General features: G+C 44.5%; 32 protein-coding genes (1 of these 32 cut by a window edge). 11 read left to right on the top strand and 21 right to left on the bottom strand.

Going from position 1 to position 47,340, the window contains the following annotated elements; translation table 11 throughout:
* Positions 1-886 precede the first annotated feature (886 nt).
* The 11 genes from G5B00_RS10150 to rplK all read right to left on the bottom strand — a co-directional run bounded on the left by G5B00_RS10150 (position 887) and on the right by rplK (position 23,023).
* Positions 887-3,769 (bottom strand): DEAD/DEAH box helicase, encoded by a 2,883-nt coding sequence (locus G5B00_RS10150; protein ID WP_163874461.1) that lies wholly within the window; start codon positions 3,767-3,769, stop codon positions 887-889.
* 252 nt (positions 3,770-4,021) lie between these two features.
* Positions 4,022-5,203, bottom strand: coding sequence for an exo-alpha-sialidase (locus G5B00_RS10145; protein ID WP_163874459.1), 1,182 nt, complete (start codon positions 5,201-5,203; stop codon positions 4,022-4,024).
* Between the two features lie 58 nt (positions 5,204-5,261).
* Complete coding sequence (locus G5B00_RS10140; protein ID WP_163874456.1) at positions 5,262-6,302, bottom strand: sialidase family protein; 1,041 nt, start codon at positions 6,300-6,302, stop codon at positions 5,262-5,264.
* A 196-nt stretch (positions 6,303-6,498) separates the two neighbouring features.
* Positions 6,499-9,924, bottom strand: a complete 3,426-nt coding sequence (locus tag G5B00_RS10135; protein ID WP_317168844.1) for a pyruvate carboxylase — start codon at positions 9,922-9,924, stop codon at positions 6,499-6,501.
* Positions 9,925-10,784: 860 nt separating this feature from the next.
* Entirely contained in the window at positions 10,785-12,218 is a 1,434-nt protein-coding gene (locus G5B00_RS10130) for an NAD-dependent succinate-semialdehyde dehydrogenase (RefSeq protein WP_240894452.1), read from the bottom strand.
* 303 nt (positions 12,219-12,521) lie between these two features.
* Complete coding sequence (gene rpoC / locus G5B00_RS10125; protein WP_163874447.1) at positions 12,522-16,799, bottom strand: DNA-directed RNA polymerase subunit beta'; 4,278 nt, start codon at positions 16,797-16,799, stop codon at positions 12,522-12,524.
* Positions 16,800-16,907: 108 nt separating this feature from the next.
* Positions 16,908-20,717 (bottom strand): DNA-directed RNA polymerase subunit beta, encoded by a 3,810-nt coding sequence (rpoB, locus tag G5B00_RS10120; RefSeq protein WP_163874443.1) that lies wholly within the window; start codon positions 20,715-20,717, stop codon positions 16,908-16,910.
* Between the two features lie 162 nt (positions 20,718-20,879).
* Positions 20,880-21,257: a 50S ribosomal protein L7/L12 gene (rplL, locus tag G5B00_RS10115; protein WP_163874440.1), complete on the bottom strand. Its 378-nt coding sequence runs from the start codon at positions 21,255-21,257 to the stop codon at positions 20,880-20,882.
* A gap of 80 nt (positions 21,258-21,337) precedes the next feature.
* Positions 21,338-21,856 carry a 50S ribosomal protein L10 gene (gene rplJ, locus G5B00_RS10110; protein WP_163874437.1) on the bottom strand — a complete coding sequence of 173 codons (519 nt, stop codon included), beginning with the start codon at positions 21,854-21,856 and terminating at the stop codon, positions 21,338-21,340.
* Positions 21,857-21,858: 2 nt separating this feature from the next.
* Positions 21,859-22,557, bottom strand: coding sequence for a 50S ribosomal protein L1 (gene rplA / locus G5B00_RS10105; RefSeq protein ID WP_163874433.1), 699 nt, complete (start codon positions 22,555-22,557; stop codon positions 21,859-21,861).
* A 22-nt stretch (positions 22,558-22,579) separates the two neighbouring features.
* Positions 22,580-23,023 carry a 50S ribosomal protein L11 gene (gene rplK / locus G5B00_RS10100; protein WP_163874431.1) on the bottom strand — a complete coding sequence of 148 codons (444 nt, stop codon included), beginning with the start codon at positions 23,021-23,023 and terminating at the stop codon, positions 22,580-22,582.
* A 283-nt stretch (positions 23,024-23,306) separates the two neighbouring features.
* Between rplK and G5B00_RS10095 the strand changes: the two genes are divergently transcribed.
* A complete protein-coding gene (locus G5B00_RS10095; RefSeq protein ID WP_163874428.1) occupies positions 23,307-24,266 on the top strand; it encodes a ketopantoate reductase family protein in 960 nt (319 codons plus the stop codon).
* Between the two features lie 6 nt (positions 24,267-24,272).
* Here the strand turns inward: G5B00_RS10095 and G5B00_RS10090 are convergent, their stop codons facing one another.
* The 3 genes from G5B00_RS10090 to sucC form a co-directional block, all read right to left on the bottom strand.
* Positions 24,273-24,680, bottom strand: coding sequence for a hypothetical protein (locus G5B00_RS10090; protein ID WP_163874425.1), 408 nt, complete (start codon positions 24,678-24,680; stop codon positions 24,273-24,275).
* 56 nt (positions 24,681-24,736) lie between these two features.
* Positions 24,737-26,182 carry an asparagine--tRNA ligase gene (gene asnS / locus G5B00_RS10085; protein ID WP_163874423.1) on the bottom strand — a complete coding sequence of 482 codons (1,446 nt, stop codon included), beginning with the start codon at positions 26,180-26,182 and terminating at the stop codon, positions 24,737-24,739.
* A gap of 140 nt (positions 26,183-26,322) precedes the next feature.
* Positions 26,323-27,519 carry an ADP-forming succinate--CoA ligase subunit beta gene (gene sucC / locus G5B00_RS10080; RefSeq protein ID WP_163874420.1) on the bottom strand — a complete coding sequence of 399 codons (1,197 nt, stop codon included), beginning with the start codon at positions 27,517-27,519 and terminating at the stop codon, positions 26,323-26,325.
* A gap of 500 nt (positions 27,520-28,019) precedes the next feature.
* Between sucC and G5B00_RS10075 the strand changes: the two genes are divergently transcribed.
* From G5B00_RS10075 to G5B00_RS10055, 5 genes are read left to right on the top strand one after another with little or no spacing between them, the layout of a single operon-like run.
* Positions 28,020-28,673, top strand: a complete 654-nt coding sequence (locus tag G5B00_RS10075; protein ID WP_317168843.1) for an ABC transporter ATP-binding protein — start codon at positions 28,020-28,022, stop codon at positions 28,671-28,673.
* Between the two features lie 45 nt (positions 28,674-28,718).
* Complete coding sequence (locus G5B00_RS10070) at positions 28,719-29,189, top strand: hypothetical protein (RefSeq protein WP_163874414.1); 471 nt, start codon at positions 28,719-28,721, stop codon at positions 29,187-29,189.
* 1 nt (position 29,190) lies between these two features.
* Complete coding sequence (locus G5B00_RS10065; RefSeq protein WP_240894451.1) at positions 29,191-29,751, top strand: HAD family hydrolase; 561 nt, start codon at positions 29,191-29,193, stop codon at positions 29,749-29,751.
* 10 nt (positions 29,752-29,761) lie between these two features.
* A complete protein-coding gene (locus tag G5B00_RS10060) occupies positions 29,762-31,339 on the top strand; it encodes a S41 family peptidase (protein ID WP_163874411.1) in 1,578 nt (525 codons plus the stop codon).
* A gap of 48 nt (positions 31,340-31,387) precedes the next feature.
* Positions 31,388-32,392: a LacI family DNA-binding transcriptional regulator gene (locus G5B00_RS10055; RefSeq protein WP_163874408.1), complete on the top strand. Its 1,005-nt coding sequence runs from the start codon at positions 31,388-31,390 to the stop codon at positions 32,390-32,392.
* A gap of 10 nt (positions 32,393-32,402) precedes the next feature.
* Here G5B00_RS10055 and G5B00_RS10050 read toward each other — a convergent pair whose 3' ends face one another.
* Positions 32,403-34,853, bottom strand: coding sequence for an OstA-like protein (locus tag G5B00_RS10050; protein ID WP_240894450.1), 2,451 nt, complete (start codon positions 34,851-34,853; stop codon positions 32,403-32,405).
* Positions 34,854-34,985: 132 nt separating this feature from the next.
* Here G5B00_RS10050 and tilS point away from each other — a divergent pair, with 132 nt between their 5' ends.
* The 5 genes from tilS (at position 34,986) to G5B00_RS10025 (ending at position 38,768) form a co-directional block, all read left to right on the top strand.
* Positions 34,986-36,311 (top strand): tRNA lysidine(34) synthetase TilS, encoded by a 1,326-nt coding sequence (gene tilS, locus G5B00_RS10045; RefSeq protein WP_163874405.1) that lies wholly within the window; start codon positions 34,986-34,988, stop codon positions 36,309-36,311.
* 2 nt (positions 36,312-36,313) lie between these two features.
* Positions 36,314-36,796 carry a hypothetical protein gene (locus G5B00_RS10040; protein WP_163874402.1) on the top strand — a complete coding sequence of 161 codons (483 nt, stop codon included), beginning with the start codon at positions 36,314-36,316 and terminating at the stop codon, positions 36,794-36,796.
* Positions 36,797-36,970: 174 nt separating this feature from the next.
* Positions 36,971-37,282, top strand: a complete 312-nt coding sequence (locus G5B00_RS10035) for a DUF4834 family protein (RefSeq protein WP_163874399.1) — start codon at positions 36,971-36,973, stop codon at positions 37,280-37,282.
* Positions 37,283-37,318: 36 nt separating this feature from the next.
* On the top strand, positions 37,319-38,422 hold the full coding sequence (gene recF / locus G5B00_RS10030) for a DNA replication/repair protein RecF (protein ID WP_163874396.1): 1,104 nt from the start codon (positions 37,319-37,321) through the stop codon (positions 38,420-38,422).
* Positions 38,423-38,453: 31 nt separating this feature from the next.
* Positions 38,454-38,768, top strand: a complete 315-nt coding sequence (locus tag G5B00_RS10025) for a DUF721 domain-containing protein (protein WP_163874393.1) — start codon at positions 38,454-38,456, stop codon at positions 38,766-38,768.
* Here the strand turns inward: G5B00_RS10025 and G5B00_RS10020 are convergent.
* From G5B00_RS10020 to G5B00_RS09995, 6 genes are all read right to left on the bottom strand, one after another.
* On the bottom strand, positions 38,758-39,693 hold the full coding sequence (locus G5B00_RS10020; protein ID WP_163874390.1) for a hypothetical protein: 936 nt from the start codon (positions 39,691-39,693) through the stop codon (positions 38,758-38,760). The two genes, G5B00_RS10025 and G5B00_RS10020, sit on opposite strands and share 11 nt — an antisense overlap.
* A gap of 48 nt (positions 39,694-39,741) precedes the next feature.
* Positions 39,742-41,154 (bottom strand): SusD/RagB family nutrient-binding outer membrane lipoprotein, encoded by a 1,413-nt coding sequence (locus tag G5B00_RS10015; RefSeq protein ID WP_163874387.1) that lies wholly within the window; start codon positions 41,152-41,154, stop codon positions 39,742-39,744.
* 94 nt (positions 41,155-41,248) lie between these two features.
* Complete coding sequence (locus G5B00_RS10010; protein WP_163874384.1) at positions 41,249-44,905, bottom strand: SusC/RagA family TonB-linked outer membrane protein; 3,657 nt, start codon at positions 44,903-44,905, stop codon at positions 41,249-41,251.
* A complete protein-coding gene (locus G5B00_RS10005) occupies positions 44,874-45,917 on the bottom strand; it encodes a FecR family protein (RefSeq protein ID WP_163874381.1) in 1,044 nt (347 codons plus the stop codon). Before G5B00_RS10005 ends, G5B00_RS10010 begins: the two co-directional genes overlap by 32 nt.
* Positions 45,918-45,991: 74 nt before the next feature.
* Positions 45,992-46,627 carry an RNA polymerase sigma factor gene (locus tag G5B00_RS10000; protein ID WP_163874378.1) on the bottom strand — a complete coding sequence of 212 codons (636 nt, stop codon included), beginning with the start codon at positions 46,625-46,627 and terminating at the stop codon, positions 45,992-45,994.
* A gap of 22 nt (positions 46,628-46,649) precedes the next feature.
* Positions 46,650-47,340, bottom strand: the 3' portion of a protein-coding gene (locus G5B00_RS09995) for an alpha/beta hydrolase (RefSeq protein ID WP_163874376.1). 236 nt of this gene lie beyond the right edge of the window; only the last 691 of its 927 coding nucleotides appear in the window; its start codon lies beyond the right edge, outside the window; it ends in the stop codon at positions 46,650-46,652.

Genomic DNA, 47,340 nt, shown 5'->3' with positions numbered 1-47,340 from the left:
GGGTTAAATAAAAGAAAGGAATAAATTAGACAGATTCTTTCCGCTCAATGGCCGCGGAGGCCTAGTCCTTGGAATGCACCCAAGGACCAAGGTGCTGTGTCCAATCAATGTGGTTTGTCGCACAGGCTAGCGCTCACGGCAACAGATACCGTCAAGGCTGGGAAGAATTCCGAAGCCTTAGGATAGAGCTTCGGAAATATCCCCTAGGCCTTGGCCTACCCCCGTCCCCGGTATCTGCTGCCGTCTGCCACCACTTGTGATTGGACGGGGTGCATTCTATAATGGTTAGCCTATCCCTGCATGTAATGTACTGATCTGCAAGCAAAGTAGCCCCTTACTATACAGCGTCCGTCCATTTCAAGACATCCTGTCGCATAAGGCTACCGCTCAATAGCCCTACAACGCTGCCCTTGGGTCTCCCTAGGACCTTTGCCCACCAACCTCTCAACAAACTATTCTCGATGCGGACAGGAGCGCGGGGTAGTTGGACGCATCAAAACTGAACGAAGCTAGAGGCATCTCACCACACAGCCACCCCTTGCAAGGCTATTCCTGCCGATGCTGATGAAATGGACAGTTTGCTATCCACTATGGATGCGGACAATCCTACAATCCAACACCGTTATTGTCCGGATAATATATCCAAAATAATTGCACTATCCGTACAAACTCTTAAAATGCCGCCTCAAAATTTTTGCGGACATGCAGGAATAGTGATCCGTTGTCGCAAAAGTTTTAAGCGGTGAGTTTTTTGCATACTTTTCTGCGGAAAAAAAGTATGAGCCCGTGCGGCTTGAGCACAAAGAAACCAAAACCCTTCGTTTTCTCTAAACAAACCAATCCCTCAAAAAACACCTCATCCAAAAACCGCCAGACATAAACTTCATTACCTCAACAACTCCCGCAAATCCTCCTGTGACAACGATTTCACAAAACTTTCTTCTGTCGTGATCAATGCATTAGCAATATGCTTCTTTCGGTTTTGCAGGGCGACTATCTTTTCTTCGACGGTGTCTTTGCTGATGAATTTGTAGATAAAGACATTCCGTTGCTGACCGATACGATGGCTACGGTCTATCGCCTGTTGTTCGACGGCCGGGTTCCACCACGGATCAAGGATAAAGACATAGTCCGCCTCGGTAAGATTGAGTCCTATGCCCCCGGCTTTGATGGAGATCAAGAACACTTTGACCTGCTCGTTTTCCTTAAAATACCGTACCGCTTCTGCCCGATCTCTGGTCGCACCGTCCAGATAGGCGTAAGGAATATTATTTTGTTCAAAATATGCCTTGAAAAGCTCCAGATGCTTGACAAACTGTGAAAACAAAAGCACTTTATTGCCTTCGGCAACAACAGCCTGCAACATATCGATGACCGTATCAAATTTTCCCGAACCGTCCCTATACTGTCCATCGACCATCTGTGGATGGTTTGCCAACTGACGCAATTGGGTAAGGCCCTGCAACAGGGCAATCTGTCCACTGGCAGGAGTCGGCAGAAGCTGATTGTCCAACAGGGCATTGCGGTATTCGGATTTTGTTCTTTCGTATATTTCGTGCTGGGTTTCGGACATCTGGCAATAGATGACCTGTTCTGTTTTTGGGGGCAATTCGGTTGCCACTTGGTTTTTGGTACGGCGCAGAACAAAAGGTTTGATCAAGGTTTGCAGACGTTGGGCGAGGGCGTCGTCCTTTTTCTTTTCGATACCCTGTACAAATTCTTTCTGGAAAAAAGCATAACTCCCTAACAGGCCGGGATTGGTAAAGTGCATCTGCGACCAGATATCGGAGACCGAGTTTTCAATGGGTGTACCACTTAGGGCTAGCTTGTGCCTGCTCTTTAAAAGCTTAGCAGCCTTAAATGTCTTGGAACCCGGGTTTTTGATCTGCTGGCTTTCGTCGAGAATGATATAGTTGAAATAAAAGGAGTTCAGCATCTCGGCATCGCTCCGTAAGACACCATAGGTCGTGATGACCAGATCAGCCTGGGCAAAAGCATAAGCATCCTTAGCACGGTTATAGCCTGTATGGAATAGCAAACGTAGCTTCGGTGCAAACTTACGGGCTTCGCTCTGCCAGTTGTAGACCAAAGATGTAGGAACAATAAGTAAGGAAGTCTTGGTTTGATCTGTATGCTGAAGCACCTCCTTCTGCCTTTGCAGCATAGCCAATGTCTGTACCGTCTTACCCAAGCCCATGTCGTCAGCCAATACACCGCCAAACTGGTATTTTTGCAGAAAATGAAACCAATTGTAGCCTGCCTGTTGGTAGGGTCGCAACTGCCCATTGAAATGTAGTGGAGCATCGGCAGACTCCATACTTTCAAAATCACTCAGCCGGGCCAATTTCCTGCTCATGGTCAATGCCGTATGTTCACTGATTTCGTGTAATACACCGATATGTACTTTATGCAGTTGCAAGGAGTTCTTCCTAAGCGAAAAGTGGAATAGATGTTCGTATTGCGCAAACCATTCTTCGGGTATAATAGCGATATCACCATTGGGCAACGTAAATTCCTGCATCCTATTGAGAATGTGTTCACGCAGTTGTACAAACGGGATCTTGAATGTACCAAAGATGGCAAACGCACGGATATCAAACCAATCGTTCTCTTCGACAACTTCGATATCCAATGCGGTCTTCCCGATATAAAAACGCTTATCACCCGTCTCCTGACGAATACGAAAGCCACGGGCAAGTAATTGTTCCTGCTGCATGCTGACCCATTCTATACTATTGGCAGCAGATGCGGAGGGGAGCAGGTAGCTTCCATATAGCGAATCTTGCCGTATCAAACCTAGATTTTCGAGAAAAATATGTTGTTTTTCTTCCCATGCCATCGAACGCTTGATCCGAAAAAAGGTATACCAGTCCTTTTCCGTATCGTATTGCAAACGCACAGAAACCCTGTTTTCAGAGGTCTTGTGGAAGTTGTATGCACCATAATCGAAAGACAATTGAAAATAGGCCTCCTGTCCGGACGAGTAATGTAACGTCAGTATGGGGGTTGCGTCCTCCTTGATGGTCTTGATATCGAAGCCCTCGGCGTAGACATGGTGTTTTTCGATAAGTCCGCTGACAAAGGTTTCCAGATATTTCCGTTCGGTGTTTCGGGTGATCGAGATGTATCGCTTCTGGAGAAAAGGGGTCAGTTTCTTTCCCTCCAAAGGTTCGTTGAAATAAAACAACGTATCGTCAAGCAATAGCCAGGCCTGTAGATTGATGATGACTTCGGCATTCTTGTACATAAAATCCAATCGGTCTCCTTTATATTTCAATGTAGGAAAATACCGTATCTCGTTTTCGCTTCTTCGGAAATGAAACAAGACCGAGGACGGTTCGTCCGCAATCTGCAAGGCATGTTCGGCAGGATACCCGTCTTTTTTGCTCATACGGTACAAAGGCTTGTTGCGAAGCATTTCGAGTACCTTGAGCAGTTTTGCTTCCAGTTTGGGCCGCAGATAGTCCGCTACCTTCTGATCAAAGATCGTGGTAAAGTAATCCACGGGGCGGATGGCTTTCTTGTGGTATTTTTTGATGATCTGCGTTTGCTCCAGCTCATCCAATAGCTTGATAATCTTGAAATCCGTTTCATCCAACGCAGCGGCAAATTCATCTATGGTATTGGAAAAAACGCGTTTAGAAGAGAGCGATAAGGAACCATTGCTGTTCAGATAGACGATATGGGGTTCGATAAGGTAGCCTAAGTAAGGGTGTTCGCCTAGAGAGTATATCAGTTTGAAAGAAGCACTATTTTCTATCTGTTGCATCACGCGTATGTCCGTTAAAAAAAGACATCTAATATAGCGCTATTAAGTAGAAAGTTAAAATTAAATTGGAAAGAGTTTGGGTTGCCCAGAATCAGGCATTCAGCCCACCATCCATCAGAATGTTCTCTCCATTGATATATGCACCTGCATCTGAAGCAAGCAAAACCACCAATCCTTTGATATCATAGGAGCCACATCCTCATTGTGGAGGATATCCATATCTGCATAATACACCATAAACAGATCCCCAATTTACCCATTGGTTTTTACATGACAGATCGTTCCTGCAATATGTGGCTTATCATCGTTACTATCAAAGTTTGAATACACCACTAAAAATCTAGCCTTATCCAACATGATCGCACTCGTATTTCCCTCTTCCATTCCCAATCCAGTACGTAATACATGGTGATCAACATCGTCCATATTGGTACACCCGATATTTAAAACCGCTCCCCGGATCTCTGCCCCCTCATGACAATATTTGTAAGTGAGTAATACAGCACCATTATTCAAGCGTAATAAATGCGGAGCACCAATATAATCCACTTTTCGTACTGACGTATTAGTCCATGTGATGCCATTATCAACGGTCTCTGTAGTGATCAGACGTGTTTGTTTGCTATTTCCCACATCGGGAATACCTTTTGCAAAGCAAACAATTTTGCCGGAATCTGTTTTGTACAGGGTCGGTTCTGTCAAAGAATAGCCTGCCGGTCTTGGAATAGTAGATAATATAGTCCAGGTCAATCCTTTATCCTTCGTTTTATAAATGGTTATATCTTCCGAATAACTACTACATAATATCGAACCATCTTTCAACTCTACGCTTTCCCGACCAATCGTATTCGAGCCGGGCAAAGCAACAGGCTCATCCCAACTCTTTCCATCATCCGTTGATCGCAACGAATAGGCTCCTTTTATGAATCCAATCCAATTATCAAAAATAGGGATTCCACGATTTTCGTTAGCTGACGTCTTCACCTCTACCTGCCACATAAAAAAAGTACAGAACAAAGAGCCATCTTGCAAAACATGAATAACAGGTCTATCCACGCCATGTAAGAAATTAGCATATAATTCTGACGCCTCTCGATCCCAAACCTCTCCGTCCTTGGAAATCAGATTAACAGCCTCCGAAGAAGGATCAATATCCGTTTTACCATACCGATAACTCCAGTCAGGCGCCTGACGGAATGCCAAAAACAACTTGCCATTACCTAGCTTGCCTACACTCGGGAAAGCATTTAAATGATGGTCAGCATATACGGTAATATGTCTATCTACAACAAATTGATAGTCAAAAGATCTTATAGTCTCATTGTCCTGACCCAAAAGAAATTCGGAATGTTTACAACCACTACCCACAAGCAATGACGATGCAGCAAAAGCAGAAGATGCAGCGATGAAATTTCTACGGGATACTCTTTTCATGATAGCCTATTTAATTTTTAAAAGTGAAATCAAAACTCTGATTTATTTAGCTCGGTCTTCAAACCAGCTTACATACTGTACCGGCAATATACCTCGGCCCTCTTACCTCATCATAAAAATAATATACAACTAAAATCCGATCGTCATCAAGCTGAACGGCACTCGTATAACCTATGTCAGCACCATAAGCATCATCCCGCAGAATAACTTCTTTAGCCGTATCAATATCCGTGCATTCCGCATTTAAAACCCTGGCTCTTATGCCGTAAGGCTTACGCCTGTAACCGTAAGTCAGCAAAATATTCCCGTCATTCAACCGCAATAATCCGTAAGGATTAGGATTATTAATAGTCGTGGACAACACAGGAGTACCCCAGGTCATTCCTCCATCCAATGATTCGATCGTAACTAATGGATTATCTGTATTTGCAGTGCCTTTGGACGAACGGGAAAAACATACGATTTTTCCACTTACTGTTCGATAAAGATTAGGTTCTGAAAGAGAATATCCATTATAATTGGGTATAAGAGCAATCTCTGACCACGTGATCCCGCCATCAGTAGATTTATTAATGCGTATACCACCCGTATAGTTTGCGACAAGGATTGATCCATCGGCAAGCTGTATACAATTTCCTCTAAGTGCTCCGGCCCTTAGAGGAGTAGGCTCATCCCAGGTGACACCACCATCAATAGATCGGATAGCATAAGACCTATCCGCAACAGCAATCCAATAATCATATACAAGCCTACCCGTAACCCCGGAGTCAGGGTCAAAAATTTTCCACAAAAACACTGTTGACAGCAAGCTTCCATCATTCAACACTGTTATACATGGATCCTGAACGCCGTAAAGAAAATCGTCATGCAAAATATGTTGAGCTGTCGAGTCCCAGGTCAAACCATCGGCAGACGTCATATACATGGCGCGTGATTTCGGATCGGTATGCTGCGCTTTTCCAAATTTAGGAATATAATTTTTAGCCTGCCGGAATCCCAAATAATATGTACCATCCGACCGCTTTACGATATTGGGGAAAGAGTTGTAATGCTTGTCCTTGCAAATAATGAAATGATCAATAGGGATTAATGTACTCATAATAATATTAAGCTCTTTTTGTTGCTGAATTAAACATAACTTTACCCGTTGTGCATTTTAAATATTATTTACATTACTAGCACTGTCTTTCAGACTGTTGTGACCTATAAGATCAAAAACATATATCCTAAAAAATCGGTCTGGAGTTCAGGGGACCCAGACCGATTTTAAGTTTAATGTACTATTTGAGCTTCATTTATTCAAACTCTACGATCAAGTCTCCTTGATCGACGATCGTATTTGCCGGCAAGACGACTCTTTTTATCCGTCCCGCCACCGAGGATACCACAGTGCTTTCCATTTTCATGGCCTCGATCACGAAAAGCGGATCTCCGGTCTGTACATGGTCACCTTCTTTCACCAATATCGCTGACAGATTACCCTGCAAAGGTGATCCCTCCTGCTTGGCCGCATTACTGACCTGCTCATGCTGCACTTTTGTAGAGGATGCCGCATGGTCTTTGACACGTACTGTCCGATTGCCTCCGTTGAGCTGAAAACTGACCATCCGCATCCCCTCCTCATCCGGATTGGACACATACATCAACTTGATCAATATTTCCTTACCCTTTCTCAAACGCACAGAAATCTCTTTTTGTCGGCCAAGCGGGTAGAAAAAAGCTTCGGTAGGAATCTCTGTGACATCTCCATACAAAGCCTTGTGGTGGTAATACTCATCGAATACCTTAGGAAACATCTGATAGGACAGGTAATCCAAAAAAGTACTTCCGGAATACTGGGCGTAGAATTCGGAAACGGAAGCCTCCAGATCGACATCGGGCAGGATAGCCTGCTGTTCGACGTCTTTGTGCTGTTCGTTCCGTAAGACAATCCGCTTCAGTTGCTCCGGAAATCCCCCATAGGGTACACCAAGCTCACCTTTGAAAAAGCCTATCACCGAAGCGGGGAAAGACAAGTTTCTGCTGTCGTCCAGAACATCCTCAGCGGTAAGCGAATTGGCCGTCATGAACAGCGCCATATCTCCGACAACCTTACTGCTTGGCGTGACTTTGACAATATCCCCAAACAGCTGATTGACAGCAGCATAATTGGATTTTATTTCGGGGAGTTTAGTTCCCAATCCTACACCTTCTGCCTGCTGACGAAGATTGGAGTATTGGCCACCCGGTATTTCGTTCTTATAGACTTCGGCCGTAGACGTTTTTAGATCCGACTCGAAGGGATAATACATATCCCGCACCGTTTCCCAATAATCACTGTAAGCATTCAGTTTTTCCAGATCGAGAGCATTCTCCCGCGGCCGCCCTTCCATCAAGGCCACCAAAGAATTCAAACTGGGCTGTGAGGTCGTGCCGCTGAACGAGGCCAATGCGCAGTCTACACTATTGATTCCCGCATCTATTGCATTCAGGTAAGTCGCCAGTTGCGTGCCCGCCGTATCATGTGTATGGAGCGCTATGGGCAGGCTGATGTGTTCACGTAAAGCAGAAACAAGGACGGTACAGGCATCGGGCTTGAGCAACCCTGCCATATCCTTGATTGCGATCATATGCGCTCCCGCATCTTCCAATCTTCTGGCGAGATCCAAATAGTATTGAAGGTTGTACTTATTGTTTTCTTTGCGTAGCACATTTCCGGTATAACAGATTGCCGGCTGCGCGATCGCTCCGGTATGCTGCACCACATGCCGGAGCGCGGGGAGCATAGACGAAACATTGTTGAGCGAATCGAAGATACGGAATATATCTATGCCCTGTGTCCAGGCCTCATCGATAAATTTCTCTACAATGTTCTTGGGATAGGCAGAATACCCTACGGCATTGCTTCCTCTGAAAAGCATCTGCAACAATACATTGGGCATGGCTTTTCGCAATCTCTGTAACCTTTGCCAAGGACATTCGTGCAAAAAACGTAAGGCTACATCGAATGTTGCTCCCCCCCACACTTCGGCAGAAAACAGTTCGGGTACATCTTTGGTATAACCCTCTGCTACGGCCAGAATATCTTTCGTCCTCACTCGGGTAGCCAATAGCGACTGATGAGCATCCCGATAGGTCGTATCTGTGTAGTGTATCTTCGGATCCTGCAGGATTTGTTTCATAAACTCTTCCCTACCCAATTCTGTCAGTAGGTCTTTCGATCCCTTGGCATAATATGCTGTACGGGGCTCCGGTATGACGGGGCTCCGAAATTGATGCTCGTCACTCAGATCTTTTACGTACGCATGTCCGTTGACTTTGATATCCGCAAGATAACGGAGCACTTTGGTCGAGCTGTCCTTAAGTTTATTGAACTGAAAAAGTTCGGGATGCTGATCGATAAAATTGACCGTACATTCGCCTTTGATAAATTTTTCGTGATTGATGACGTTTTCCAAAAAGATCATATTGGTCGCCACTCCCCGTATCCTGAATTCTGTAAGGGAGCGGTGCAATCTTTTAGCTGTACCTGCAAGACTCTTGCCACTGGCAGTTACTTTTACGATCATGGAATCGAAAAACGGTGATATTTTCATACCTTGATATGCACTGCCTTCATCGAGCCGAATTCCAAAGCCTCCTGCATTTCTATAGGCAATCAGCGTTCCGTAATCGGGTTTGAAATTATTTTCGGGATCTTCGGTAGTGATCCGGCATTGGATAGCAAAACCATTGCGCACGACGTGGTCCTGACTGGCCAAACCGATCCTAGCATCCGAAAGTTCTACACCTTGGGCAACCAAGATCTGGCTACGGACGATGTCTATACCTGTGATCTCCTCCGTCACCGTGTGTTCTACCTGAATCCTTGGATTGACCTCGATAAAATAAACTTCACCTGCTGTATCCACCAAAAACTCAACCGTTCCCGCATTATTGTACCCCACCGCTTTACCGATCCGGATAGCGTACTCATAGAGTTTTTCTTTGACGGACTGGGATAAATTTGGAGCAGGTGCAATTTCGACAACCTTTTGAAAGCGTCGCTGTACCGAACAATCTCTTTCAAAAAGATGTACGATGTTACCGTAATTGTCTGCCAACAGCTGTATTTCGATGTGTTTGGGCGAAGCGATAAACTTCTCGATAAAAACCGTACCGTCACCGAAAGCTTTCAGTGCCTCTCCGGAGGCTTCCCTGAACGAAGGGAGGAGATCCTGTTGTCGATGAACGACCCGCATACCGCGTCCTCCTCCACCTGCCGCAGCCTTCAGAATAACCGGAAATCCGATCTTGGAAGCATTGGACAAAGCTTCCTCAAACGCATCGGGTGCTATCATACAGTCTTCGATGACAGGCACATCGATAGAACGTGCCAACACCTTGGCCGCTATCTTGTCTCCCAATTGCTCCATGACCTCTGCATTTGGGCCTACAAAGATAATCCCTTCTTCCCGACATCTTTTTACAAAATGTACATTCTCGCTCAAGAAACCATATCCCGGATGGATGGCATCAACTTGATTTTCTTTCGCGATACGGATTATTGCCTCTACATCCAGATAAGGTTTCAACGGTTCATTCGCTTCGCCGATCTGATAAGATTCATCTGCTTTATAACGGTGCAGCGAATAACGGTCTTCATGGGTAAAGATGGCGACAGTAGTAATGCCCATTTCGGATGCTGCACGGAGTACGCGTACAGCAATCTCTCCCCGGTTCGCAACCATGAGTCTTTGGATCGCACGGGAAGTGTGCGCCGATGTGTTGATTATAATTTTTGTAGTGTTTAGCAGTGATTACTCAAATAGGTGTGTGTTTATAATTAAATATTTAAATCGTTTGTTTTCACAAAGTTATTGACTGTTCATTGAATAACAATAGATAATTTTTTAGGCGATTATATATTTTAGCAACCAGCCCGTCATTTCGACGAAGAATGAGGAGAAATCTATGGATGAATTGGATTAATGTCCTATCTGGCCATAGATTTCTCTTCGTCGTACCTCCTCATCGAAATGACGACAAAGTTTGGTTAAAGAAATATATAATTACCATTTTTTATTCCATTGACCATAATGCACCAAGATAAGATATTTTCCGGTAACGTTTATCCTAAAAAATATTTTTCTCGATTTTTTCAATACAATTTGCGAAACTTCCTTCCCTTTTGGCTATATGCAAAATTATTTGACACACACTTATTTTCCTACTACTATCCACTATGTATACGATACTATTTTTTATTTTTTGAGTTGATAAATTTGTATAGCTATTTGTCATGCTGACGATAGGAATTGCAAAGCAATCATTCATGCCATTGACGGCTAACACGAATGAATAACCATCTGTTTATCAGTAGATTCCTCCTAACGTCGGAATGACAATCTATCTGAATTAACAACACCTTATTTTTATGTATCCTTCATGAGCCTCTTAAAGAGTAAGGCTGATGAAGAGTAAACTCTTGTACCGGTACATTTTTTTTATGGTTATAACCCAAAAAAGTATTTTTTTCTAAAAGTTATTATGCCTATAATCCTATTTTTTGAATTTAAGAAATCTATCTATTGCACTTCAGACTGATAAAAAAAGCGTACTCTTACTTACCTCTGCCAAAATTGATATACTTCAACTCCATGTATTCATCCAGCCCATATCGTGACCCCTCTCTACCCACTCCGGACTCCTTGATACCGCCAAAAGGAGCTCCGGCAAAGGAAATACGCCCCTCATTTACGCCGACTATACCCGCTTCTAACGCTTCGGCTACACGCCAACAACGATGTACATCATTGCTGTAAAAATACGATGCCAGACCAAACTCGGTATTATTGGCCATTTGGATTGCTTCCTCCTCCGTCTTAAACCTGAATAACGAGACCACTGGGCCAAATGTTTCTTCTTTCGCTATCAACGTATCTGCCGAGACATCAGCCAGTACGGTAGGTGCATAAAACAATCCTTCGATCACCTTACCTCCTGTCAATATACGAGCACCTTTGCCCACGGCATCCGTGACATGTTCCTGCACTTTATCCAAACCATTTTGATTGATTAAAGGCCCTATCTGCACATCGCCGTCCATACCATGACCAACCTTCAACCTGTTTACGGCATCGGTCAATTGCTGTGAAAATTGATCAAAAATCGAATCCTGTACCAAAAAACGGTTTACCGCTACACAGGTCTGTCCCGAATTGCGGAACTTCGCATAAATGGCTCCCTCCACAGCAGCTTCTATATCGGCATCTTCAAAAACGATAAAAGGCGCGTTGCCTCCAAGTTCCAAGGATATTTTTTTCACATTGTCGGCGGCTTGCTTCATCAGTATCTTCCCGACAGAAGTCGACCCCGTAAACGATAGTTTTCGAATCAATGGATTTGTACTCAATTCATGGCCCATACCCGACGAATCTTTTCCTGTCACCACATTGAGCACACCAACAGGCCAGCCTGCTCTTTCGGCAAGAACGGCTAGTGCCAATGCCGTCAATGGTGTCTGCGAAGCCGGACGCAGCACTACGGTACAGCCCGCCGCGATGGCAGGTGCTACTTTTCGTGTGACCATAGCCAATGGAAAATTCCACGGTGTAATGGCTGCCACGACACCTATACCTTGCTTGATGGTCAGAATCTTGTTGGAGGCCCTTGGCCCCGGAATGGTCTCTCCATAGCTCCGCTTGCTTTCTTCTGCAAACCAGAGAACAAAGGATGCTCCGTAATCGACCTCCCCCAAGCTTTCCGTCAAAGGTTTTCCGGATTCCAGGGTTATGATCTCTGCCAATTCTTGCTTGTGCTCCAGTATCAATCTGTACCACGTTTCCAGTAAGGCAGCCCTTTGCATGACATCACTTGCCTTAAAGGATGACCATGCTGTGTGAGCAGCCTCTATGGCACTATGTACTTCGGCAATACGCAAGTTGGCTACCTTTTCAACTACCGATCCTGTTGCCGGATCCACGACATCAAACGTATCTGCTCCCGCAATCCACTGTCCATTGATATACGCCTTGTCGACCTTTAATTTTCTCATATTCATTCCCCTTTCTAGTCCTAAAATATAGTTGAATTTAAAAAAAATTTGTAGAGACGTAAAGTAAAATCTTAGGATGCACGATAAAAATCCGTTTGTATGTCATGTCGACGATAGGAGACATCTGTTAGCCACAAAGATAGATTCCTCCTATCGTCGGAATGACAATGCTTTTTCAACAATCTGCATTTTGTCGTGCACCCAAAATCTTACGTCTCTGCAAAACAAAAAAATCCCGCTCTTTCGAACGGGATTTTATCTTTCATTTCACAATACGCACTACGCATATCGCAATACTAAACACTAATCTTCTTCTTTCGAAGCCAATAACTGATCGTACTCCTCACGGGAACCGACAATGATATTGCTGTACTGACGTAAACCTGTACCTGAAGGAATCAAGTGTCCAACGATGACGTTTTCTTTCAATCCCAACAAATCATCACGCTTACCTGCGATAGCAGCCTCGTTCAGCACTTTAGTTGTCTCCTGGAAGGAAGCTGCCGAGATGAACGATTTCGTACCCAGGGAAGCCCTCGTAATACCTTGCAGCAACGGACTGGAAGTAGCAGGGATCGCATCACGCACCTCTACCAATTTCATATCCTGACGCTTCAGGTTGGAATTCTCTTCACGTAGCTTACGTAAAGTAACGATCTGTCCTGCACGTAGGGTTTTGGAATCCCCTGCCTCTACGACAACTTTCTTGTCGTACAAGGAATCGTTCTCCTCCATGAAGTCCCATTTGTTTACAGCTTCTTTTTCCAAGAAACGTGTATCTCCTGGATCCTCGATGTTGACTTTCTGCATCATTTGGTGTACGATCGTCTCGAAGTGCTTATCGTTGATCTTCACACCTTGCAGACGGTAAACTTCCTGAATACCATTTACGATATATTCCTGTACGGCAGCCGGTCCTTTGATCGATAGGATATCACCAGGAGCGATCTGTCCATCCGACAAAGGCATACCTGCTTTGACAAAGTCATTGTCCTGTACAAGGATATGCTTAGAAAGCGGCACCAAATATTTCTTCACTTGTCCATCACGGGATTCAATCGAAATCTCACGGTTACCACGTTTCACACCACCCAAAGACACGACACCATCAATCTCCGTCACCACAGCTGGGTTGGAAGGATTACGTGCCTCAAACAATTCGGTCACACGTGGAAGACCTCCCGTGATATCTCGTGTCTTACCAGTAGAACGTGGGATCTTGACCAATATAGCTCCTTCTTTCACTTTCTGTCCATCGGAAACCGATACGTGCGCTCCTACCGGAATGTTGTACGAACGAATGATCTCGCCTTTGGTATCGACAACCTTGATGGTAGGGTTCTTCGTTTTATCACGGGTCTCAATGATGACCTTTTCTTTGTGTCCGGTTTGCTCATCAGACTCTTCACGGAAAGTAACTCCTTCAATAATGGCGTCGAATTCAATCTTACCCGCAAATTCGGAAATAATCACGGCATTATATGGATCCCAATCGACCAGTTTCTGGCCTTTCTCGACTTTCTCCCCATCTTTTACAAAAAGGTTCGAACCGTAAGGAATAATTTGCTGGTACACGACTTTGCGATCAGCATTGACAATCTTGATTTCGCCCGAACGACCCAATACAATATGATAGGCTCCTTCGTCACCTTGTTTTTCTACGGTACGTACGTTTTCGAATTCTACTGTACCTTCGTACTTGGCAATGATGGTAGATTCGGCAGCAATATTGGATGCTGTACCCCCAACGTGGAACGTACGAAGTGTCAACTGTGTACCTGGCTCACCGATAGACTGTGCGGCGATGACACCCACAGCTTCACCCAGTTGTACACGCTTGCCGGAAGCTAGGTTGCGTCCATAGCAGCTTGCACAGACACCGCGTTTCGACTCACAAGTCAATACCGAACGTATTTCTATACCTTCGATACCAGCTTGCTCTATTGCTTCTGCAATCTCTTCGGTAATATCTTCATTGGCAGCGACGATCAGTTCGTTCGTTTCTGGATGATAGACATCATTCAGTGGCGTACGACCCAGAATACGCTCGTACAATGGTTCGACAATGTCATCATTATCCTTCAATGCAGTCGTATAGATACCACGCAATGTAGCACAATCTTGCTCGACTACGATCATATCCTGTGCGACGTCATGGAGACGACGGGTCAGGTAACCCGCATCGGCCGTTTTCAACGCCGTATCGGCAAGACCTTTACGCGCACCGTGTGTAGAGATAAAGTACTCTAGTACGGACAGACCTTCTTTGAAGTTGGACAAAATCGGGTTTTCGATGATCTCCCCACCCGAAGTACCGGATTTTTGAGGTTTTGCCATCAGGCCCCGCATACCGCACAACTGACGGATCTGCTCTTTCGAACCACGGGCACCAGAATCCAACATCATATATACAGAGTTGAAGCCTTGATTGTCATTGGACAGGATATCCATCACGTGCGCCGTCAGCCGGTTGTTGATACGTGTCCAGATATCGATGATCTGATTGTAACGCTCGTTGTTCGTAATGAAACCCATGTTATAGTTGTTCATTACTTCGTCTACTTCAGCCGTAGCTTGTGCAATCAAATCTGCTTTAGCCGCAGGAATATTCAAGTCTTGCAGGTTGAACGAAAGACCACCCTTGAATGCCGTCTGAAAACCAAGTTCCTTCATGTCATCCAAGAATTTGGCTGCACGTGCCATACCTGTATTCTTTACGATTTCTCCAATGACGTTACGCAAAGATTTTTTCGTCAGAATCTCGTTGATATAACCGACTTCTTCGGGTACGATCTGGTTAAAGATAACACGGCCTACCGTAGTCTCGATGATCTGCTGTTTAAGCTGGCCATCTTTGTCAAGAACATTTGTACGTACTTTGATCCAAGAGTGAAGATCTACCTGTTGCTCGTTCAAAGCAATGATGACCTCTTCCGGAGAGTAGAATGTCGTACCTTCTCCCTTCATCTTACGGTTTTCATCGGATTTACGGCCTTTTGTAATATAATAAAGACCCAATACCATGTCTTGCGACGGTACTGTAACCGGTGAACCGTTGGCAGGGTTAAGAATATTGTGCGAAGCCAACATCAAAATTTGGGCTTCCAGGATTGCAGCATTGCCCAATGGCAAGTGAACAGCCATCTGGTCACCATCAAAATCGGCGTTGAACGCCGTACATACCAATGGGTGCAACTGGATCGCTTTACCTTCTACCAAAGTAGGTTGGAAAGCCTGGATACCCAAACGGTGGAGCGTAGGTGCACGGTTGAGCAATACAGGGTGTCCTTTCAATACATTTTCAAGGATATCCCATACCACAGGATCTTTGCGATCTACGATTTTCTTGGCTGACTTTACAGTCTTGACAATACCACGTTCAATCATCTTACGGATGATAAACGGTTTGTAAAGCTCTGCCGCCATATCCTTAGGAAGACCACACTCATGCAATTTCAAGTGAGGACCTACGACAATAACCGAACGGGCTGAATAATCCACACGTTTACCCAACAGGTTTTGACGGAAACGTCCTTGTTTACCTTTCAAGATATCGGATAGTGACTTCAGCGCACGGTTTCCTTCTGTTTTCACGGCATTCACCTTACGGGAATTGTCGAACAAAGAGTCGACAGCTTCCTGTAGCATACGCTTTTCGTTACGTAAGATAACCTCAGGTGCTTTGATTTCGATCAAACGTTTCAAACGGTTGTTACGGATGATGACACGACGGTATAGGTCGTTCAAATCCGACGTTGCAAAGCGTCCACCATCCAAAGGCACCAACGGACGCAATTCTGGTGGAATAATCGGAACGATCTTTACGATCATCCACTCGGGTTTGTTCTCGATACGATCATTCGCACCACGGAAGGCTTCTACAACATGAAGGCGTTTCAACGCTTCATTCTTACGTTGTTGCGAAGTTTCGTTGGCCGCTTGGTGGCGTAAGTCGTAAGACAACTGATCCAAGTCCAAACGCTTCAACAATTCTTCCAAGGCCTCTGCACCCATCTTGGCAATGAATTTCTGCGGATCATTGTCGTCCAGGTATTGGTTTTCTTTTGGCAAAGTATCCAAGATATCCAGATACTCTTCTTCGGTCAAGAAATCCATATAAGAGATACCATCTTCTTCTTTGATACCGGCTTGGATAACCACGTATCGTTCGTAGTAGATGATCATATCCAATTTTTTCGTCGGTAGACCCAACAGGTAACCGATCTTGTTGGGCAAAGAGCGGAAGTACCAGATATGCGCCACAGGCACCACCAGGTTGATGTGGCCCATACGCTCACGACGTACTTTCTTTTCTGTGACTTCTACACCACAACGGTCACACACGATGCCTTTATAGCGGATACGCTTGTATTTACCACAATGACACTCATAGTCCTTTACAGGACCAAAGATACGCTCACAGAATAAACCATCACGTTCGGGTTTATAGGTACGATAGTTGATCGTTTCGGGTTTAGTAACTTCACCGCTCGAACGTTCCAAAATAGTCTCCGGAGACGCCAGGCTGATCGTAATCGACGTAAAGTTACTTTTGATTTTATTATCTTTTTTGTAAGACATACGTTGTATAGCTTAGTAAGACCTATAAGGTTTAATTTTTAGCGTTTGTTCTCAATGGAAAAATTGAGGGCTATGCCGTTTGAAAACCTCATAGGTCTTTGGGTAATATTAATCTAATGTGACATCTAATCCTAGGCCACGAAGCTCATGTACCAATACATTGAACGACTCGGGCACAGACGGCGTCGGCAAGTTGTTGCCTTTGACGATAGCCTCGTACGTTTTGGCACGACCTACGACATCATCCGATTTCACGGTCAAGATCTCCTGTAGGATGTTGGATGCACCAAATGCCTCCAAGGCCCACACCTCCATCTCTCCGAAACGCTGACCACCGAACTGGGCTTTACCACCCAATGGTTGTTGCGTAATCAACGAGTATGGTCCAATCGAACGGGCGTGCATCTTGTCATCTACCATGTGACCTAGTTTCAGCATGTAGATCACACCTACTGTAGTCGGTTGGTCAAAACGCTCACCTGTCAATCCGTTGTACAAGTATGTACGTCCTGATTTAGGCAATGCTGCTTTCTCTACCCACTCTTCCACTTGGTCCATTTCGGCACCATCAAAGATCGGTGTAGCGAATTTCATACCCAATTTTTGACCAGCCCAACCCAAGACGGTTTCGTAAATCTGACCCAAGTTCATCCGCGAAGGTACACCCAATGGGTTCAATACGATGTCCACAGGCGTTCCATCTTCCAGGAATGGCATATCTTCATCACGTACGATACGTGCCACGATACCTTTGTTACCGTGACGACCTGCCATCTTGTCTCCCACCTTCAACTTACGTTTCTTGGCAACATACACTTTCGCCATCTGTACGATGCCGGAAGGAAGCTCATCACCCACAGAAACCGCAAATTTCTCACGTTTGAACGTACCTAGTTCCTCATTCACTTTAATATTGTAGTTGTGAAGAGTCAACTTGATCATCTCGTTCTTCTCTTCGTCTGTCGTCCAGCCGGCAGGATTGACATTCACATAATCAAGATCTGTCAAGATCTTTTGTGTGAACTTGACTCCTTTGGCAACCAACAGCTCTTTATAGACATTGTAGATACCCTGGCTGGTCTTACCATTCACGATAGCAAATAGTTTTTCGACCAAACGGTCTTTCAATGCCTTCATGTTCTTATCGTGCGTAGTTTCCAGTTTTTCCAAAGCCTTTTTCTCGACTTCCTTGGACATTTTCTTCGCACGGGAGAACAGTTTTGTATCGATAACGACACCTTTGATGGAAGGAGGAGTCTTCAAGGAAGCATCTTTGACGTCACCCGCTTTGTCACCAAAGATGGCACGCAATAGTTTTTCTTCCGGTGAAGGATCTGACTCACCTTTTGGCGTGATTTTACCGATCAAGATATCGCCTTCGCTAACCTCGGCACCGACACGGATAATACCGTTCTCGTCAAGGTCTTTCGTTGCTTCTTCCGAAACGTTAGGAATATCTGCCGTCAGCTCTTCCTCACCACGTTTGGTATCACGCACCTCCAATTCAAACTCCTCAATGTGGAGTGAAGTAAAAATATCCTGAGACACCACACGTTCGGAAATCACGATCGCATCCTCAAAGTTGTACCCCTGCCAAGGCATAAAGGCTACCTTCAAGTTACGACCCAGTGCCAATTCGCCGTCTTCGGTAGCATAACCTTCGCATAGCACCTGACCTTTGGTTACTTTCTGACCTTTCTTCACGATAGGTTTCAAGTTGATGCAGGTATTCTGGTTGGTCTTCTTAAATTTGATCAACCTGTATGTTTTCACATCGTCATCAAAAGACACCAAACGATCATTATCGTTACGTTCGTAGCGAATCTTGATTTCTTCGGCATCTACATATTCTACCACACCTTCGCCTTCGGCATTGATCAAAGTACGGGAGTCACGGGCCACACGCCCTTCCAAACCAGTACCTACGATAGGAGCCTGTGGACGCAATAGAGGAACCGCCTGACGCTGCATGTTCGATCCCATCAATGCACGGTTGGCATCATCGTGCTCCAGGAAAGGAATCAACGAAGCCGCAATAGATGTAATCTGGTTAGGCGCAACGTCCATATAGTCTAGTTTCTCAGGCTCGATAATCGGAAAGTCACCCTCGTATCTTGCCTTTACTTTCGCATCCTCGAAGTTTCCTTTATCATCGTAGATTGCATTGGCCTGAGCGATAGTCTTGCCATCCTCATCCTCAGCGGACAGATAAACTACAGGCTCGTCGACTACGACCTTACCATTTTCTACCCTACGGTAAGGTGTCTCGATAAATCCTAGATTATTGATTTTTGCATGTACGGATAGGGAAGAAATCAAACCAATGTTTGGTCCTTCCGGTGTCTCAATCGTACACAAGCGCCCGTAGTGTGTATAGTGAACGTCACGTACCTCGAAACCTGCACGTTCGCGCGAAAGACCACCTGGCCCTAACGCTGACAAACGACGCTTATGCGTAATTTCAGCCAATGGATTCGTTTGATCCATAAACTGCGAAAGCTGATTCGTTCCGAAGAAAGAATTGATGACCGAAGACAATGTACGTGCATTGATCAGATCGGTCGGTGTGAACACCTCGTTGTCACGGATGTTCATACGCTCACGGATCGTACGCGCCATACGGGCAAGACCTACACCAAATTGAGCGTAAAGCTGCTCACCCACTGTACGTACACGACGGTTGGACAAGTGATCGATATCATCCACTTCGGCTTTAGAATTGATTAGGTTGATCAGATACTTCACGATAGCAATGATATCCTGACGAGTCAAAACTTTGGTCTCGGGATCGGTATCCAACTGCAATTTGCGATTGATGCGGTAACGTCCTACATCACCCAGATCATAACGTTTGTCCGAGAAGAACAAACGGTCGATAATACCACGCGCAGTCTCTTCATCTGGTGGTTCGGCGTTACGCAGTTGACGATAGATATGTTCTACCGCTTCTTTTTCCGAGTTTGAAGTATCCTTTTGTAAGGTATTATATATGATAGAATAGTCTGCATTGTTTGCATCATCGTCTTTTGCCAGGATGATAGACTTCACGCCAGCATCGATGATCAAATCAATGTGATCTTCTTCTAAAACAGTTTCACGTTCAAGGATGATCTCGTTACGATCGATAGACACCACTTCTCCGGTATCTTCATCCACGAAATCTTCTGTCCATTTGTTCAATACCCTGGCAGCCAAACGACGGCCAACGTATTTCTTCAATCCCGATTTACTGACCTTTACTTCGTCTGCCAGATCAAACAATTCCAAAATTTCCTTATCGGAATCAAAGCCAATAGCACGCAATAAAGTAGTTACAGGGAATTTCTTTTTACGATCGATGTAAGCGTACATGACGTTGTTGACGTCTGTAGCAAACTCGATCCAAGATCCTTTGAAAGGAATGACCCTGGCAGAATAAAGTTTAGTACCATTTGTGTGTCTACTCTGACCGAAGAAAACGCCTGGGGAACGATGCAACTGTGATACGATGACACGCTCGGCACCATTGATGACAAAAGTACCTTTAGGGGTCATATAAGGGATCGTACCTAAGTACACATCTTGTACGATGGTTTCGAAATCCTCATGTTCTTCATCATTACAAGACAACTTCAATTTTGCTTTTAAAGGCACGCTGTAAGTCAATCCACGTTCGATACACTCCTGTATATCATAGCGCGGAGGATCAATGAAATAATCCAAAAACTCCAGCACGAAAATGTTTCTTGAATCAGAAATAGGGAAGTTTTCTGCGAAAACCTTGTACAACCCTTCCTGATGGCGATTATCAGAAGTAGTTTCTAATTGAAAAAACTCCCTGAAAGACTCCAATTGCACATCCAAGAAATCGGGATAATCAATCACCTTCTTACTTGTAGCAAAATTTACTCTTTCGTTTTGAATATTAGTGTTTGCCAAGGGAATAAGATTTTAGTTTTAATAAAACTGAGCTCAACATTGCTGTTAAAATTTGATGGGAATGCACGACAGCAGGCATGTATTCCAATGCGAATGACAAAAAACAGGAATAGACTCTGGCAAAAATGACCAGAGTCTAATCCTAAAGGGTGCTATGAGAGATTACTTAATCTCAACTACGGCACCTGCTTCTTCTAATTGTTTTTTCAAAGCTTCAGCTTCATCTTTAGAGACACCAGCTTTCAATTCTTTTGGTGCTGCGTCTACCAAATCTTTAGCTTCTTTCAATCCTAGACCAGCCAAGTCTTTTACCAACTTAACTACTGCCAATTTTTGACCACCAGCTTCTTTCAAGATCACATCGAAAGATGTTTTCTCTTCAGCTGCAGCAGCTTCGCCACCAGCAGCAGGACCAGCAGCAACTGCAACCGCAGCAGCAGGCTCGATACCGTATTCGTCTTTTAGGATATCAGCTAGTTCTTTAACTTCTTTTACTGTTAAGTTTACCAACTGTTCAGCAAGTTGTTTTAAATCTGCCATTTTATTTTGATTTTTTTAATTTACTTTTAAATATTGTTGTTAATTAATGTACGAACGTTGTTTGTTTGATGAGGTGTTCGTTAGCCTCTTTGTTCTAAAGCTTTTACTAAACCTGAAACGGTATTTCCACCCGATTGAAGCGCGGAAATAACATTCTTCGCAGGAGATTGTAATAGAGCGATAACGTCTGCAACAAGTTCTTCCTTAGATTTAAGGGTGATCAAGGCGTCAAGTTGGTTGTCACCTACGAAAGCTGTCTCTTGGATATAAGCCGCTTTCAAAACAGGTTTGTCCCCTTCCTTACGCAATTGTTTGATCAACTTTGCCGGCGCGTTGCCTGTCTCTGAGAATAGGATCGTAGAAGCACCTTTGAGCACTCCGTTGATTTCTTCCGAATCTACCCCTGCTTCGACCAAAGCTTTCTTGATCAAGGTGTTTTTGGCCACCTGGATCACAATACCTTGCTCGTAACATTTGCGACGGATTCCATTGATCTTTTCAACAGTTAAATCAGCAGTGTCTGTAATGTAGAAATTACCGTACGATTTAATCTGCTCGGCCAAAGCTTGAACAATTTCTTGTTTTTCTTCTTTTCTCATGATTAAATACCTGCTACTGATTTAGTTTCGATATGAATACCCGGACTCATTGTTGAAGAGATGTGAATACTCTTGAAGTATGTTCCTTTAGCTGCAGAAGGTTTTAGCTTGGAGATAGTTTGTAATACCTCTAAAGCATTGTCATAAATCTTCTCTGCAGGGAATGACACTTTTCCTACTGAAGTATGGATGATACCTGTCTTGTCGACTTTGAAATCGATCTTACCGCCTTTTACGTCTGTCACAGCTTTGCCTACTTCTGTAGTTACTGTACCAGTCTTAGGGTTAGGCATCAAGTTTCTAGGCCCCAGGATACGTCCCAGTTTACCCACTTTAGCCATCACCGAAGGCATCGTAATGATGATATCAATGTCAGTCCATCCACCTTCGATCTTGCTGATGTACTCATCAAGGCCGACGTAATCTGCGCCTGCAGCCTTAGCTTCTTCTTCCTTGTCAGGAGTTACCAAAGCCAATACACGCACAGTTTTACCAGTCCCGTGAGGCAATGTCGCAATACCACGCACCATTTGGTTTGCTTTACGGGGATCTACGCCCAAACGAACGTCGATGTCCACAGAAGCATCAAATTTGGTGTTCGTGATTTCCTTTACCAAAGCCGCAGCTTCTTGTAGGGAATACGCTTTACCAGCTTCAATCTTGGATAGTGCCGCTTTTTGATTTTTTGTTAATCTAGCCACTTTCTTAAACTGATTTCGTTAATTAATTTTTCCAAGGAGCGTCACCTGCAACAGTGATACCCATACTACGAGCTGTACCAGCTACCATTTTCATTGCCGATTCTACTGTAAATGCATTCAAATCCGGCATTTTATCCTTAGCGATCGTTTCCACTTGCTCCCAAGTGATGGAAGCAACTTTCTTACGGTTAGGCTCGCCAGATCCACTTTTCAACTTAGCAGCATCTTTCAGCTGTACAGCCACCGGTGGAGTCTTGATGATAAAATCAAAAGATTTGTCGGCATAAACAGTGATAACAACAGGCAATACCTGGCCTGGTTTGTCTTGCGTACGAGCGTTGAACTGCTTACAGAAATCCATGATATTCACACCCTTAGCACCCAAAGCAGGTCCTACAGGAGGAGATGGATTTGCTGCACCGCCCTTCACTTGTAATTTTACTAACGCACTGACTTCTTTTGCCATCTTTCTGTGTTAATTTAATTTGTTAAATGTTTGTTAGTAAGTTGGAAGCAATAACGTAACATTTCTTTTTCGTTCAGCACAGAGCATAACTTTGCAACAAAACGAGGTGCAAAGATAACAAGAACATTCCAAACACACAAGGGTAATGACAAAATATTTAAATTTCTTAACATCAGGGACTTTTGCATTTCAAAATACCCCCCCTTCCCCTATACAATTGATTTTTTACTTTGTAGCTTTGTTCTATTAATAATACCTTATATAGTAAAGCAAAGATTTTATCATGACAAATATCCTTATCGTTGGCATCGGAGGTGTGGGTGGCTACTTTGGCAGCCTGCTGTCCCACACATTTGAAAAAAGCAACCGAGCCACCATACACTTTATGGCAAGGGGCCAAAATCTCTCGGCTATACAGTCCAGGGGCATACACATCAAATCGCTGCAAGGAGAGTTTACAACATTTCCGACCAAGGTATCCGATGATCCTAGGGCTTTCGGGCAGGTGGACTATATCATCCTCTGTACCAAAAGTTACGATATTGAAGAGACTATTCAGCAGCTGCGTCCCACAGTCAGTAAGAACACTGTTTTCCTTCCCCTGCTCAATGGTGTAGACAGTAGTGCACGTATCCAAAGCATTTTTCCAGACAACCTAGTAGCAGAGGGCTGCGCCAATATCATCTCCCGTCTGACCGCACCTGGCGTTATTGAAAATTTCAGCACCTTTCAGACCATTCGCTTTGGCGTACAAGGATCAGTACCGCCACAATTGAAGGTACTCGGCGATCTGTTTGAAGAAGCGGGCATCGATGTACATTTGACCGATCGGATCTGGTCAGCGATATGGGAGAAATTTATTTTTATTTCTTCGGCCGCAACGGCGACGTCCTATCACAACAAAACTTTTGGTCAGATAAAAGAAAATACCGCCTATAGAGCCGATCTGGAAAAACTGACCGATGAAATCTGTCTGCTGGCGCAGGCTAAGCTCATAGATGTCCCGGAAAATATAAAGGAAAGGGTTTTACAACTGTTCGACAATGCTCCGCCCGAATCCACGACATCTATGCACGCTGATTTTCTACGTCAAAAAGGCAAGACCGAAGTGGAATCACTGACAGGATATGTCGTCAAAGAAGGGGAACGATATGGATTGGATCTGCCTACTTATCGGAAGATGTATATTTACTTGTCCAACCCCAATCTCGCCCATACGTATACGGGATATAGAAAGGCGTAGACAGGCTTATTTATACGGCCTCTCCAATATAGCCGACTGAATAACAGCCTGCCGAAGATCAAATTGGAAATTTTCGACAACAGATTGGTGTTCAGTCTCCTGCTGTATACGTTTTTTATCCCGTTCTACCCTAGCTTGTTGAACTTTTTTTACTTCCTTGGGAACTTCGTATGGCACAACAGGGGGAACTTTTTTGACAGGCATAGGCTTGGAAGATACAACAGGTGGTGGTGTAGGAACCGGTGTATGACGTCTTGATGTCTCCGGAACTCCTTGTTGCGGAGGAACCGAACGCGGGACGGGCGGAACAGACTGCCTTCTTTTGGCAGCTTTTTCCATCTCCTCCTTGTAGCTCGTATAGATTTTATAGACTACGGAGCCAATGATCGCCAGTACAATAAAAATATTTTCCATAGTCTAAAGATAATAATTAATCTGTAGAGACGCAATGCATTGCGTCTCTACAAAAATTAAAATTCCGCATTCTTTGGTGTCCGTGGGAATGGAATAACGTCACGAATGTTGGTCATACCTGTTGTAAACAGCACCAAACGCTCAAAACCTACCCCAAAACCCGAGTGCGGCACCGAGCCAAAACGACGCGTATCCAGAAACCATTCCATCTCTTCTGCCGGGATACCTACTTCGGCCATACGAGCCAGCAACTTCTCGAGGTTTTCCTCCCGTTGGGAGCCACCGACCATTTCGCCGATACCCGGAAACAAGATATCCATTGCTTTTACGGTTTGTCTGCCCTGCGCATCCGGTTCATTCTGTTTCATATAGAACGACTTGATTTCCCTCGGATAGTCCGTCAAGATAACGGGCTTCTTAAAATGTTTTTCGACCAGATAGCGTTCATGTTCCGATTGCAGGTCTGCCCCCCATTCCTCGATGAGGTATTTGAATTGCTTCTTCTGATTGGGCTTGCTGCGTTTCAGAATCTCAATCGCGTCGGTATAGGTCACACGCTCGAAGTCATTGTCCAATATGAAATTGAGTTTTTCGATAAGGTTCAATTCCGAACGTTCGTTTTGAGGTTTTGACTTCTCCTCTTCCAACAAACGATTTTTCAAAAACTCGATCTCTTCCGGACAGGTTTCCAAAGCATATCGGATGACATATTTGAGCAGGGCTTCGGCCAGATCCATATTGTCCTCGATCTCGTAGAATGCCATTTCGGGTTCAATCATCCAAAATTCAGCTAAATGCCGTGTAGTATTGGAGTTTTCGGCACGGAATGTAGGCCCAAAGGTGTAGATATTGCCAAAGGCCAATGCCGCCAGTTCGCCTTCCAATTGCCCAGATACGGTCAGATTAGTTGATTTTCCAAAGAAATCTTCTTTATAATCGATCTCTCCTTGCTCATTGCGGGGGAGGCTATCAAGATCCAGCGTCGTGACGCGAAACATTTCGCCTGCACCTTCAGCATCGGAACCCGTAATGATCGGAGAGTGCCAATAGACAAAGGCTCTGTCCTGAAAAAACTTATGAACAGCAAATGCCAGGGCATTGCGTACTTTGAAAACGGCATTGAAAGTGCCGGTACGCATGCGTAAGTGGGCGATTTCACGCAGGAACTCCAAGCTATGCTTCTTCGGTTGCAATGGATATTTTTCCGGATCGGAATCACCGATGATCGATACTTCGGTCGCTTTCACCTCTACCTTTTGGCCTTTGCCCAATGACTCCACCAATTGCCCTTTGACACGTACGGCCGCTCCGGTCGTGATTCTTTTTAGAATCTCATCCGGTGTATTTTCAAAATCCACTACAGCCTGTATATTATTGATAGACGAACCATCGTTGATCGCAATAAATTGGTTGTTGCGGAAAGTCCGTACCCAACCTTTGACAATGACTTCTTTTCCGTATTCTTCGGATTGCAATAGTTCTTTGATACGTGTATGTTCCATGTGATGAAAAAGGATAAAAATAATAATCTGCTTATTTTCTTAAGCCTGACAAAAATAAGTTATTTGGTTGGTTTATGGGGAATAAAAAGGTCGGCTTTTTTTTGGAAAAGCCGACCTTTTTATTATCGTAAAGCAAAGACTTACTTCCCTTCCAATACTTTTGTTACCAATTCCGCTGCTTCTTTCAGCAAGATAGCTGAATATACCTGCAAGCCCGATTCGTCGATCAGTTTTTTCGCTTCGGCCGCATTGGTACCTTGCAGACGCACGATGATCGGTACCGGAATATTTCCGATTTCTTTGTAAGCATCGATCACACCTTGAGCCACACGGTCACAACGGACGATACCACCAAAGATATTAATTAGGATAGCTTTTACGTTCGGATCTTTCAAGATGATGTTGAATCCGGCTTTGACCGTTTCAGCATTAGCTGTACCGCCTACATCCAGGAAATTTGCAGGTTCACCGCCCGCCAATTTGATGATGTCCATGGTCGCCATAGCAAGACCGGCACCGTTGACCATACAACCTACGTTACCGTCCAGTTTAACATAGTTCAGATTGGATTCTCCGGCTTCTACTTCTGTAGGATCTTCTTCCGAAAGATCACGCATCGCCGCGATATCAGCATGACGGTAAAGGGCATTTTCATCCAGATTCACTTTCGCATCCACCGCCAAAATTTTGTCATCAGACGTTTTCAATACCGGATTGATCTCGAACATGGACGCATCGATAGAATCATAGGCTTTGTACAGAGCAGCTACAAACTTCACCATATCCTTGTGCGCAGCACCAGACAAGCCCAGGTTAAAAGCTATCTTACGGGCCTGAAAACCTTGCAGTCCTACTTTTGGATCGATTTCTTCCTTAAAGATCAGGTGAGGAGTTTTCTCAGCTACTTCTTCGATATCCATACCACCTTCAGTCGAATACATGATGATATTGCGGCCTGTAGCACGGTCCAATAACACGGATATGTAAAATTCTTTCGTTTCACTTTCTCCAGGATAGTACACATCTTGTGCAACCAATACCTTGTGGACCTGCTTGCCTTCGGGGCCTGTCTGTGGGGTAACCAACTGCATACCGATGATATCGGTAGCACGTTGCAACACTTCGTCGTGGTTTTTGGCTAGTTTGACACCACCACCTTTACCACGGCCACCCGCATGGATCTGTGCTTTTACCACAACCCAGTCCGAGTTGAGATCATCCTTCAATTTTTTCGCTGCTTCGACAGCTTGCGCAGGCGTTTCGGCAACGATACCTTCCTGTACCCGTACGCCAAAACTTTTCAGTATTTCTTTTCCTTGATATTCGTGAATGTTCATCGATAAAAAATTTGGTGGTAAAATTAGTGTTTTTATTCTTAAGAGACAATAGCTTTATTGAGTTAGTTTTGGTGTCTGTTTAGCCTGCAACCCATATCTCCCCTCGCTATATGAATCTATTTTGCCTCGCCCTAATTAAAAGTTTGATTTCCGTAGGGATATTGTTAAGTTTATTTACCTCCAAGAATAGAACAATGTTACCATATAGCAGGATGCATAAACTACTATATTCCTGCTTTATCCTTACTATATCCCTACTATATCTATGCTTTATCATCTCCATAAACCAGCATGAAATAGGGAATTGTTGTATCATTAGCAACAGATACGTCCAAAAAGGCATCCAGGCATGTGCGAAGTAAGTTAAAAAGTAAATTGTGGCACCCAAGGTATTCGCGATTATGCCAGCGTATGAACAGCCCATTGAAAGGTTGATGTCTTTTCCTTAGTTTTTCATGCATACAGGGTTAGTAGGATAATTTTACTAACTTCGTAGGATGATATTGAGCGCAACGAATATATTCAAATCCTACGGCTCCCTGCCTATTCTCAAAGGTGTGGATCTGACCGTGGACAAAGGCGAAATCGTGACCATAGTAGGTGCATCGGGAGCGGGAAAAAGCACGTTACTACATATTATAGGTACATTGGACAAAGCCGACAAGGGTGAGCTGCTCATCAATGGAGAGGCTATACATACCCTCTCGGCGAACGCATTAAGTGCCTTTCGCAACGAACATATCGGGTTTGTGTTCCAATTCCACCACCTATTGCCGGAGTTTACAGCATTGGAAAATGTCTGTATCCCGGCTTTTATCAAAGGCGAACCAAAGTCAAAAAGTGAAAAAAGAGCATTGGAACTCCTGGATATCTTGGGGGTGACCGACAGGGCACATCACAAACCTTCCCAATTGTCGGGCGGCGAACAGCAGCGTGTCTCTGTCGCCAGGGCATTGGTCAACAATCCTTCCATTATCCTTGCAGATGAGCCATCCGGCAACCTCGATTCAGAGAATGCGGCTGCCCTGCACCAACTCTTTTTTCATCTGCGTGACACCATGAACCAAACGTTTATTATTGTGACGCACAATGAAGAATTGGCCAACATCTCGGACAGGACCGTACATATGCGGGATGGATTGATTTATTCTTGAAGCCAGAAGTTGGAAAGTAAAAATTGCTGAAGTGAATTTGGACTAATGGAAAAGATATTGATCACATACGCTACAAGGCCATTGGGCCTACGTATTGCAAAATTGTTGTCAGCTTCTTTTGAAATAGAGAAAACGACCTCAGACGAAATCCCATCTGTGCTCAGATCGGCGTATACAGCTATACCCCGAGGTCAAAATCCCACCTACGCACACGAACTGCTGAAACTCGCCCTAGACAAAACCTGCCAATATATACTTCCTTTGGGCAAAGAAGAGGCTTTTACCTTGGCAGAGACATCCCTTTTGTTCGAAGAGTATGGCATACAAGTACTGTGTCCGCCAAAAGAACTGCTTGCTGCAATAGATTGTCTTTCAGATCCTCCTGCCGATCTACGGCTAAATCTGCTCCGGGACAAGAAAGATATGATATCGGGCGAAGTATTTGCTGATTCCGAATGGAACGGTCTGTGCATCGTGTCCGATTCAGGAGATGATTTTGTGTTGGTAACCGTATAAGATGATGATCAATATACAAGCTATTCCGCTAGACAAAGAGGTTTATTGTTTTGAATTGGACGATGTACTTTATCCTAAGCAGGATTACCTATTACAGGTATACTATTTGTTTGCCCAGTTCATAGAGTTTACCGAAGGATCTCCTCATGCATCCGAACTGACTGCTTTTATGAAGAACACCTATCTCCATCAGGGAGAGGATGCTATGTTTTCACTTGTGCAACAGACATTTGGCTTGGACGAGAAATATAAAGAAAACCTGGAGCGATTAAAAGTCAACGCCCATTTGCCCTTGAAGCTGTTGCTATTCAAAGAAGTTGAAGATTTTTTAAACCTATTGTTCGCAAAAGAAAAAAAAATAACTATATTGACCGGAGGAAACCCCGTTGAACAGCTGAACAAATTAAAACACGTAGACTGGGGTACACTGGAATCACACAAAAACTCATTAAGGGTTTATTTTATCGATGAGCTGGTGTATCGAAATTATGAGCCGATCAAATTTATTGCAAACGAGTTTGGGATCGATACGAAAGAAATACATCTTATTCAAAAATGGTAAATAGAAAATTATGAAAAAAAGATGGTCATGGGTAGGGGCGCTTTTGCTTGTTGCTGCATTTGCAGCCTGCAAAAAAGATGTCAAAGATCCCTATAAAGGTGAGGTAAAACCACCGCAAACAAGCAAGACTTACGAAACGGATGCCGTTGAGAATCTGGTAAAAGATTCCATTTTTTATTATACCAAACTCTTCTCCCTTTGGCAAGACAAATTGCCCCCAAAGAACATAAACGATTTGGACAAGAAGGATTATATCCGCCACAACTACACCCGTTATTTCCCCCGTGGTGAAGATGTCCTGGATTGGATGGTCAGTATCCCCAAGGATGCCAAGGGCAATCCCATTGACCGGTTTAGCTTTCTCGATCGGGAAGGCGTCGTTAGTGGAGAGATACAAGATGCTATAGCGACCAGCTTTGGGATGTATGTCATCTATTTGCAGACCGAGGACTCTGGCAATAATGCCCATCTGTATATACGTATGGTGGACAACAACTCATCAGCCAACTCAGCCGGAATAGAAAGAGGGGACAGGATTATGAGTATCAATGGCAATACGGCCATAGATTACAATTCCCAACGCGCTAAAGATTTCAAAGAAATCGACAACTATCTATTGAAAGAAACTAATCTAACCGTCAAGTTCAAGAAGCCATCCGGAGACGAAGTAACAAGGACCATCACCAGTGCACAATATGATCTGGATCCGGTGCTAAATCATCAAGTCATTGAAACAAACAATAAAAAAGTAGGGTATCTGGCTTTCAGTTCTTTCGTCAGCATAAAAAAATGGGTGAATAACATAGAAACTCATACCCCTATGTACGATCGTTTTGAAAGTATTTTCAACGGCTTTGAATCACAAGGAATAGATGAATTGGTCGTCGATTTACGTTACAATGGTGGCGGTTCTACCCTCACAGCCGAATATCTCGTAGACAGAATTGTGCCGCCTAGCGCAAACGGAAAATTGATGTACCGCTATGAGATCAATGCCCTTCTCAAGAGTTTTGGGTGGGATAAATCCGGGGAAGAGCCCGGCCCCTTTGCTCCTATAAATATTTCCAAAAAAGGAACACTCGACCTCCAAAAGGTGTACTTTTTAGTGACCAAAGGATCAGCATCGGCCAGCGAGCTGCTGATCAATGCATTGAAACCCTATATGGAGGTGTACATGATCGGCACATACGGCAGCAACGATAACGGTCAAGCCGTCGCAGAGAACACCTATGGAAAGCCTGCCGGTTTTTTTGAATGGCCAATCGTGAATGATGACATCGGCTTGTATGTGACTTCTTTCAAAATGTACAATGCCCTCGGTCAAGGCGATTATTTCAATGGACTGACACCCAATGCCCACGTTTGGGAATTTGCGCCTGGCAAATTCCTGGCTTTTGGGGATCGCAGCGAATCTATGTTGTCCACAGCCCTAAACCATATCAGTACAGGTTCTTTTTCTCCTATGATGGCACTCCGTTCGGGAGAAGAAGGATGGACAAACCGTCCAAAAGCGTATGTAGGCATCCAGGAAAATATGCGGCGAAACAACATGTTCAAGTTTAACAGAGGCGATGTAAAATTAAGATAGCTTGTCTTTCCGGGGATCAGGAATAAGTTTTTTACAAAAATAGGCGTCATGACGAATCCGAACAAACCAACGACCATAAAGGAAATAGCACGTAGACTCAAGATTTCACCCTCTACGGTATCCAGGGCACTGAATGATCATCCGAGCATAGGTCTGGTGACGACCATGCGGGTCAAAAAGGTAGCCGAAGAGATGAATTATGAGCCCAACCAGACCGCTATATTTTTCAAACAACGCAAGACCTACACTATCGGTGTTGTGCTCCCCGATCTTTCCGAACCTTTTTTCTCCTCGGCCATCAGTGCCATTGAAGACCTAGCTGATCACCACAATTACACAGTCATCCTAGGACAATCCCGAGACAATCCCGAGCGTCAATTGAAGATTATCCAAACATTCAAAAAACATCGGGTAGACGGGATATTGATCTCTCTAGCCAAAAACAGTACTGATCTTGGCTTCATGGATGTATTGGCTGATATACCTATCGTATTTTTTGATGTAGTACCCGATATAGAGGGTGTCCACAAGGTTCAAAGTGACTTGGTCGCTGGCGTCAATGAGGCCATTGATGCCTTCGTCAGCCGAGGGCATAAAGAGATTGCTATGATCAACGGGCCGGAAAATCTCTTTGCGTCTACCGTACGGACAAACGCATTTCGGGATGCTCTAGAAAAGAATGGGATCGCCTTTGAAGACAAATATGTTGTACACACCGACCTGACCGAAGATGGCAATAGAGCAGCCTTGGATCAAATATGCGCTTTTTCCGAACGACCGTCCGCTATTCTTTCCTGTAGCGATTTCATCACACTGGATGTCATGAAATTTGCTCGCCAAAAGGGCATCGGCATAGGACAGGAAATGCACTTCATCAGCTTTGCCAATTATCCTTTATGGAAGTATATCGAAAACCCACCATTGGGAAGCATAGAGCAGTATCCCGATGAACAAGGAAGAAAAGCCGCTGAAATACTATTTGAGATACTTCATAGCAAAGAGCCAATAGCTCCCAAGGAAATCATCGTCCCTACAAAGCTGGTATTGAAATAGTCAGACCTGGTCACAAATTGGGATCCGTTCCAGTTTCTTTCTCCTGTTTAGACCCATCGTCTTCCTCTTTTCTTCTTGTTTCAGATTGGACAGTATGACCATCCTGTGTTCCCTCGGTACGCTCCGTCTCTCCTTTATCCATAGATTGGTTCTCTATCTTTTTTTCCTGATCTATAGTTATTTCGCTTGGAGAAACAGCCTCCTTGCCAATGGCCAAGCTGTCCTGTGCCCTTGTGCTGTCCGGGGGAACATTTTCTTTTGGCAACTCGCGCTTCCTATTTAAGAGATCTTCTTTTGAGGTAGGTCGATCCTGGGGTCGCCATATAAAACCTTGCAGAATTTCATTTTCCTGATTGACCATATTGAATGGATATACCTTTTGGTCTACTTTACGGATCGTAATATAATCGATGATTTCTTTATTTTGCATTTTAACCTTGATCCGTGCACCTCGGTCGTGCAGCATCTCAGTAATGATCTTGCTTTTTTCATCGGCGGCAAAAGAAATATTTTCGGCGTTACCATCGACAAATATCCTGTCTATATTGTTATTGGCAAAGAAAGCTGTTATTTTCCGGCCTTTGAGCTGGTTGAACTTGACCGTGTCGAGCACCGCATTGACCATAAAAGCATTATTCTTTAACAGGGCATTGTCCAACTGCCCATTGACCATTTGCATATAGATCGTGTCGGCCGAAATCTGTGATCCCTGTGCCCAGACCATCGGTCGCCCCATAAATCGAAACATGGAATCGAGCATACCATAGTAAGCCGAATCGGCTACAGCCTGTAGATCTGACTTGAAAAGACGCACATTGTAATATGCCCTTACGATCCGTGTCTTGGCTGTATCGGCAAGGTTGGCTGTGGAGTCCGGTACGACCACCGGTATGTCAGCAGTCGATGTATCGGGGGTCTGGGCAACCCTCAGCGCCTCTGTAATCTTGTCGTCCGCTTCATTTCCTGTTGGAATGATGGCCTCTTGACGTAAGGTACTATCGGCCTTCAGCTCTACCTCTATTCGCCCCTCTTGGGGCGGTTTCTGAAGCTTAGGGGACCCCACCGGTTTCTTAGTTTTGGGTGTACTTACGGTATCCTTTGGTGTCAAAGATTCGGGTATTTCTACCCTGCTGCTATCCTTCTGCGCGAGGCTATCCGCCCGCACGGATTCTATCGCCACTCCCGCTATGCTATCTTGTCCTATCGGCTTCTCGCCTTCCTCATCATCGCCATAGTCCGGTTCTTTCTCATCCAAGAGCTGGCCACCGCTTCTATCCAAGTTGAGCTGTAAGGGATGGTAGTCTTTTGCCGGGATCATTTTCGAATAGAGGGTATCGGCCGTGAGGTAAACGGAATCTACCTTTGCCGAAGCGATGCTGTCCTTTTCTGTCTTCGATAAGGGTACTATATCGGTACCAGTGCTGTCTTTTTCGGCTACGATAGATTCAGCCGCTTCTTTTTCAGCTTCTTTTTTCTCCCGCTTGAGTTCTTTTTTTGACTTTTTGGTTTCTACGTCCACACTGTCCACTTGGCTTTCCTGCGCCGTACTATCATTTTTGACGACGGTGATGACCAATGGCTTCTCGGTCATCAAAATAGATTCATCGGCTTGCAGATAGACCCCTTTGCCACCATACGCATAAAATTTGTCCAGTGTATCCACAAAAACTACATTACGGAAAGCTTCCCCCACTCCATTATCCCGGTTGTAATACAGACTATCCCCTTTCAGGAATTTAGTGCCTTCTGTATAGAGGTTATTTTTGTTGAACTTGGCTATACCTGTACCGGTGTTGTATGTACCTCGTTCGGTATAGAGGTTTTCGCCTTTATTCCCTTTTATATTGGTTGGGCCAAAGAAATAAGTTTCCTTAGTGAGCGAGTTGTACCGCATACTGTCTGTATACACCTTGACATTAGGCGTGCGGACGACGACCTTATATCGGAAGTAAGCGTCTGAAGTATTTTCAAAGTAATAGGCGGTTTTGGATGTGATGGTATCTCCACGGGACACAATCCGGCCTCCATTTTGATAGGTTCCCGTCTTCGAACGCATATTGTAGGTCATGTAATTGGTCGTCAGAACAGAGGTTCCATCGACCATCTTGACATTGCCGGTCAATCGGGCGTGCTGTGCCGCAGCATCATAATGCAACCTGTCAGAATAAATGACCGTACCCGAAGGCTGTGTAATCACGACATTGCCAAAGGCCTCAAAAAACTGTCGCTTGATCTCATCCTCATAGATATATCCGCTATCGGCAGATAGTGTATTGCCTTTGTGCTCGTAGACTGGTCGATAAAAGACCATGTGCCCCGTCTTTGCATTGATACGACCACTATTGGACGAAACCAAGTTTAATCTATCGGCATTGGATCGTACATTGCCTGTTTGCGGGGTCTGTGCATAAGACACCCCCATTTGGAGCAAACAAAACAAAAAAACAACCCAATGTTTCATAGTCGCAAAAATAGATAAATTAATACCAAAAAAATGTTAATTGCTAAATTTTACCGGCATCTCTTTAACCTACGATCTGGACCGTAGGCTATGGTGTACTGCAATCCAGCAATTATTCACTACTTTTGACCTATGGAACTCCTAAAAAGGTTTAAGGCTTTTTGTGAAAAAAATCACCTGTGGAAAACGGGAGACCGGATTTTACTGGCCGTAAGCGGAGGAAAGGACTCCATGCTGATGCTACGGCTTTTCCATGACCTGAAAATAGATATAGAAGTGGTTCACTGCAATTTCGGATTGCGAGGAGAAGAATCTGACAAGGACGAACTGTTGGTACGCGAATACTGCGGTAATCTCGGCATACCGCATCATGTCCAACGGTTTGACACAGAAGACTATGCTACAACGCACAAACTTTCGATACAGATGGCGGCACGGGAACTGCGCTATGCCTGGTTTGAACGATTGGCAGGAGAGCGCAACTGTACAGCAATAGCAGTGGCACAGCACAAAAACGACCATGTAGAGACCGTGCTGCTCAATCTTGTCCGAGGCACCGGTCTACAAGGCTTACGCGGTATACTACCCAAACGTGGTAACATTATCCGTCCTCTGCTTTTCTTGGAATCCAAAGAAATCGAGCAGGCTGTAGCCCAATGGGATATACCCTACCGGGATGATGCTTCAAATTTTTCGACCAAGTATGCCAGAAACAAGATACGTCTCGATATCATACCTCAGTTTGAACAATTAAACGCCGACTTCATTCCCATCATGAATGAAAACATCAGTCGATTTCAAGAAACCTATGCCGTGTTGCAAAACTTTGTACACACCTTGCGCCAACAGCTCTTTGTAGTGCAAAAACAAAACCAATGGACTATCCACAAGGCAGACATACAAGACAAGGATACTGGCCTGTTGTTTCTTCTTTTCGAGCCGTTCGGTTTTTCTAAATCGGTCTTGGAAGATCTTAAAGATGCTTTGGACAGTGAGCCGGGCCGGATTTTCGAATCCCCCTCCCATGGATTGCTACTGGATCGCGACCAACTGATTCTGCAAGAAAAGTCCAACGAAATTGACGAGTTGACTATCCATGAAGGCCAACAAAAAATCCATTGGGCAGCACACTCTTTCGAGCTGTCTGTTTCGGAAGATCGGACTATTGTGAAGGATCGCTCCACAGCCAAATTGGATATCACAAAATTAGTGTTCCCCTTGACGGTAAGAGCCTGGCGTGAAGGGGATTATTTTCAGCCATTGGGTATGCAGGGAAAGAAAAAGTTAAGCGATTTTTTCATTGACAGAAAGATCAATCTATTTGAAAAAAAGCGTATTCCTATTTGGGTAAACGGAAACGGGGATATCCTATGGATAAGTGGTTTTCAAATAGACGAACGCTATAAAATTACGGAAAATACACAAAAAGTCCTTACATTAGTTCGTCATAAGCTGTAGGTATGAATCAGGATTATATTTTTAAAGAACGGCAATACCTGGGACGGGACAAGTCATGGATAAGTATCCGCTTGACGTTGGCCCTATTTTGTTTCATTGCGTACTATCTCAATTTTGACCATCTGGCCTCACGCCAGTTGTTCTTTATCGTGGGATCGGCCATTATATTGGTCTCGGTCGTCATGATGTACCTGCTGCATTACCAGACAGTGGTATCCAATAATAATATCACACTGAGCGGCCTGTGGACGACGAGTCTGGTCAAGATAGATCTATCCTCCATCGTCAAAGTGGAGAAAAAGGAATATAGCCGTTTTATTTTCAACAACCCGGTGTACAACCTGCACAAGAACGGGAAAATCAGGTTTTACGCAGGCGGAAAAGAGGCTGTCTGGCTGACAGACCGAGATGGATTGGTCTACATCATCGGCACACATAAGCCCGAAGCTCTCTATGAAAGTATAAAGAAAGCGCAAAGGCAATAGGCTGTAAGCAGTAGGCCCTTGTTCTTAATGGATATACAAATCGGCCTATGGTCTAAAGCATATAGCTTACAGCCAGACCCTGTGGGTTAAAATATGTTAAGCCATGACAGTCTGACATTTTTTTGACCTAAGCCTGTCTACATTTTTGGTATATTTGAAGAAATAGATGAGAAAATGAGTACACTGTTATATTTTATATTATTCACGGTTGCGTTTTATTACGTTTTTAAATTTTCAATGCGGCTTCTGGTTCCTTATGCTATGCGGAAGCTGACAGAACGTATGATGAAGAAAGCGCAGCAATCACAATACACCTATACATATGGGCAACCGTTTGGTCAATCAGACTCTTACGACACCCGCCAGGACTACTCTTCCCCACACAACGAGGGAAAGGTACGCGTAGATTACGTCCCACAACAGGAAGAGAAACGAAAAGGACCGGCCACGGCAGGAGAATTTATCGACTTTGAAGAGGTAAAGTAAAGTTCTCTCAGTGAAAACCGTATCTTTGTCCTACTTATGTGGTTAAAGCAGCTTACGGTACTGAATTTTAAGAATTATTCCGAATCTACTTTGGCTTTCTTGCCGGAAGTCAATGCTTTTACAGGAGCAAACGGCGCCGGAAAAACCAATCTGCTAGATGCCATCCATTATCTTTCCCTGTGCAAATCCTATTTCAATCCCATAGATTCCCAACATATCAAAAGCGGCGAAGAATGGTTCATCGTACAGGGTGATTTCATACGTAAGGAAGTGTCCGACCACATCTCATGTAGTCTCAAGCGCAACCAAAAAAAGCAGTTCAAACGTAACAAAAAGGACTACGAACGTCTTGCCGATCACATTGGTCAATTTCCGTTGGTTATGATCTCTCCTAATGACAGTATCATCATCACCGAAGGCAGTGAAGAGCGCCGCAAGTTTGTGGACAATGTCATCTCCCAGACAGACAATAAATACCTGGACACACTGATTCTCTACAACAGGATCTTATTACAACGCAATACCCTACTGAAAAATATCCGTGAGAAAGGTGTGCTGGACACCGGCTTGTTGGAAGTACTCAATATGCAGCTCAGCGAGGTAGGTGAAACGATTTACGAACGGCGCAAAATGTTTATGGAGGAGTTTGTCCCTTTCTTTCAGCGGCACTACCGTTTTCTGTCCGAAGGTGCAGAAGATGTTTCTCTAGTATACGATTCTGCACTACATCATCAGCGGCTAGGACGATTGCTCGAAGAAAGCCTGGACAAAGACAGAATCCTGGAACGGACGACACAAGGTATCCACAAGGACGACCTGCTGTTTACCATACACGACAATATGCCCCTCAAAAAGTTTGGTTCACAAGGGCAACAAAAATCTTTTTTGATCGCACTCAAATTGGCACAATACAGCTTCCTGACGGCACAAAAGAAGTTCAAACCTTTGCTGCTTCTGGACGATATATTTGACAAACTGGACGACAACCGTACCAAAAAGCTCATGCAGATGGTATCGAACGATGAATTTGGACAGATATTCATCACGGATACGAATGCTGACAGAATTCGCCATATCTTTGAAGAGATAGAGCGCCCAATCCGTATATTCGCTATAAGTGAGGGTAAGTTGTACGGATAAATCTGTACCTTTGCTATAGACAACAAAACAAATGGCTAAGCAAGATTTCGATAAAGTTCCGGCAAAAGACGACATCAGCATCAAACAGGCTGTCGAAAAATGGCTAGACGCCTATCGCTTGCGCCAAAAATTTGATGTATCTTCCATAGTAGCTGCTTGGCCGGAGATCATAGGCCCTTATATCGCCAAACGTACCCAGCAGATATACGTCAAAGACAAGAAACTTTTTGTCAAGGTAGAATCGGCCGTAATCAAGCACGAACTCACCATCATGAAAAGACAAATCATCGGCCGCGTAAACGAACATGTCGGACAAGTGATCGTCGAGGAGATGGTTATTCTTTAAAAAATTGATTTGTCTTGGACGAGCGGTTTTCGCCGGTACTCCCGCTCTTATTACCGGAATAAAGATAACCGGCAATATCCAAAGCCATCCCGGCATTATCGTGTGCCACACCGGCTACCGTACGGAGCGTCCAACCAAAGCTGACACCCAATCTATCAGCACATTCTTTAGCACTCTCATAAAAATTCATACCCCGTTCAAATCGATATGCCCCTTGCTTCATAGCTTCCGGTGTGACATTCAGGTTACGGTGCTTCGGATCCGTATCTTCTTCACCGAGTTGCACGATGAGATCACGTGCTAACAGGGATTTCAATCTATCCTCGTCCATTTCCATTCCGTTCACTCCAAAAGGAAAATCTACTCCGGTATCCAACATCGTATAACTGCCCGCATTGGCAGCTACTACACGGCTAACTTTGGTATCCCGTTTGAACAGAAAGAAACGGTGTGCAAACTGCGCACCTGCCGAATGGCCAAACAGATCATATTGCTTCGCTTTGCTTACGCTGAGTCGTACAACTTCCTCAAAGATTGGATCGATGAGCGAATAGGTCCAATCCTGTTCCGCATTAAGCTTGCCATCCTTAGACCACAAATTGCCATAATTGTACATACGGCTGCCCGGAAATCGTTCTTTGGTAAATTCTGGAACAATAACCAATATTTTATATTTTTCGGACAACTCTACCCAGTTGTCACGATAGGTATCTGCATTTCGATTTACCCCATGCATGACAAAAAGCACCGGAAACTCTGCAACCTTCCCTACTGGTCTGTGATAAAATACCCTTATACTGTCACCTCGAAGTGCCGGATGCGTTGAGAAATGGAAAATACCACTACCCGCGGGCAATAGAGATTGAGAAGTACAAGTCGAAAAACCGGCCCACATCAACAGCAGCACAAATAATGTTGATTTCATATTTCTATATCTGCTTTTCATCTTTAGTATCATTGTTTGTACCAAAAGTTATTGATTGACAGGCGTTTTATCGTACAAGCTAGGGATAACTGCCGGCTTGTTTATATTTCGATCCAGTTCTGTCTGCGGATAGAGAAAACGCTGTGGCAGCCGCGTGCCTACATTCGGTGGGAGCGGAAGTCCATAAACCTCGTCCATTGTGCGTCGCATGTCGATGAAACCCTCTATATGTGAATAGAACAATATGTATTTTTCCTCTAATATCTTTCTCAATAAAGCTTGATCCTGGCTTAGACCAGAGACTGCTGCCATACCTGACCCTACGAAATCGGAAGCAACGTAGTCGTCGTATTGCACACCTGTAGTAGTACCGTTTACATGTGCTCCTGTACGGTAATAAGCGCGTAAAGTATTCAGGAAGTTCAACGATTCGGTAAATCCGTCCAGATAATATGCCGCCTCCGCTAAGATCAACAGGTTCTCTTCATATGAAAACAACTTGTAAGGTGCCGTAGGTCCAAATGCTCCATTCGTTGTAATATTGTTGATAGAGCGACCACCTGTCGTGGTCACCAAATAATTGAACCGTGCAGTTTCATTGGTTTTCGTATCGCCACGGTAGGCACTACCTGTAGGAGAAAGGAACTCAAAAAAATATGTCCCACTGGTCTCCATATCGAATGCCCGGTTTCCGCGATAGAACTGCTCATAAAGATTCTGAGCGTTCAGCTCGTTCATAAAAAAATCAGCTTGCCATACATCTGCCGGAGCCATAATCCCCAATAATCCATGATCAAACGCTTTTTCATAATCGCCCACATGCAGGTAAAATCTCGCTTTCAGCGAATGGGCCACTTTGATCCATTTTGCAGGATCTCCATCGAAGAACAGATCTGCATTTGCCACCGGCCTTCCAACCGGACTTTGTAACGCGGTTATCGCCTCATCCAACATGTTCTGTACACCAGCATATACGTCCTGTTGACTATCATACTTGGGGTTGCTGTATTCGACGTAGCGACCCGCCTCTGTAAAGGGGACATCTCCCCACAGCGCAGCAGTTGTCCCAAACGTATGTGCAGCCATTACTTTGGAGATTCCAACAATGATACCTTCTCTATTATCTGCTTTTGCAAGTTCTTCAAGAACAATAGCATTCCGAACGACCCGATAACAGTCTGCCCAATGCCCGCTGAAATCAGCATTAATAATCGTATAATTGTATAAGGTCAGGTACTGTCTGTCCGTTCCCCGAAAATAGCCGTTCAATAGTCCTGCATCGCGGGTCATTTCTCCTGAATGCAGGGTAACTGCCCCTAATTGCGACCCCGTCAAGAGCAAGTCAGGCGACGTTGCCGACGGTTGGTTGGGATTGTCGTTCAAGCCCCCTACGATCTTACTGCAGGCCGTCGTAAAACCGATAACGATGGTCATCCATGATATATATACTAACTTTTTCATTGGAATAATTTTTCTTTTAGTGGCAATGAAGCTTGTATGAATTATTCATCTCTTTTTGTGGATTGCAATTCATGCAGGTTTCATCATATACATTTTAATAGGTAAGCTTTAGTGTAAATACATAGGAACGCGTGGCAGGATTATTGAAATAATCTATACCTCGTACAGTTCCTATTCCGGACAAGTTGCTATTAGGATCATTGCCCCTAAATTCTTTTGCCCAAACAAAAAGATTACGCCCCGTAAGTGCCAACTCCACACCTTGGAGCTTGGTCATATTTCTGAATTTCTCCGATTGCAACGAATAAGATAGTGTCAATTGCTGAATCCTTGTCCATGAAGCATCTTGGATAAATTGCTCGGAAGCCCCGGCATAGCTTCCCGGGCCCTGACGGTACCAGCTTTCATCCAACGCTACCGGACCCGCACCAAAATCTTCTATATTCCCTCTAAACTCTGTTCCCTGCGTAACAACCTGACCGTTCCATGCCATCATATCATAAGGTGCTACGCTGATATTGGCAGTTTCGGGTGCCATACCATACTGTAATAGGGAAGCGTAAGTTCCGGCGAATATGTTGCCGCCCTGCATCGTTTCGATCACCACGTCCATAGCAAAGTTTTTGTAGCGCAACGTTGTCAACGCACTGCCACGCCAAGCAGGATTGGGATCTCCGATCACCCCCTGTGCTTCGGCCACTTGAGGGAACCCATTGACATCCAGTACCAGGGCATTATTGGCATCCCGCAACCATTTCTTGCCCCAAAGTACACCCAATTGGTATCCCTGTACAGCACGTCCGGAAACACCCGAAAGACCGTCCAAATTCAACGATTCGGCATCTGGCAACCTGGAAACCACGTTACGGTTGTGATCCCACAAGACACCCAATGTCCAAGTAAAGTCATTCTTGCGAACCACATCGTAGTTTACATCCAACTCTACCCCCCAGTTCTTGATTTCACCGGCGTTGTCCTGCATATTGGTATAGCCGGAAGATGACGGAATAGGCACGTCAAACAGTACATCCGTAGTCTTATTGTTGTAATAAGTGAAAGATGTACGCAAGCGATTGCTGATAAAGCGCATATCCAGTCCTGTTTCGAATTCGGTCTTGATTTCGGGTCTCAAGTAAGGATTCCCAACTCGGTTAGCCGGTACAAATGCACCATTGCCAAACCACGAAGACTCCAGGTTTCCTCCATTGGAATCCGAATAGGTCGGGGCTGAAAACTGGCTGATCGTACGGTACATAACAGGTTCTACACCCACCATAGCAAAGGAGGCTCGCAGCTTACCAAACGAGAAATAATCCGGTAATTCCAAATTGCGGTGAAACTGCCATGCCAACGTAGCCGAAGGGAAGAAGAAACTGCTCTTAGCCAACTCGCCAAATGTAGAAGCACTCTCAAAACGACCTGTCAGCATTAAGAACAGGTAGTCTTGGTAATTCAAGTCCACAGAGCTGTACAGCGCCGCATTGCGACGGAGTGTTCTGTTGTTGGATAATCCATAAGATCCTGCCCGCCCGTTGACAAAATTTCGAAGAGGCGAATCCGGATCGATAAAACCCGTTATCATTCCTGATATATCTTGGTTGCTTCTTTGGTTAAAGTTGAAACCGACCAACATCTCCGAATGTAAACCTGCATACAATTTCGGTCGGAATATGGTGATTGCGTCTGCATTGATTTCATAGTCCATCTCTTTGCTTTCGTCATACCGTCCCAAAGATTGAAGCTGACCGACACTGCCTGTCGCAAAATAGGCATTCCGTTCATCGATATAGGTATCGACTCCCGAGCGCAACATCACCTCCATCCAATCCGTGGCCTTTGCATTAAATTGGAAACTGCTGATAAAGCGGTTCACACGGCTAAAGTTCTCTTGATTATGAATGGTCCATAGCGGATTATTCCAACCTGGGTTTGCAAGGGCGCCAATCGGACTTCTAGAACCCCGTTGGCGGTTTCTTTGAGGAGTTGCCCCTGCTCCTGTGTAATACTCCCCTTCATAATCCAGAATGTTGAAATCCGGAGGTGTTCTCAGCATCCCCAAATAAAGCCCCGAACTGGAGTTTCCTTTGCGGATACGGTTGCTGTTCGATAGCGTATAGGCTGTATTCGTGCTCAAGGAGATCTTTTCGCCAAACTTGCGGCTGGCATTCACCCGAAATGTAGTCCTTCGGTAATCACTGTTATTGCGGATAATACCATCCTGCTTAAAATCACTCAAACTAACAAAATAAGTCGCCCGGCTATCTCCGCCACTCAAATTCAACGAATTGTCCAAAAAATATCCATTCTGGAAAACCTGATCAAAATTTGAATCATGATAGATAGTCTGGTCTCGTTTTTCGACCACAGGATAGTAGATATTGCCATTGGCAGCCCGGAAGAAAGCACCCGTGTTATCGATGACATCCGACCCACCAAATCGATCCGCGATCAAATCTCCCCAAGCTTGTTGTGATGTTGAGTTGTATATACCGGCATTTCCCTGACCGAAAGTGCTTTGCAGAGGGTGCCTTTCCAAAATCTGGTCGTAAGAATACGAAGATTTGAAGGATATATTTAGTTTGTCATTAGCTTTTCCTTTTTTGGTGGTAATAACAATGACACCGTTGGATGCTCTGGATCCCCACAAGGCAGCAGCAGCGGCTCCTTTCAAAATGTCCATGGATTCAATATCATCTGGGTTGATGTCATTCAGACGCGATTGCTGGTTTACGCCCTCGGTAGAGTTTCCTGAAGATGAATTGTCAATTGGAATACCGTCAAGTACGATCAATGGTTGTATCCCACCAATTGTGCTGGCACCACGTATCTGTATATGTGAGCCTGCTCCCGGATCTCCGGATGTTCTGGAGATGCGTACACCTGAGGCTTTTCCGGCCATACCGTTGATCACCGATCCTTCCATCGAACTGGCTATCTGTCCTCCGCCGATCTGCGATGTACTGTACCCCAAAGCATCCGCTTTACGCTCAAAGCCCAAGGCATCAACCACCACCTCTTCTATTTGTTTAGCGACCGGGTAAAGAGTTATCTCTATAGTACGCCTACCGTTGATTGTCTCTACATGCCTTTCATATCCTAAATTGCTAAAAATCAATCGTTGAGCAGCTTCCGGCAGCGCTATCCTATAACGTCCCTGGGCATCGGTCACCGTTCCTCCACCAAATCCCTCTATCGATACGGAGACTCCCGAAACAGTCTGGCCATCCGAAGATACGACACGCCCCTCTACAATCCTGTCCTGTAATGTAGGCGAAGGAGAAACTGTTGTTTTCTGCATATTAGAGACTTCTTCGTCTTTGGACACTGCGGCACGCTGATCTATTTTTGGCCGAACTTCTGCCTGTGCATCCCTTTCACTTCTACGGACAATGATATAATTTGTACTCCCCGATATTTTGTTGAACGTCAAAGGACTGTTTTTAAGCCAGGCATTCAGAATCCGCTCAGTCGAATAATTATACTGTACAATCGCCTGTTGATTCACTTGTATTCCTTTGATGATTCCCGGCTCATAAATGATTCCTGTCCGGGTCTCCTTGATGAGCAATTCTAACCCTTTTTGCAATGAGATCAGTGTGGCACCGTTCTTTTTCTGCTCTGATAGCGTGACGGATATTCCGTTGGGGTATGTGGCTTGGGTCTGTCCTATCCCCATAATATAGAACAATAATACCAGTCCAAGCGGTTTATACATGTGATTAAAAAACATGAGTTGTCTGATTTTGTACATGAATCCTGTGTTTTTTTATTTCCAATATTTTTACTGTATCCTGGTCTCTTACGATCACTAGATCCAGAGCCTTTTCCAATACGTGCAGAAGATCATCGATATTGTCCAGTCTGATCTGTCCACTAAGTTTCCTTTTCAACAAAGTTTCATCATCACATTGTATGGTCAAGCCATAGCTTCCCTCGACAAATTGTATAATTTCACTTAGGGAATTGTCGTTCAACAGTATCTTTCCATCTATCCAGGAAATATGAGGCTGTGCATTCGTCTCACTCATGACGAGATCCCCAGATGTATTGATCTTCACCGATTGTCCCGGTTTCAAAGTGTATACTTCGCGCTCTCCTTTCTTCCTAATGTCCACACGTCCGGATTCCAGCACGACATAGCTGTTGTCTGTCGTGTTTACACTAAATACCGTACCTATCACATCAATCAGTAGTTCTTCAGTATGTACCTCAAACCTTCGGTATTTCCCATCGGTCATCTTTTCAGGATTCACTTTGAAGTGGGCCTCGCCTTCTAACCACACCTGTCTGACAGAGTCATCGTCCCAGGACTTATGGAAGCGAATGCTACTGTTCCTATTAAGCGTCACTTCGGAACCATCAGGTAGTTTCAACATAGCCTTCTGGGCAATATCTGTTTCAAAGGTGATCGTGGGGTTATGCCACAGCTGAAACCATATCACAACCGAAACCAATACACCTGCCAATACTGCCACCAGCCCATAAATCGGTCTTCTGATGGATGATGGTCTACTGCTATTTGTATACGTTTCTTTACGTATCCTGTCCTGTAGTTTACGCCAATGTCTTGAAGTAGTATCTACATTGTTGTTTTCGGTATTAAAGCGAAGGCTGTTCACGACCAGAGTGGCGCGCTCGACAACTTCTTCGTATTCAGGATTTTCCTTTATCCATTTCTGCCACTTCTCCACATCCTCAGAATTACTCCGATATACGAAATTGATGAACGATTCACTTGCTAGTTTTCTATCTATTTTTTTCATTTTTTCAAACATGCTACGTCAACATCTTTGTTCAGAGATTTTGTTTATATACTTGGCCCTTTCAAGAGCTGTAGTCACTCGGAATAACGATCCAGTGACATTGCCCGGAGTAATGCTTCATTGTTGCGCAGGACCTGTAGCGCTGCCTGACAGTAATTGAGCACAGACTGGTAGTTGATCCCCATTACCTTTGCAACTTCTTTGTATGGAATATCCTGGTAAAATCTCAGATAAATTACTTCTTTTTGCCGCTTGCTCAGCTGATTCAATGCTTCCTTGACGATTGAACGCTTAAAGAAATCGCCCTCTTCTCTGATCATGACCATCTCTGGAGAAAATTCGATATCGGGATTGAACGTAAATAGCTCCAGTGCCAGCACCTGCTTGCGCCGGATCTGTTTTAGTTTCAGCAGTACCCGTCGTCTGAGTGAACTGAGCAGATAGGCTTTGATGGAGACGGCTACCCCCAAATTTCTACGTGTATGCCAAAGACTCGAAAACATATCCTGTATAACATCATCGCTGACATGCTCATCTTTGCTGATATTCAAGGCATATTGGTATAGTAGTGGGTAATTCTTGAAATAAATCGTTTTGAATGCCGCTTCATCCCCTTTTTTGAACAGCCCCCACAGCTCGCTATCGGTGAGCGCTGGACTTGTGCCTGATGTGACACCCGGTTTTTGTTCCATATTTTCCAAAGGTCTCATGCTATTGATGCTGTTTGTCTATCTATTTTAAGAAATTGGCCGCCGATGGAGCCATGCTCCTGTTGCTGTGTCCCGCACCGGGTACTGTGGCAAGCTTCCATCCGAAAGACACCCCACGGCTAGCTGCCAACTCTTTGTGATAATTGAAATAATAATGCCCCCGTGCAAACCGATGAGGTCCTTGTGCCATAGCAGGCGGATCGGTATTGAGATTATCGTCTACATTCACATCGGCCTCACCCAACAGAATCACTACATCCTGTGCCAAAGCACGATTGATCTGCTCATCGGTCAGCCCAAGGTTGCTTATGCCATAAGGATAAGCCGTACCCACATCCAATAATGTGTACCAGCCCGCATTGGCAAAAATAGCCCTATTAAGTCTCATTGGCTCAGATTTGAGAGTCACCATACGGCTTACAAACTGCGAACCTGCTGAGTGTCCATAGATATTGTACGTTTGCTGAGTACCGCCGATCTCCGCAACGACATGGTCGAAGATAGCCTCAATCGTAGAAAAAGTCCACTGATCTTCCGGATTCAAAGTTCCGGAGGTTCCTCCGCTTCCACTGAATACATTGCCTACGTTGTAGTACCTGCTTCCAGGATAGGCAGCGGTAGAATATTCAGGAGCGATAATGAGCCAGTTGTTTTCACGGGCAAGATTGACCCAATTGTTACGGTAGGTCTGTCCATTACGCTCTACACCATGC

It is taken from the genome of Parapedobacter sp. SGR-10, assembly GCF_011030405.1.
In the GTDB taxonomy this organism is placed as follows: domain Bacteria; phylum Bacteroidota; class Bacteroidia; order Sphingobacteriales; family Sphingobacteriaceae; genus Sphingobacterium.
The sequence above is the reverse complement of the archived record's forward strand: the minus strand, read 5'-3'. Positions and strand labels throughout refer to the sequence as shown.

What these genes read in the sequence shown, in the direction of transcription:
- G5B00_RS10140 (WP_163874456.1), bottom strand. Translation starts at nt 6,302, where the DNA reads ATGAGTACATTAATCCCTATTGATCATTTCATTATTTGCAAGGACAAG.
- sucC (WP_163874420.1), bottom strand. Translation starts at nt 27,519, where the DNA reads ATGAACATTCACGAATATCAAGGAAAAGAAATACTGAAAAGTTTTGGC.
- rpoC (WP_163874447.1), bottom strand. Translation starts at nt 16,799, where the DNA reads ATGTCTTACAAAAAAGATAATAAAATCAAAAGTAACTTTACGTCGATT.
- G5B00_RS10150 (WP_163874461.1), bottom strand. Translation starts at nt 3,769, where the DNA reads ATGCAACAGATAGAAAATAGTGCTTCTTTCAAACTGATATACTCTCTA.
- G5B00_RS10035 (WP_163874399.1), top strand. Translation starts at nt 36,971, where the DNA reads ATGAGTACACTGTTATATTTTATATTATTCACGGTTGCGTTTTATTAC.
- G5B00_RS10090 (WP_163874425.1), bottom strand. Translation starts at nt 24,680, where the DNA reads ATGGAAAATATTTTTATTGTACTGGCGATCATTGGCTCCGTAGTCTAT.
- G5B00_RS10025 (WP_163874393.1), top strand. Translation starts at nt 38,454, where the DNA reads ATGGCTAAGCAAGATTTCGATAAAGTTCCGGCAAAAGACGACATCAGC.
- G5B00_RS10130 (WP_240894452.1), bottom strand. Translation starts at nt 12,218, where the DNA reads ATGAGAAAATTAAAGGTCGACAAGGCGTATATCAATGGACAGTGGATT.
- G5B00_RS10095 (WP_163874428.1), top strand. Translation starts at nt 23,307, where the DNA reads ATGACAAATATCCTTATCGTTGGCATCGGAGGTGTGGGTGGCTACTTT.
- rplJ (WP_163874437.1), bottom strand. Translation starts at nt 21,856, where the DNA reads ATGAGAAAAGAAGAAAAACAAGAAATTGTTCAAGCTTTGGCCGAGCAG.
- G5B00_RS10010 (WP_163874384.1), bottom strand. Translation starts at nt 44,905, where the DNA reads ATGTACAAAATCAGACAACTCATGTTTTTTAATCACATGTATAAACCG.
- G5B00_RS10145 (WP_163874459.1), bottom strand. Translation starts at nt 5,203, where the DNA reads ATGAAAAGAGTATCCCGTAGAAATTTCATCGCTGCATCTTCTGCTTTT.
- G5B00_RS10065 (WP_240894451.1), top strand. Translation starts at nt 29,191, where the DNA reads ATGATGATCAATATACAAGCTATTCCGCTAGACAAAGAGGTTTATTGT.
- rplK (WP_163874431.1), bottom strand. Translation starts at nt 23,023, where the DNA reads ATGGCAAAAGAAGTCAGTGCGTTAGTAAAATTACAAGTGAAGGGCGGT.
- G5B00_RS10005 (WP_163874381.1), bottom strand. Translation starts at nt 45,917, where the DNA reads ATGAAAAAAATAGATAGAAAACTAGCAAGTGAATCGTTCATCAATTTC.
- G5B00_RS10050 (WP_240894450.1), bottom strand. Translation starts at nt 34,853, where the DNA reads ATGAAACATTGGGTTGTTTTTTTGTTTTGTTTGCTCCAAATGGGGGTG.
- G5B00_RS10000 (WP_163874378.1), bottom strand. Translation starts at nt 46,627, where the DNA reads ATGAGACCTTTGGAAAATATGGAACAAAAACCGGGTGTCACATCAGGC.
- asnS (WP_163874423.1), bottom strand. Translation starts at nt 26,182, where the DNA reads ATGGAACATACACGTATCAAAGAACTATTGCAATCCGAAGAATACGGA.
- G5B00_RS10015 (WP_163874387.1), bottom strand. Translation starts at nt 41,154, where the DNA reads ATGAAAAAGTTAGTATATATATCATGGATGACCATCGTTATCGGTTTT.
- tilS (WP_163874405.1), top strand. Translation starts at nt 34,986, where the DNA reads ATGGAACTCCTAAAAAGGTTTAAGGCTTTTTGTGAAAAAAATCACCTG.
- rplL (WP_163874440.1), bottom strand. Translation starts at nt 21,257, where the DNA reads ATGGCAGATTTAAAACAACTTGCTGAACAGTTGGTAAACTTAACAGTA.
- recF (WP_163874396.1), top strand. Translation starts at nt 37,319, where the DNA reads ATGTGGTTAAAGCAGCTTACGGTACTGAATTTTAAGAATTATTCCGAA.
- G5B00_RS10070 (WP_163874414.1), top strand. Translation starts at nt 28,719, where the DNA reads ATGGAAAAGATATTGATCACATACGCTACAAGGCCATTGGGCCTACGT.
- G5B00_RS10040 (WP_163874402.1), top strand. Translation starts at nt 36,314, where the DNA reads ATGAATCAGGATTATATTTTTAAAGAACGGCAATACCTGGGACGGGAC.
- G5B00_RS10060 (WP_163874411.1), top strand. Translation starts at nt 29,762, where the DNA reads ATGAAAAAAAGATGGTCATGGGTAGGGGCGCTTTTGCTTGTTGCTGCA.
- G5B00_RS10055 (WP_163874408.1), top strand. Translation starts at nt 31,388, where the DNA reads ATGACGAATCCGAACAAACCAACGACCATAAAGGAAATAGCACGTAGA.
- G5B00_RS10020 (WP_163874390.1), bottom strand. Translation starts at nt 39,693, where the DNA reads ATGAAATCAACATTATTTGTGCTGCTGTTGATGTGGGCCGGTTTTTCG.